This is a genomic window from Intrasporangium zincisolvens (assembly GCF_034724055.1).
In the GTDB taxonomy this organism is placed as follows: Bacteria; Actinomycetota; Actinomycetes; order Actinomycetales; family Dermatophilaceae; genus Monashia; species Monashia zincisolvens.
Genome location: NZ_JAWIIL010000002.1, coordinates 57,672 through 114,653, shown reverse-complemented (window position 1 = coordinate 114,653; position 56,982 = coordinate 57,672). Strand labels below are relative to the sequence as shown.

Annotated in this window: 52 protein-coding genes and 3 tRNA genes (2 of these 55 running past the window's edge); 15 read left to right on the top strand and 40 right to left on the bottom strand. The window is 71.4% G+C overall.

The features are described from left to right. Positions 1–7, top strand: the end of a protein-coding gene (locus RY076_RS04890) for a hypothetical protein (protein ID WP_323096482.1). Its footprint begins 377 nt before the window's first position; the window shows 7 of its 384 coding nt (coding positions 378–384); its start codon lies off the left edge, out of view; the stop codon is at positions 5–7. Between the two features lie 82 nt (positions 8–89). Continuing rightward, positions 90–1,004 (top strand): LLM class flavin-dependent oxidoreductase, encoded by a 915-nt coding sequence (locus RY076_RS04885; protein ID WP_323096481.1) that lies wholly within the window; start codon positions 90–92, stop codon positions 1,002–1,004. Between the two features lie 239 nt (positions 1,005–1,243). Here RY076_RS04885 and tuf read toward each other — a convergent pair whose 3' ends face one another. The 8 genes from tuf to rpoB form a co-directional block, all read right to left on the bottom strand. Continuing rightward, a complete protein-coding gene (gene tuf / locus RY076_RS04880; protein WP_323096480.1) occupies positions 1,244–2,440 on the bottom strand; it encodes an elongation factor Tu in 1,197 nt (398 codons plus the stop codon). A gap of 107 nt (positions 2,441–2,547) precedes the next feature. After that, positions 2,548–4,665, bottom strand: a complete 2,118-nt coding sequence (gene fusA / locus RY076_RS04875) for an elongation factor G (protein ID WP_323096479.1) — start codon at positions 4,663–4,665, stop codon at positions 2,548–2,550. 203 nt (positions 4,666–4,868) lie between these two features. Next, the gene (gene rpsG, locus RY076_RS04870; RefSeq protein ID WP_323096478.1) at positions 4,869–5,339 is read right to left on the bottom strand and encodes a 30S ribosomal protein S7; all 471 of its coding nucleotides are present in this window, start codon (positions 5,337–5,339) and stop codon (positions 4,869–4,871) included. Further along, positions 5,339–5,713 (bottom strand): 30S ribosomal protein S12, encoded by a 375-nt coding sequence (gene rpsL, locus RY076_RS04865; RefSeq protein ID WP_076264083.1) that lies wholly within the window; start codon positions 5,711–5,713, stop codon positions 5,339–5,341. Before rpsL ends, rpsG begins: the two co-directional genes overlap by 1 nt. A 367-nt stretch (positions 5,714–6,080) precedes the next feature. Next, the gene (locus RY076_RS04860) at positions 6,081–6,692 is read right to left on the bottom strand and encodes a hypothetical protein (RefSeq protein WP_323096477.1); all 612 of its coding nucleotides are present in this window, start codon (positions 6,690–6,692) and stop codon (positions 6,081–6,083) included. Between the two features lie 52 nt (positions 6,693–6,744). After that, positions 6,745–8,328, bottom strand: coding sequence for a D-alanyl-D-alanine carboxypeptidase/D-alanyl-D-alanine endopeptidase (gene dacB / locus RY076_RS04855; RefSeq protein WP_323096476.1), 1,584 nt, complete (start codon positions 8,326–8,328; stop codon positions 6,745–6,747). Positions 8,329–8,569: 241 nt separating this feature from the next. After that, the gene (locus tag RY076_RS04850; RefSeq protein ID WP_323096475.1) at positions 8,570–12,469 is read right to left on the bottom strand and encodes a DNA-directed RNA polymerase subunit beta'; all 3,900 of its coding nucleotides are present in this window, start codon (positions 12,467–12,469) and stop codon (positions 8,570–8,572) included. Between the two features lie 140 nt (positions 12,470–12,609). Then, positions 12,610–16,092 carry a DNA-directed RNA polymerase subunit beta gene (rpoB, locus tag RY076_RS04845; protein WP_413785737.1) on the bottom strand — a complete coding sequence of 1,161 codons (3,483 nt, stop codon included), beginning with the start codon at positions 16,090–16,092 and terminating at the stop codon, positions 12,610–12,612. A 567-nt stretch (positions 16,093–16,659) separates the two neighbouring features. Between rpoB and RY076_RS04840 the strand changes: the two genes are divergently transcribed. Then, a complete protein-coding gene (locus tag RY076_RS04840; RefSeq protein ID WP_323096473.1) occupies positions 16,660–17,286 on the top strand; it encodes a DUF4282 domain-containing protein in 627 nt (208 codons plus the stop codon). Positions 17,287–17,444: 158 nt separating this feature from the next. On the opposite strand, the gene RY076_RS04835 is transcribed toward RY076_RS04840, so the two are convergent. The 13 genes from RY076_RS04835 to RY076_RS04775 all read right to left on the bottom strand — a co-directional run bounded on the left by RY076_RS04835 (position 17,445) and on the right by RY076_RS04775 (position 31,035). Then, positions 17,445–18,455, bottom strand: a complete 1,011-nt coding sequence (locus tag RY076_RS04835; protein ID WP_323097179.1) for an agmatine deiminase family protein — start codon at positions 18,453–18,455, stop codon at positions 17,445–17,447. Positions 18,456–18,532: 77 nt separating this feature from the next. Then, positions 18,533–19,507 carry a nitrilase-related carbon-nitrogen hydrolase gene (locus RY076_RS04830; protein WP_323096472.1) on the bottom strand — a complete coding sequence of 325 codons (975 nt, stop codon included), beginning with the start codon at positions 19,505–19,507 and terminating at the stop codon, positions 18,533–18,535. Between the two features lie 79 nt (positions 19,508–19,586). Continuing rightward, on the bottom strand, positions 19,587–20,405 hold the full coding sequence (locus RY076_RS04825; RefSeq protein WP_323096471.1) for a hypothetical protein: 819 nt from the start codon (positions 20,403–20,405) through the stop codon (positions 19,587–19,589). Continuing rightward, complete coding sequence (locus RY076_RS04820) at positions 20,389–21,069, bottom strand: hypothetical protein (RefSeq protein ID WP_323096470.1); 681 nt, start codon at positions 21,067–21,069, stop codon at positions 20,389–20,391. The genes RY076_RS04825 and RY076_RS04820 overlap by 17 nt, the downstream gene beginning before the upstream one ends. 64 nt (positions 21,070–21,133) lie before the next feature. Next, a complete protein-coding gene (locus tag RY076_RS04815; protein WP_323096469.1) occupies positions 21,134–22,453 on the bottom strand; it encodes an MCE family protein in 1,320 nt (439 codons plus the stop codon). Then, positions 22,450–23,652, bottom strand: a complete 1,203-nt coding sequence (locus RY076_RS04810) for an MCE family protein (protein WP_323096468.1) — start codon at positions 23,650–23,652, stop codon at positions 22,450–22,452. Before RY076_RS04810 ends, RY076_RS04815 begins: the two co-directional genes overlap by 4 nt. 29 nt (positions 23,653–23,681) lie before the next feature. Beyond that, complete coding sequence (locus tag RY076_RS04805; RefSeq protein WP_323096467.1) at positions 23,682–24,875, bottom strand: MCE family protein; 1,194 nt, start codon at positions 24,873–24,875, stop codon at positions 23,682–23,684. Continuing rightward, a complete protein-coding gene (locus tag RY076_RS04800) occupies positions 24,875–25,906 on the bottom strand; it encodes an MCE family protein (protein ID WP_323096466.1) in 1,032 nt (343 codons plus the stop codon). Before RY076_RS04800 ends, RY076_RS04805 begins: the two co-directional genes overlap by 1 nt. Further along, complete coding sequence (locus tag RY076_RS04795; protein ID WP_323096465.1) at positions 25,903–26,934, bottom strand: MCE family protein; 1,032 nt, start codon at positions 26,932–26,934, stop codon at positions 25,903–25,905. The genes RY076_RS04800 and RY076_RS04795 overlap by 4 nt, the downstream gene beginning before the upstream one ends. Next, positions 26,931–28,298, bottom strand: coding sequence for an MCE family protein (locus RY076_RS04790; protein WP_323096464.1), 1,368 nt, complete (start codon positions 28,296–28,298; stop codon positions 26,931–26,933). The genes RY076_RS04795 and RY076_RS04790 overlap by 4 nt, the downstream gene beginning before the upstream one ends. Continuing rightward, entirely contained in the window at positions 28,295–29,209 is a 915-nt protein-coding gene (locus RY076_RS04785) for an MlaE family ABC transporter permease (protein ID WP_461782305.1), read from the bottom strand. The genes RY076_RS04790 and RY076_RS04785 overlap by 4 nt, the downstream gene beginning before the upstream one ends. A 7-nt stretch (positions 29,210–29,216) precedes the next feature. Further along, on the bottom strand, positions 29,217–29,987 hold the full coding sequence (locus tag RY076_RS04780; protein WP_323096463.1) for an MlaE family ABC transporter permease: 771 nt from the start codon (positions 29,985–29,987) through the stop codon (positions 29,217–29,219). Position 29,988: 1 nt separating this feature from the next. Next, positions 29,989–31,035, bottom strand: a complete 1,047-nt coding sequence (locus RY076_RS04775) for an ABC transporter ATP-binding protein (protein WP_323096462.1) — start codon at positions 31,033–31,035, stop codon at positions 29,989–29,991. A 170-nt stretch (positions 31,036–31,205) separates the two neighbouring features. Between RY076_RS04775 and RY076_RS04770 the strand changes: the two genes are divergently transcribed. Then, positions 31,206–31,679: a DUF4178 domain-containing protein gene (locus RY076_RS04770; RefSeq protein WP_323096461.1), complete on the top strand. Its 474-nt coding sequence runs from the start codon at positions 31,206–31,208 to the stop codon at positions 31,677–31,679. 20 nt (positions 31,680–31,699) lie between these two features. Here the strand turns inward: RY076_RS04770 and RY076_RS04765 are convergent, their stop codons facing one another. Continuing rightward, entirely contained in the window at positions 31,700–32,686 is a 987-nt protein-coding gene (locus RY076_RS04765; protein WP_323096460.1) for a hypothetical protein, read from the bottom strand. 121 nt (positions 32,687–32,807) lie between these two features. On the opposite strand from RY076_RS04765, the gene RY076_RS04760 reads away from it, so the two are divergent. Both RY076_RS04760 and RY076_RS04755 read left to right on the top strand, forming a co-directional pair. Then, a complete protein-coding gene (locus tag RY076_RS04760) occupies positions 32,808–34,190 on the top strand; it encodes an FAD-binding oxidoreductase (RefSeq protein ID WP_413785746.1) in 1,383 nt (460 codons plus the stop codon). A gap of 50 nt (positions 34,191–34,240) precedes the next feature. Further along, complete coding sequence (locus tag RY076_RS04755; RefSeq protein WP_323096458.1) at positions 34,241–35,359, top strand: pyridoxal-phosphate-dependent aminotransferase family protein; 1,119 nt, start codon at positions 34,241–34,243, stop codon at positions 35,357–35,359. An 86-nt stretch (positions 35,360–35,445) separates the two neighbouring features. Here RY076_RS04755 and rplL read toward each other — a convergent pair whose 3' ends face one another. Both rplL and rplJ read right to left on the bottom strand, forming a co-directional pair. Then, on the bottom strand, positions 35,446–35,835 hold the full coding sequence (gene rplL, locus RY076_RS04750) for a 50S ribosomal protein L7/L12 (protein WP_076262142.1): 390 nt from the start codon (positions 35,833–35,835) through the stop codon (positions 35,446–35,448). A 63-nt stretch (positions 35,836–35,898) separates the two neighbouring features. Continuing rightward, a complete protein-coding gene (rplJ, locus tag RY076_RS04745; RefSeq protein ID WP_323096457.1) occupies positions 35,899–36,483 on the bottom strand; it encodes a 50S ribosomal protein L10 in 585 nt (194 codons plus the stop codon). A gap of 310 nt (positions 36,484–36,793) precedes the next feature. Here rplJ and RY076_RS04740 point away from each other — a divergent pair, with 310 nt between their 5' ends. Next, a complete protein-coding gene (locus RY076_RS04740) occupies positions 36,794–37,693 on the top strand; it encodes a DUF3152 domain-containing protein (RefSeq protein WP_323096456.1) in 900 nt (299 codons plus the stop codon). A 64-nt stretch (positions 37,694–37,757) separates the two neighbouring features. Here RY076_RS04740 and RY076_RS04735 read toward each other — a convergent pair whose 3' ends face one another. From RY076_RS04735 to RY076_RS04705, 7 genes are all read right to left on the bottom strand, one after another. Then, positions 37,758–39,023 (bottom strand): choice-of-anchor P family protein, encoded by a 1,266-nt coding sequence (locus tag RY076_RS04735; protein ID WP_323096455.1) that lies wholly within the window; start codon positions 39,021–39,023, stop codon positions 37,758–37,760. A 246-nt stretch (positions 39,024–39,269) separates the two neighbouring features. Next, a complete protein-coding gene (ggt, locus tag RY076_RS04730; RefSeq protein WP_413785736.1) occupies positions 39,270–41,150 on the bottom strand; it encodes a gamma-glutamyltransferase in 1,881 nt (626 codons plus the stop codon). 108 nt (positions 41,151–41,258) lie between these two features. Next, on the bottom strand, positions 41,259–41,975 hold the full coding sequence (gene rplA, locus RY076_RS04725; protein ID WP_323096454.1) for a 50S ribosomal protein L1: 717 nt from the start codon (positions 41,973–41,975) through the stop codon (positions 41,259–41,261). A gap of 121 nt (positions 41,976–42,096) precedes the next feature. Further along, positions 42,097–42,528, bottom strand: a complete 432-nt coding sequence (gene rplK / locus RY076_RS04720; RefSeq protein WP_076262133.1) for a 50S ribosomal protein L11 — start codon at positions 42,526–42,528, stop codon at positions 42,097–42,099. A gap of 116 nt (positions 42,529–42,644) precedes the next feature. After that, positions 42,645–43,511 (bottom strand): transcription termination/antitermination protein NusG, encoded by an 867-nt coding sequence (nusG, locus tag RY076_RS04715; protein WP_323096453.1) that lies wholly within the window; start codon positions 43,509–43,511, stop codon positions 42,645–42,647. Between the two features lie 101 nt (positions 43,512–43,612). Next, positions 43,613–43,882, bottom strand: a complete 270-nt coding sequence (gene secE / locus RY076_RS04710) for a preprotein translocase subunit SecE (protein ID WP_076262130.1) — start codon at positions 43,880–43,882, stop codon at positions 43,613–43,615. A 102-nt stretch (positions 43,883–43,984) separates the two neighbouring features. After that, a tRNA-Trp gene (locus RY076_RS04705) sits at positions 43,985–44,057 on the bottom strand. Positions 44,058–44,291: 234 nt separating this feature from the next. Between RY076_RS04705 and RY076_RS04700 the strand changes: the two genes are divergently transcribed. Beyond that, positions 44,292–45,650, top strand: a complete 1,359-nt coding sequence (locus RY076_RS04700; protein ID WP_323096452.1) for a PLP-dependent aminotransferase family protein — start codon at positions 44,292–44,294, stop codon at positions 45,648–45,650. Further along, positions 45,647–46,168: a DUF5709 domain-containing protein gene (locus tag RY076_RS04695; protein WP_323096451.1), complete on the top strand. Its 522-nt coding sequence runs from the start codon at positions 45,647–45,649 to the stop codon at positions 46,166–46,168. Before RY076_RS04700 ends, RY076_RS04695 begins: the two co-directional genes overlap by 4 nt. A 143-nt stretch (positions 46,169–46,311) precedes the next feature. Here RY076_RS04695 and RY076_RS04690 read toward each other — a convergent pair whose 3' ends face one another. After that, the gene (locus RY076_RS04690; protein ID WP_323096450.1) at positions 46,312–46,767 is read right to left on the bottom strand and encodes a BP74-related protein; all 456 of its coding nucleotides are present in this window, start codon (positions 46,765–46,767) and stop codon (positions 46,312–46,314) included. Positions 46,768–46,895: 128 nt separating this feature from the next. Between RY076_RS04690 and RY076_RS04685 the strand changes: the two genes are divergently transcribed. Further along, entirely contained in the window at positions 46,896–47,924 is a 1,029-nt protein-coding gene (locus RY076_RS04685) for an adenosine deaminase (RefSeq protein ID WP_323096449.1), read from the top strand. A 181-nt stretch (positions 47,925–48,105) separates the two neighbouring features. Then, positions 48,106–48,795 carry a hypothetical protein gene (locus RY076_RS04680; protein WP_323096448.1) on the top strand — a complete coding sequence of 230 codons (690 nt, stop codon included), beginning with the start codon at positions 48,106–48,108 and terminating at the stop codon, positions 48,793–48,795. Positions 48,796–48,869: 74 nt separating this feature from the next. Here the strand turns inward: RY076_RS04680 and RY076_RS04675 are convergent, their stop codons facing one another. The 6 genes from RY076_RS04675 to RY076_RS04650 all read right to left on the bottom strand — a co-directional run bounded on the left by RY076_RS04675 (position 48,870) and on the right by RY076_RS04650 (position 51,474). Continuing rightward, entirely contained in the window at positions 48,870–49,943 is a 1,074-nt protein-coding gene (locus RY076_RS04675) for a UDP-N-acetylmuramate dehydrogenase (protein WP_323096447.1), read from the bottom strand. A gap of 10 nt (positions 49,944–49,953) precedes the next feature. After that, the gene (locus RY076_RS04670; protein ID WP_323096446.1) at positions 49,954–50,397 is read right to left on the bottom strand and encodes a MaoC family dehydratase; all 444 of its coding nucleotides are present in this window, start codon (positions 50,395–50,397) and stop codon (positions 49,954–49,956) included. Then, entirely contained in the window at positions 50,397–50,843 is a 447-nt protein-coding gene (locus RY076_RS04665; protein WP_076262123.1) for an FAS1-like dehydratase domain-containing protein, read from the bottom strand. The genes RY076_RS04670 and RY076_RS04665 overlap by 1 nt, the downstream gene beginning before the upstream one ends. Before the next feature lie 93 nt (positions 50,844–50,936). Then, positions 50,937–51,107: a 50S ribosomal protein L33 gene (gene rpmG, locus RY076_RS04660; RefSeq protein WP_076262121.1), complete on the bottom strand. Its 171-nt coding sequence runs from the start codon at positions 51,105–51,107 to the stop codon at positions 50,937–50,939. A 161-nt stretch (positions 51,108–51,268) separates the two neighbouring features. Next, positions 51,269–51,345, bottom strand: a tRNA-Met gene (locus tag RY076_RS04655). Between the two features lie 56 nt (positions 51,346–51,401). Beyond that, positions 51,402–51,474: transfer RNA gene (locus tag RY076_RS04650), tRNA-Thr, on the bottom strand. 149 nt (positions 51,475–51,623) lie between these two features. Between RY076_RS04650 and RY076_RS04645 the strand changes: the two genes are divergently transcribed. Then, positions 51,624–52,895, top strand: a complete 1,272-nt coding sequence (locus RY076_RS04645) for an AI-2E family transporter (RefSeq protein WP_323096445.1) — start codon at positions 51,624–51,626, stop codon at positions 52,893–52,895. A 17-nt stretch (positions 52,896–52,912) separates the two neighbouring features. On the opposite strand, the gene RY076_RS04640 is transcribed toward RY076_RS04645, so the two are convergent. Continuing rightward, positions 52,913–53,788: a coiled-coil domain-containing protein gene (locus RY076_RS04640; RefSeq protein ID WP_323096444.1), complete on the bottom strand. Its 876-nt coding sequence runs from the start codon at positions 53,786–53,788 to the stop codon at positions 52,913–52,915. Positions 53,789–53,847: 59 nt separating this feature from the next. On the opposite strand from RY076_RS04640, the gene RY076_RS04635 reads away from it, so the two are divergent. The 3 genes from RY076_RS04635 to RY076_RS04625 all read left to right on the top strand — a co-directional run bounded on the left by RY076_RS04635 (position 53,848) and on the right by RY076_RS04625 (position 56,259). Further along, positions 53,848–54,669, top strand: a complete 822-nt coding sequence (locus RY076_RS04635; RefSeq protein WP_323096443.1) for an MBL fold metallo-hydrolase — start codon at positions 53,848–53,850, stop codon at positions 54,667–54,669. Positions 54,670–54,752: 83 nt separating this feature from the next. Beyond that, the gene (locus RY076_RS04630) at positions 54,753–54,986 is read left to right on the top strand and encodes a BatC protein (RefSeq protein ID WP_323096442.1); all 234 of its coding nucleotides are present in this window, start codon (positions 54,753–54,755) and stop codon (positions 54,984–54,986) included. Between the two features lie 58 nt (positions 54,987–55,044). Next, positions 55,045–56,259: a cupin domain-containing protein gene (locus RY076_RS04625; RefSeq protein ID WP_323096441.1), complete on the top strand. Its 1,215-nt coding sequence runs from the start codon at positions 55,045–55,047 to the stop codon at positions 56,257–56,259. Positions 56,260–56,342: 83 nt separating this feature from the next. Here RY076_RS04625 and RY076_RS04620 read toward each other — a convergent pair whose 3' ends face one another. Continuing rightward, on the bottom strand, positions 56,343–56,982 hold the 3' portion of the coding sequence (locus tag RY076_RS04620) for a helical backbone metal receptor (RefSeq protein ID WP_323096440.1). Its footprint extends 128 nt past the window's final position; the window shows 640 of its 768 coding nt (coding positions 129–768); its start codon lies off the right edge, out of view; it ends in the stop codon at positions 56,343–56,345.

The window sequence follows — 56,982 nt, the reverse complement described above, 5'->3', positions numbered from 1 at the left end:
TCAGTGACCCTCGGGCCGGGAGCGCGTGACCGTCGCGGCGTCCTCGGGTTGGATCGGGGCATGAGCACCCACCGTCCGCACCTGTGCCGATGAGCCGCCCCCTGCAGGTCGGCGTTCAGCTGCCCGAGGTCGAGCGGCGGGTCGAGTGGCCCGAGCTGCTCACCATGGCCCGCACGGCCGAGGAGGTCGGGCTCGACTCGCTCTGGCTCGGTGACCACCTGCTCTACGACCTGCCGGGTGGGCTCACCCGCGGGCCGTGGGAGGTGTGGACCTCGCTCGCTGCTGTCGCCGCCGTCACGTCGCGAGTCGAGATCGGGCCGTTCGTGGCCTCGACCGCCTTCCACGCGCCGGCGATGCTCGCCAAGATGGCCGCGACCGTCGACGGCATCTCGGGCGGCCGTCTGGTGCTCGGACTCGGGGCTGGCTGGAACGAGCGGGAGTACACCGCGTACGGCTTCCCGTTCGACGAGCGGGTCACGCGCTTCGAGGAGGCCTTCACCGTCATCCGCACCCTCCTGCGCGAGGGGCGCATCGACCACCACGGCCGCTTCCACGAGCTCACGGACTGCGTCCTCGACCCCGGTCCGACGCGTCCGGGCGGGCCGCCGCTCATGCTCGGCTCGACCGGGCCGCGCATGCTGCGCATCGGGCTGCCCCACGTCGACCTCTGGAACACCTGGTGGAGCGACTACGCCAACTCCCCGGCCGAGTTCGCACGGCTCAAGGCGCGGGTCGACGCGGCGGTGTCGGCGGCGGGTCGGACCGATCCCGTCGGCGCGACGGCGGCTGTCCTCGTCCAGCTCGCCGGCGGGGCGGGCCGCGTCATGGGCGACTCCGGGTACGCCGCGTCGGTGACGCCCGTCAGCGGCGGTCCCGGAGCACTGGCCGAGCACCTCCACGCGATGGCCGAGGCCGGCGCTGAGCACGTCCAGCTCGTCCTCGACCCCATCACGACCGAGAGCATCAGCGCCATCGGCCGCGCCCTCGCCGTCCTCGACGGCTGAGCCCCGCCACGCCCGCAGACCGGGACGAGCAGGTCGAGGTGGTGCGCCGCGCCGGGACGCGTCCGAACACCTCGACCCGACGGAGGCATCGGCGGTTCGAGGTGAGATGTCGCGCCCGGCCGCGCCAGATAACCTCGACCACGACCACGCGCAACCGGACTGGGCATGCGGAAGGGCCCGCCCCGCCGAAGCGGAACGGGCCCTACCGATGAAGCTGGTGCTGCAGGTGCAGCGTCAGATCACTTGATGATCTTCGTGACGCGACCGGCGCCGACCGTGCGGCCACCCTCACGGATGGCGAACTTGAGGCCGTCCTCCATGGCGATCGGCTGGATGAGCTCGACCGTCATCTCGGTGTTGTCGCCGGGCATGACCATCTCGGTGCCCTCGGGCAGGTGCACGACACCCGTCACGTCCGTGGTACGGAAGTAGAACTGCGGACGGTAGTTGTCGTAGAACGGCGTGTGACGGCCGCCCTCGTCCTTGGACAGGATGTAGACCTGAGCCTCGAAGTCGGTGTGCGGGGTGATCGAACCCGGCTTCACGACGACCTGGCCACGCTCGACGTCCTCGCGCTTCGTGCCACGAAGGAGCAGGCCGACGTTCTCGCCCGCGCGACCCTCGTCGAGGAGCTTGCGGAACATCTCGACACCGGTGACGGTCGTCTTGGCCGGCGGGCCGGTGTGGATGCCGACGATCTCGACCTCCTCGTTGACCTTGAGGATGCCGCGCTCGATACGACCGGTGACGACGGTGCCACGACCGGTGATCGTGAAGACGTCCTCGACGGGCATGAGGAACGGCTTGTCGATGTCGCGCTCGGGCTCCGGGATGTAGTTGTCCACGGAGTCCATGAGGTCGAGGACCGACTGGCCCCACTTCTCGTCGCCCTCGAGCGCCTTGAGCGCCGAGACCTGGACGACCGGCAGGTCGTCACCCGGGAACTCGTACTGCGAGAGGAGCTCACGCACCTCCATCTCGACGAGCTCCATGATCTCCTCGTCGTCGACCATGTCGGCCTTGTTGAGGGCCACGACGATGTAGGGGACGCCGACCTGGCGGGCCAGGAGGACGTGCTCCTTCGTCTGCGGCATCGGGCCGTCGGTCGCCGCGACCACGAGGATCGCGCCGTCCATCTGAGCCGCACCCGTGATCATGTTCTTCACGTAGTCGGCGTGGCCCGGGCAGTCGACGTGGGCGTAGTGACGACCCTCGGTCTGGTACTCGATGTGCGCGATCGAGATGGTGATACCGCGCTGGCGCTCCTCGGGAGCCTTGTCGATGTCCTCGAACGCGAACTGCGGGTTGAGGTCGGGGTACTTGTCGTGCAGGACCTTGGAGATCGCAGCCGTCAGCGTCGTCTTGCCGTGGTCGATGTGACCAATGGTGCCGATGTTGACGTGCGGCTTGGTCCGCTCGAACTTTGCCTTCGCCACTGTGTGTCCTCCTCAGGACTTTCTAGTGTTACGCCGTACGACCAGGGCAGGACGTGGCGCGATGGGTTGGGATTTCCGAAGAAAGAGACTACCGGGATGACCCGTCGTCACTCGCCGCGGGTCTTCTTGATGATCTCCTCGGCAACGGCCTTGGGGACCTCTGCGTAGGAGTCGAACTCCATGGAGAAGCTCGCGCGACCCTGCGTCTTGGACCGCAGGTCACCGACGTAGCCGAACATCTCGGACAGCGGGACGAGGCCCTTGACGACCTTGGCTCCGCTGATGTCCTCCATGCCCTGGATCTGGCCACGACGGGAGTTGATGTCACCGATGACGTCGCCCATGTAGTCCTCGGGCGTACGGACCTCGACGGCCATCATCGGCTCGAGCAGGACCGGGTCGGCCTTGCGGATGGCCTCCTTGAGGACCATCGAGCCGGCGATCTTGAACGCCATCTCCGAGGAGTCGACGTCGTGGTACGCACCGTCGTTCAGGGTCGCCTTGATGCCCACGAGGGGGTACCCGGCGAGCACGCCGTACTGCATGGCGTCCTGGATTCCGGCGTCGACCGACGGGATGTACTCACGCGGCACGCGACCACCGCTGACGGCGTTGACGAACTCGTACATCGAGCCGTCCTCGGTCTCGCCCAGCGGCTCGAAGGACACCTGGACCTTCGCGAACTGGCCCGAGCCACCGGTCTGCTTCTTGTGCGTGTAGTCGTACTTGAGCACGGCGCGACGGATCGTCTCGCGGTAGGCCACCTGCGGCTTGCCGACGTTGGCCTCGACCTTGAACTCGCGCTTCATGCGGTCGACGAGGATGTCGAGGTGCAGCTCACCCATGCCGGCGATGATCGTCTGGCCGGTGTCCTCGTCGTGGTGGACCTGGAAGGTCGGGTCCTCGGCGGAGAGCTTCTGGATGGCCGTGCCGAGCTTCTCCTGGTCGCCCTTCGTCTTGGGCTCGATGGCGACCTGGATGACGGGGTCGGGGAAGGTCATCGACTCGAGCACGATCTGCTCGTTGACGTCCGACAACGTGTCGCCGGTCGTCGTGTCCTTGAGGCCGATGGCCGCGTAGATGTGGCCGGCGAGGGCCTCCTCGACGGGGTTCTCCTTGTTGGCGTGCATCTGGAAGAGCTTCCCGATGCGCTCCTTGCGGCCCTTGGTCGAGTTGATGACACTCGTGCCCGAGCTGATGTGGCCCGAGTAGACGCGGATGAAGGTGAGCGTGCCGAAGAACGGGTGCGTGGCGACCTTGAAGGCGAGGGCCGAGAACGGCTCGTCCTTGCTCGGCGCACGCGTCAGCTCGACACTCTCGTCGCCCGGCTTGTGACCGATCATGGGCGGGACGTCGAGCGGCGACGGGAGGTAGTCGACGACGGCGTCGAGCATCGGCTGCACGCCGCGGTTCTTGAAGGCGGAGCCACAGAACACCGGGTAGAGCTCGGAGTTGACCGTCAGCTTGCGGATGCCGGCCTTGATCTCCTCCGGGGTCAGCTCCTCGCCGCTGAGGTACTTCTCCATGAGGTCGTCGTCGGACTCGGCGACGCGCTCGACGAGGACCTGGCGGTACTCCTCGACCTTGTCGAGCATGTCCGCCGGGATCTCCTGGATCTCGTACTTCGCGCCCATCGTGACGTCACCCTTGGCGTCGCCCGGCCAGACCAGGGCGCGCTTGTAGATGAGGTCGACGACGCCGAGGAAGTCGTTCTCCGCACCGATCGGCAGCTGCATGACGAGCGGCTCCGCGCCGAGGCGGTCCTTGATCGTCTGCACCGTGAAGTAGAAGTCGGCGCCGAGCTTGTCCATCTTGTTGACGAAGCAGATGCGCGGCACGTCGTACTTGTCGGCCTGGCGCCACACCGTCTCGGACTGGGGCTCGACGCCCTCCTTGCCGTCGAACACCGCGACCGCGCCGTCGAGGACGCGCAGGGAGCGCTCGACCTCGACCGTGAAGTCGACGTGTCCGGGGGTGTCGATGATGTTGACCTGGGTGCCTTCCCAGAAGGAGGTCACGGCGGCAGACGTGATCGTGATGCCGCGCTCCTTCTCCTGCTCCATCCAGTCGGTCGTCGACGCACCGTCGTGCGTCTCACCGATCTTGTGGTTGACACCGGTGTAGAAGAGGATGCGCTCCGTCACCGTGGTCTTGCCAGCGTCGATGTGCGCCATGATGCCGATGTTGCGGACCTTGTTCAGGTCCGTCAGGACGTCAAGTGCCACGTCAGTTGTCTCGTCTCATTCGTGTAGTGAAGTCTGCGGTTTTCCCGCATCCGTCTCGTGCCCACGGGCCTCGGTCTCGAGGCGCCGCGGGCGTTGCCCGGTGGGGGCACCCGTTCAACGCGGGTGGCAGGAGCCGGTGTTCCCGGCCGGGTGGCGCGTCGACCCGCCATGAGCGGGGCCGCGCCACCCGGCGCGGGCTGGGGTCACCAGCGGTAGTGCGCGAAGGCCTTGTTCGACTCGGCCATCTTGTGCGTGTCCTCGCGACGCTTCACCGCGGCACCGAGGCCGTTGGAGGCGTCGAGGATCTCGTTCATGAGGCGCTCGGTCATCGTCTTCTCACGACGCTGACGCGAGTAGCCCACGAGCCAGCGCAGGGCCAGCGTCGTGCTGCGGCCCGGCTTGACCTCGATCGGCACCTGGTAGGTCGCACCGCCGACGCGGCGGGACTTGACCTCCATGGCCGGCTTGACGTTGTCGAGCGCGCGCTTGAGCGTCGCGACCGGGTCGGTGCCCGTCTTGCTGCGGACACCCTCGAGGGCGCCGTAGACGATGGTCTCCGCGATGGACTTCTTGCCGTCGAGGAGGATCTTGTTGACGAGCTGGGTGACCAGCGGGCTGCCGTAGACGGGGTCGACGACGAGCGGGCGCTTCGGAGCGGGTCCCTTGCGAGGCATCAGCTCTTCTCCTTCTTCGCGCCGTAGCGGCTACGAGCCTGCTTGCGGTTCTTGACACCCTGGGTGTCAAGGGTGCCGCGGATGATCTTGTAGCGGACGCCGGGGAGGTCCTTCACGCGACCGCCGCGCACGAGCACGATCGAGTGCTCCTGCAGGTTGTGGCCGACGCCGGGGATGTAGGCCGTGACCTCGATGCCGCTCGACAGGCGCACGCGGGCGACCTTGCGGAGGGCGGAGTTCGGCTTCTTGGGGGTGGTCGTGTACACACGCGTGCACACACCACGACGCTGGGGCGAGCCCTTGAGCGCCGGGGTCTTGGCCTTGGAGGCCTTGTCCTGGCGGCCCTTGCGGACCAGCTGGTTGATGGTAGGCAACCTGTGACTCCGTAACGTTGCTTTGTTGTCAGTCGCCCTGGTGGGCGGCTCCTTGGCTGTTCGGCCCTTCGACCCCCGAGGTCGGGTGTGTCCCGGGGCTGTCCGTGCCGGTTCTCCCCCCTGCACTCCCCACGGGACCGACCGGGTCGGCCCGCGCGGGTTGCCCGGCGGGAGGTGTGCTCTGGACCCCGGTGATGTCGCGCCGCCGGAGGCGGTGGACAGGGCACGAGGGCCGTCATCGCGCATGCCTGAGGGCATGCCTCAGACACAGTGTTCAAGCGTACCGGCGGGCGGCACGGCGACCAAATCGGTCTGGGCACCCCCGCGACGCCCGGGGCCGCAGGGCCCGGAGCGATGGGTGGCCGGCTCAGCCGAGACGCCAGTCCCCCGCGTACATGTGCAGGACCGGGACGCCGAGCACCTCGCGGGCGCGGGAGGCCCAGTCGGTGTGGAAGGTGTCCTCGACGGCGTGCGGCTCGGTGACGATGACGACCTCGGCGGCGCCGAGGCGCGCGACCTCCTCGACAAGCGTCGGCACCGGGTCGTCGGCGGTGATCTCGCCGGTCGCAGTGGCCTCGTGGCGGGCGAGCTCGGACAGCGTCGTCGACAGCGCGGTGTCGGCGTCGACACGCGCCTCCTGGCGGTCGACCGGGCGGAGCGTGTCGATCGCCTCGCGCATCTCGAAGAGGCTGAGGTGGTTGAGGAACGTCGAGAGCAGGTTGCGCTCGGTGTCGGCCGGGACGAGCACGCGATAGGTCGGCGCCTCGTCCTCGTGCAGGGCCACGATCTTGTCGACGTCTCCCGGCTTGAGCGCCTCCTCGGTGAGGATGATGATCGTCGGGGCCGGGGCGCCGGCGTCGGCGCCGCCGGTCGCACCGGCCGGCGCGGTCTCGGCGGGGGCAGCGGGGGCAGCGAGGGAGTTGTCGCTGCCGGCGTCGCTGCCGGTGTCGGTCGGGGCGTCGGCCGTGGGCTCGGTCATGCGGGTCAGCCTATAGAGCCGGACGGCGCCGCGGCAGCGCGCCCCGCAGGCCTCAGCCGTTCGTCATGCGCCACCGCGCGAGCAGGACGCCGAGACGGTCCTCGACCGGCCGCGTCGACGAGCCGCCGTAGTTGCCCATCATGACGAAGACGTAGCGTCGCCCGTCGGCACCGGTGACGTAGCCGGCGAGCGTGGACACGCCGGTCAGCGACCCGTTCTTGGCCCGGAGGTTGCCGGCCGCCTCCGTCCCCTCCATCCGGCTCGCGAGGGTGCCGCCGCTCCAGCGGACCGGGTCGCTGCCGGCCATCGGCAGGGCCGCCCGGAAGGTGCCGGCCCAGCTCGTGCGCTGGACCTTGTCGAGGAGGGCGGCCAGCTGGTTCGGGGTGAGCCGGTTGGCCCGGGCCAGGCCCGAGCCGTCGACGAACCGCAGCCCCCGAACGTCGATGCCGACCCGCGCGACGAAGGCGCGCACGGACGCCGTGCCGTCGGCCCAGCTGCCCGGCCGCCCGGTCCGTGCACCGAGCGTCTTGACGATCGCCTCGCCGTGCGAGTTGTTGCTCAGCTTGAGGAACGGCACGAGCAGCTGGGCCAGGGTCATCGACGCATGCCGGGCCAGCAGCGTCTGGCCGGTGGGCGTGCGGCCCTTGACGGCGGCCCCGTCGACGCGGACTCCCGCGGCGACGAGACGGTCGCGGAACGCCCGGGCGGCCAGGATCGCGGGCTCGTTGACGGTGACCCACTTCTTGACGGTCGACCGACCGACCGCGAGGCGTCCGCTGACCGTCACGAAGTTCGTGCCGGAGCGGCGCGTCAGCGACAGCGTCGTCGCCGAGCCCTTCGCCCCGGTCGAGGCCTGGTTGACGAGGGTGACGGTGCGCGCGGCCGACGGCGGCGTCAGGGTGAGGCGTGGCCGGGCCCCGGCCGCGCTCGCAGGGGTGACGTTGACGATCACGGTGCCGGCGTCGTAGTCGGTGTCGGGCGCGAGCGTCAGGCCCGACACCTGCGCGGCGTAGTAGTCCGACGCGTACGCCGTCGACCAGTACGGGCTGTAGCGCTGCTCGTCGAAGTAGGTGGGGTCGCCCACGATGTCACCCGTGACGCGCGTGACGCCCTTGGAGCGCAGCGCCGACGCGAGTGCGGTGAGGTCCTTCTCCATGAGCGTCGGGTCGCCGCGGCCCTTGAGGTAGAGGCGGCTCACCACTCCCCCCGACGGCGCCCTGGGCGCGAGGACGTCGGTGGTCCACCGATACCCGCTGCCGAGCACGTTCATGGCGGCCGCAGCCGTGAAGACCTTCTGCGTCGAGGCGGGCATGAGCGGGGTGTTCGCGTAGCGCACGTACACCGGCACCCGTGTCGACGCGTCCTGCACCGTGACGCCGACCCGCGCCGAGGACGTGGTGACCCGCGGATCGGCCATGACCCGGCCGACCTCGCGTCGGAGCGCGGCGTCCCGTGACTGGTAGCCGGCGGCCCGGGAGTCCTGGGCCGTCGCGGTGACGACCGCGACGACGGTGACGACCGCAGCGACGACGATCCCCGCCGTCCGCCGTCGCTGCTCGGGCCCCCCGCTGCTGCGTGGACGCGCCCCGGGCCGGGTGCGCAGGGGGCTGGACAGGACACGCGGCGGACGGATCACGGCGGCCTCCAGGGGCATCGCGTCGACGGGCGCGCGTCCGGCAGTCCGGCGCTGCCGGTCCGATCACCCTGCCGGGCAGGCTAGTCCGTTTTGTCCGCTTTCGCCGGTCGGGGCTCCACCGGCCCCCGGGCGCCCGATCGCGGGCGACCTCGACCCGGAACGGCCGCAGGGCCGGCTCCCCGGGTGGGGAACCGGCCCTGCGGACGGTGTTCGTGCGATGCGACCGTGCGGTCGCGACCGGTCAGAACTTGTCGAGACCGAGCGCCTCGTCGTCGAGGCGGATCGCCTCGCCGGACCCGCCACCGAAGCCCGCGTAGTCGTACGCGTCGTAGTTCGGCAGCGAGTACATGGCGGCCTTGGCCTCCTCGGTGGGCTCGACCTTGATGTTGCGGTAGCGGGGCAGCCCCGTACCGGCAGGGATGAGCTTTCCGAGGATGACGTTCTCCTTGAGGCCGAGCAGCGGGTCGGACTTGCCCTCCATGGCGGCCTGCGTGAGCACGCGGGTCGTCTCCTGGAAGGACGCGGCCGACAGCCACGACTCGGTCGCGAGCGAGGCCTTCGTGATGCCCATGAGCTCGGGACGACCGGCGGACGGGCGACCGCCCTCGGCCATCGCCTTGCGGTTGGCCTCCTCGAAGCGACCACGCTCGGCCAGCTCGCCCGGCAGCAGCTCGGTGTCGCCCGACTCGATGATCGTCACGCGGCGCAGCATCTGGCGCACGATGACCTCGATGTGCTTGTCGTGGATCGACACACCCTGCTGGCGGTACACGGCCTGCACCTCGTCGACGAGGTGCTTCTGCGCGGCACGCGGGCCGAGGATGCGCAGCACCTGCTTCGGGTCGATGGCACCCTGCACGAGCTTGGTGCCGACCCCGACGTGGTCGCCGTCCTGGACAAGCAGGCGCGAACGCTTGCTGACCGGGTAGGCGTGCTGCTCGGAGCCGTCGTCCGGCGTGAGCAGGATGCGACGAGCCTTGTCGGTGTCCTCGATCTCGATGCGGCCGGTGGCCTCGGCGATCGGGGCGACACCCTTGGGCGTGCGGGCCTCGAAGAGCTCGACGACACGCGGCAGACCCTGGGTGATGTCGTCGGCCGCGGCCGCACCACCGGTGTGGAAGGTACGCATCGTCAGCTGCGTGCCCGGCTCACCGATCGACTGGGCCGCGATGATGCCGACGGCCTCGCCGATGTCGACGAGCTTGCCGGTCGCGAGCGAACGGCCGTAGCACTTCGCGCAGGTGCCGACCTTGCTGTCGCAGGTGAGGACCGACCGGACCTTGATCTCGTCGATCCCGGCCTGGTACAGCGCCTCGATGGCGACGTCACCGACGTCGGAGCCGGCCTCGGCGAGGACCGTGCCGTCGCTGCCGACGACGTCCTCGGCGAACGTGCGGGCGTAGACCGAGGCCTCGACGACCTCGCTCTTGGTCCGCGTGCCCGTGACCTCGTTGGTCGCGGCGATGGGCAGCTTGAGCCCGCGCTCGGTGCCACAGTCGTCCTCACGGATGATGACGTCCTGCGACACGTCGACGAGACGACGCGTGAGGTAACCCGAGTCGGCCGTACGCAGAGCGGTGTCGGCCAGACCCTTTCGGGCACCGTGGGTCGAGATGAAGAACTCGACCACGGTCAGGCCCTCGCGGAAGTTCGCCTTGATCGGGCGCGGGATGATCTCGCCCTTCGGGTTGGCCATGAGGCCACGCATGCCGGCGATCTGACGGATCTGGAACCAGTTACCACCAGCACCCGAGGACACCATCCGGTAGATGGGGTTCGTGCGCGGGAAGTTGGTCTCCATCTCCTTCGCGACCTGGTTGGACGCCTGGGTCCAGATCTCGACGAGCTCCTGACGACGCTCGTCGTCGGTGATCAGACCGCGCTCGTACTGGGTCTGGACCTTGGCGGCCTTGGTCTCGTAGCCCTCGAGGATGTCCGTCTTGTTGGCCGGCGTCGTGACGTCGGCGATCGAGACGGTGCAGCCCGAGCGGGTCGACCAGTGGAAACCGGCCTCCTTGAGGGCGTCGAGGGACGCGGCGACCTGCACCTTGGAGAAGCGTTCCGCGAGGTCGTTGACGATCGCCGAGAGGCGCTTGCGGTCGACCGGGCGGTTCTCGAACGGGTAGTTCACCGGCAGCGTGTCGTTGAAGATCGCGCGGCCCAGGGTCGTCTCGAGCGTCAGGGCGGGAAGCATCCCGTCCTCGCCGACCTCGACACCCTCGGGGAGGGCGTAGCCGAGCGGCGGCACGACGTCGGTCAGGCGCAGCTTGATCGCCGAGCCGAGCAGGATCTCGCCACGGTCGAAGGCCATGCGGGCCTCGGACGGGGACGAGAACGCGCGACCTGCACCCGGACCGCCACCGTCGACGGCGTCGGTCAGGTGGTAGATGCCGGTGATCATGTCCTGCGTCGGCATGGTCACGGGGCGACCGTCAGCCGGCTTGAGGATGTTGTTGCTCGACAGCATGAGGATGCGGGCCTCGGCCTGCGCCTCCGCCGACAGCGGCACGTGGACGGCCATCTGGTCACCGTCGAAGTCGGCGTTGAAGGCCGAGCAGACGAGCGGGTGGATCTGGATGGCCTTGCCCTCGACGAGCTGCGGCTCGAAGGCCTGGATGCCGAGACGGTGCAGCGTGGGTGCACGGTTGAGCAGCACCGGGTGCTCGGTGATGACCTCCTCGAGCACGTCCCACACGACGGCGCGGGCACGCTCGACCATGCGCTTGGCCGACTTGATGTTCTGCGCGTGGTCGAGGTCGACCAGACGCTTCATCACGAACGGCTTGAACAGCTCGAGCGCCATCTGCTTGGGCAGACCGCACTGGTGCAGCTTGAGCTGCGGGCCGACGACGATGACCGAACGGCCGGAGTAGTCGACGCGCTTGCCGAGCAGGTTCTGGCGGAAGCGACCCTGCTTGCCCTTGAGCATGTCGGACAGCGACTTGAGCGGACGGTTGCCGGGGCCCGTGACCGGGCGACCACGACGGCCGTTGTCGAAGAGGCTGTCGACGGCCTCCTGCAGCATCCGCTTCTCGTTGTTGACGATGATCTCGGGCGCGCCGAGGTCGAGCAGTCGCTTGAGGCGGTTGTTGCGGTTGATGACGCGACGGTAGAGGTCGTTGAGGTCGGACGTCGCGAAGCGGCCACCGTCGAGCTGCACCATCGGACGCAGGTCCGGCGGGATGACCGGGATCGCGTCGAGGACCATGCCGGTCGGGTGGTTCGTCGTCGTCTGGAACGCCGACACGACCTTGAGACGCTTGATGGCGCGGGTCTTCTTCTGCCCCTTGCCCGTGGCGATGATCTCGGTCAGCGACTCGGCCTCGGCCTCGAGATCGAAGGACTGCAGACGCTTCTGGATCGCCGCCGCGCCCATGCCGCCCTCGAAGTAGAGGCCGAAACGGTCACGCATCTCGCGGTAGAGGATCTCGTCGCCCTCGAGGTCCTGGACCTTGAGGTTCTTGAAGCGGTCCCAGACCTGCTCGAGGCGCTCGACCTGCTGGTCGGCGCGCTTGCGGATGTTGTTCATCTCGCGCTCGGCGGAGTCGCGGACCTTGCGCTTGGCGTCGGCCTTGGCGCCCTCGGCCTCGAGCGTGGCGATGTCCTTCTCGAGAAGCTGCGCGCGGGCCTCGACGTCGGCGTCGCGGCGGTTCTCGATCTCCTTCTTCTCGACCTGGATCTGCGCCTCGAGCGAGGGCAGGTCGGCGTGACGCTGCTCGTCGTCGACGGACGTGATCATGTACGCCGCGAAGTAGATGACCTTCTCGAGGTCCTTCGGGGCGAGGTCGAGCAGGTACCCGAGGCGCGACGGGACGCCCTTGAAGTACCAGATGTGGGTGACGGGCGCGGCGAGCTCGATGTGGCCCATCCGCTCACGACGCACCTTGGCGCGCGTGACCTCGACGCCACAGCGCTCACAGATGATGCCCTTGAAGCGGACGCGCTTGTACTTGCCGCAGTTGCACTCCCAGTCGCGGGTCGGGCCGAAGATGCGCTCGCAGAACAGGCCCTCCTTCTCCGGCTTGAGGGTGCGGTAGTTGATGGTCTCGGGCTTCTTGACCTCGCCGTGGCTCCACTGGCGGATGGACTCCGCGGTGGCAAGGCCGATGCGCAGCTCGTCGAAGAAGTTGACGTCGAGCACGTGGTTCCTTCTCTCGTAACTCTCGTTAAGTCTCTGTGGTCTGACTGGTGTCTCGTCGACCGGTGGCCCGGGTGCCGCTCACCACGCTCGTGGTGGGTGAGCCGGCGGGCGGCACCCGTGCCGGGGTCGGATGGGTCTGGTCAGACCTCTTCGACGCTGGACGGCTCGCGCCGGCTCAGGTCGATGCCGAGCTCCTCCGCCGCGCGGAAGACCTCCTCGTCGGACTCCTTCATCTCGATCGTCGTGCCGTCGGAGCTCAGGACCTCGACGTTGAGACACAGCGACTGCATCTCCTTGAGGAGCACCTTGAAGGACTCCGGGATGCCCGAGTCGGGGATGTTCTCGCCCTTGACGATCGCCTCGTAGACCTTGACGCGTCCGGGGACGTCGTCGGACTTGATCGTCAGCAGCTCCTGGAGCGTGTAGGCCGCGCCGTACGCCTCGAGCGCCCAGACCTCCATCTCACCGAAGCGCTGGCCACCGAACTGGGCCTTACCGCCGAGCGGCTGCTGGGTGATCATCGAGTACGGGCCCGTCGAGCGAGCGTGGATCTTGTCGTCGACGAGGTGGTGCAGCTTGAGGATGTACATGTAGCCGACCGCGACGGGCTCCGGGAACGGCTCGCCGGAGCGGCCGTCGAAGAGGCGCGTCTTGCCCGAGGCGTCGATGAGGCGCACGTCGTCGCGCGTCTTCAGCGTCGAGTCGAGCAGACCGGTGACGACGTCCTCGGACGCACCGTCGAAGACGGGCGTCGCCACGCGCGAGCCGGGCGGGGCCTCGTGCGCGTCGGGGGCGATCTCCTTGGCCCACTCCGGGTTGCCCTCGATCTTCCAGCCGCGCGAGGCGGCCCAGCCGAGGTGCAGCTCGAGGATCTGGCCGAGGTTCATACGACGCGGCACACCGTGCGGGTTGAGCACGACGTCGACCGGCGTGCCGTCCTCGAGGAACGGCATGTCCTCGACCGGGAGGATCTTGGAGATGACGCCCTTGTTGCCGTGGCGGCCGGCGAGCTTGTCACCGTCGGTGATCTTGCGCTTGTTGGCCACGTAGACGCGGACGAGCTGGTTGACGCCGGGCGGCAGGTCGTCGCCCTGGTCGGCGCGGAACTCCTTGACGCCGATGACCGTGCCGGTCTCGCCGTGCGGCACCTTGAGGGAGGTGTCGCGGACCTCGCGGGCCTTCTCACCGAAGATCGCGCGGAGCAGGCGCTCCTCCGGCGTCAGCTCGGTCTCGCCCTTGGGCGTGACCTTGCCGACGAGGAGGTCGCCGTCGCGCACCTCGGCGCCGACGCGGATGATGCCGCGCTCGTCGAGGTCGGCGAGGACGTCCTCGGAGACGTTCGGGATGTCCCGGGTGATCTCCTCGGGGCCGAGCTTGGTGTCGCGGGCGTCGACCTCGTGCTCCTCGATGTGGATCGAGGAGAGGACGTCGTCCTGGACGAGGCGCTGCGACAGGATGATCGCGTCCTCGTAGTTGTGGCCCTCCCACGACATGAACGCGACCAGCAGGTTGCGACCCAGCGCCATCTCGCCCTTGTCCGTGGCGGGACCGTCGGCGATGACCGAGCCGGCCTCGAGGCGGTCGCCCTCGTTGACGACGACGACCTGGTTGTAGCTCGTGCCCTGGTTGGAGCGGGCGAACTTGGCGATGCGGTACGTCTGGTACGTGCCGTCGTCGTTGGCCACCGTGACGAGGTCGGCGGAGACCTCCTGCACGACGCCCGGCTTGTCGGCGCGGACGACGTCGCCCGAGTCGAGCGCGGCGCGGTACTCCATGCCGGTGCCGACGAGCGGCGCCTCGCTCTTGACGAGCGGGACGGCCTGACGCTGCATGTTGGCGCCCATGAGCGCGCGGTTGGCGTCGTCGTGCTCGAGGAACGGGATCATCGCGGTCGCGGCCGAGACCATCTGGCGCGGCGAGACGTCCATGTAGTCGACGTCGTTGCCGGGCACGAGCTCGACCTCGCCGCCCTTGGTGCGCACGAGGACGCGCTCGTCGACGAAGTTGTTCTCGAGGTCGAGCTGGGCGTTGGCCTGCGCGACGACGTAGCGGTCCTCCTCGTCGGCGGACAGGTAGTGGATCTCGTCGGTGACGTGGCCACCCTCGACCTTGCGGTACGGCGTCTCGATGAAGCCGAACGCGTTGATGCGGCCGTACGAGGCGAGCGAGCCGATGAGGCCGATGTTCGGGCCTTCCGGCGTCTCGATCGGGCACATGCGGCCGTAGTGCGACGGGTGGACGTCACGGACCTCCATCTGCGCGCGGTCACGGGAGATACCACCCGGGCCGAGGGCCGACAGACGCCGCTTGTGCGTCAGGCCCGCGAGCGGGTTGTTCTGGTCCATGAACTGCGACAGCTGCGAGGTGCCGAAGAACTCCTTGATCGAGGCCACCACGGGGCGGATGTTGATCAGGGTCTGCGGCGTGATCGCCTCGACGTCCTGCGTGGTCATGCGCTCGCGGACGACGCGCTCCATGCGGGACAGGCCGGTGCGGACCTGGTTCTGGATGAGCTCGCCGACGGAGCGGAGACGACGGTTGCCGAAGTGGTCGATGTCGTCGACCTCGACGCGGACGTCGATCTCCTCGCCCTTCTTGATGCCCTTCATCGAGTCGCCGCCGTCGTGCAGCGTGACGATGAACTTGATCGTCTTGACGATGTCGTCGATCGACAGCGTCGAGTCGTTGATCGACGCGTCGAGGCCGAGCTTCTTGTTGATCTTGTACCGGCCGACCTTGGCGAGGTCGTAGCGCTTGCCGTTGAAGTAGAGGTTGTCGAGCAGGGTCTGCGCGGCCTCCTTCGTCGGCGGCTCGCCCGGGCGCAGCTTGCGGTAGATGTCGAGCAGCGCGTCGTCCTGGCCCTGGGTGTGGTCCTTCTCGAGGGTCAGGCGCATCGACTCGAACTCGCCGAACTCCTCGAGGATCTGGGCCTCGGTCCAGCCGAGGGCCTTGAGGAGCACCGTGACCGACTGCTTGCGCTTGCGGTCGACGCGGACGCCGACCATGTCGCGCTTGTCGATCTCGAACTCGAGCCAGGCGCCGCGGCTCGGGATGATCTTGGCCGTGTAGATGTCCTTGTCGGACGTCTTGTCGGGCGTGCGCTCGAAGTAGACGCCCGGGCTGCGGACGAGCTGCGAGACGACGACACGCTCGGTGCCGTTGATGATGAAGGTGCCGCGCTCGGTCATGAGCGGGAAGTCGCCCATGAAGACCGTCTGGCTCTTGATCTCGCCCGTCTGGGCGTTCATGAACTCGGCGGTGACGAAGAGCGGGGCGTCGTACGTCTGGTCGCGCTCCTTGCACGACTCGATCGTCTTGCGCGTCTCCTCGAAGCGGTGGTCGCGGAACGACAGCGACATCGAGCCGCTGAAGTCCTCGATCGGCGAGATCTCCTCGAAGATCTCCTCGAGCCCGGACCGGTCCGGGACGTCGGTGCGTCCCTCGGCCTTGGCCGCGGCGACGCGGGCCTGCCAGCGCTCGTTGCCGAGCAGCCAGTCGAAGCTCTCCGTCTGAAGGGCCAGGAGGTCAGGGACCTCGAGCGGTTCGCGAATCTTCGCGAAGGACAGACGCCCCGAAGGGGTCTGTGCAGTGGACATGTTCGTCGCAGTACGCGAGGCAGCCAAGGAGGGTCCTTCCACGGGCCTTTTCGAATCTTCAGATCCGCGTTGCCGCATGGCTCCGCTCGCGGGACCCGGGGTCAGAACTCGTACCGGATGGCACGGTGGTCAGCCTGACTGGACACGCGGAGAGAGGGCAAGGGCAGCGCAAAGGCCCAGCCTAGCCCCAAAGGGCAGGAGTGTCCAGCCGGGTCAAGAGCGGAGACGCCTGCCGGGGACCTGCCCACGGATTTCCATCCGTGTCGGCCGCGGCGGCTGCCTGCCACGCTCCCGGACCGGGAGCTCGCGAAGCGAACGCGTCGAATATGACGGTCAACGGGCGGCGCGTCAAGAGCCACTCGCCTCGTGGGCGCGTCGCGAGCACGCCGCAGCCCCCTCGCGGACCCGGGCGCGGGCCCGTCGCAGGCCCGTCGAGCCCTGCGTCGTGGCCTCGTCGCGCGACACGCCACGGGCGCGAGTCGGGGCACGTCGGACCTGTCGGGCACGCCGCGTCGTCCCTAGGCTGAGCGGTGGAGCGCGGCTCCGGGTACGACCCCGGCTCCGCCCCTCCCCTCTCGAGAAGGAGATCGCACGATGTCCGACCAGAACCCACCGGAGCAGGGTGCCTTCGGCTCCCCCGCGCCCGGATCCTCCGGCCCCGGCGCCCCGACGCCCGGTGGTCCCGGCCCGCAGGGCGGCGCCCCCGGGACCGAGCCGATCCCGACCGGCGCCCCCGCTCCGGGAACGACGCCGTCGGCTCCGCCTCCGCCGCCGGCGTCGGGTGCCGGTGGTCCGGGCATGCCGCCCCCGCCCCCCGTCGGCCCTGGCTCGCCCGGTCAGCCCGGTCAGCCCGGTCAGCCGCACCACGAGCCGCACCAGCCCGGCGGTGGCGCCGGCGCCTTCGTCACCGCCGGCGGCGAGGCCCTTGCCGACTCCTCGACCGGCTTCTTCCCGGCGCTGTTCGACTTCACCTTCAACACGTTCGTGACGCCGAAGATCGTCCGCATCGTCTACGTGCTCGCCGTGGTGTGGGCGGGCCTCGGTTACCTCTTCGCCGTCATCGGGGGCTTCGCCTCGAGCCTCACCACGGGCCTCGTCGCGCTCATCTTCGGGCCGATCGTCGCGATCATCTGGCTCGCCGTCGTGCGCATCGGTCTCGAGTTCGGCATCTCGGTCGTGCGGATGAGCGAGGACGTCCACCGCCGCCTTCCGCAGGCCTGACGCGTCGCCCGCATGTCGGACGGGCGTCGCTCGACGCCCCACCCACCCCGTCGAGTGGGCACCCTCTCCAGCGAGAAGGTGCCCACTCGACGTGTCGGGGGTCGGCCCGTTCGTGGGCCCGTTCGTGGGCCCGTTCGTGCGCCCGTTCGAGGGCGGGGTCAGAGGGTGGGCTGCTGCTGGGTGATGCAGTGGATGCCGCCGCCGCGGTCGAAGAGCGGCCGCGCGTCCACGCCCACGACGCGACGCCCCGGGTAGGCCTCGCGCAGGACGCCGAGCGACGCGTCGTCCTGGGGGTCGCCGAACGTGCAGGCGATGACGCCGCCGTTGACGACGAGGTGGTTGATGTAGGACCAGTCGACGGGGCCCTCGGCGTCGGACAGGGTGCGCGGCGCCGGCACCCCGACGACCTCGAACCGTTGCCCGCGGGCGTCGCGGGCGTCCTCGAGCAGCTCGCGCAGCTGCCGCGACACCGCGTGGTCCGGGTGGCTCAGGTCCTGCTGGTCGTGCAGCAGCACGACGCCCGGGCTCGGGATCGTGGCGACGATGTCGACGTGCCCGCGGGTGCCGAACTCGTCGTAGTCGCGGGTCAGGCCGCGGGGCAGCCAGACGAACGCCGTGGCGCCGAGGGTGCGGGCCAGCTCGGCCTCGACGTCGGCCCGGGCCAGGCCCGGGTTGCGGCCCGGGTCGAGCTGCACGGTCTCGGTGAGCAGCACCGTGCCGAGCCCGTCGACGTGGATGCCGCCGCCCTCGTTGACGAGGTCGGAGCCGATCCGCCGCGCCCCGGCCATCTCGCCGACGAACGTGCCGATCCGCGCGTCGTGCTCCCAGCTGGCCCACGCCTGGGCGCCCCAGCCGTTGAAGACCCAGTCGACGGCGCCGAGGCGGGTGCCGTCGGCCGAGCGGACGAAGGTCGGGCCGATGTCGCGCATCCACGCGTCATCGAGGGCGGCCGGCACCAGCTCGACGTCCGGGTGCAGGAGCGACTCGGCGACCGGCAGGTCGGCCGGCGTCACGACCATCCGCACCGGCTCGAACTCGGCGACGGCCGCGGCGACGGCCGCCCACGTGGCCCGGGCCGTCGCGACCTCCTCCGGGGTGTCGCCGAGCGTGTAGCCCTGACTCGGCCACGCCATCCACGTGCAGTCGTGCGGGTCGGTCTCGGCCGGCATCCGCCAGGCGGGAGCATCGGACGCGTCGGGCGCGCTGGGTGCGTCGGACCCGCTCGACGCGTCGGGGACCGGCGTGGTCACCCGGCCACCTCGCGTCGGTGCTCGGGACGCACCGGCTCGGCGAGCGCGGCGTAGGAGTCGGGGCGCCGGGTGGCCAGGAACGGGAAGAGGTCGAGCCAGTCCTGGCGCTGGGCGAGGTCGAGGTCGGCGACGAGCACGGCCGCCTCGTCGCGCGGCGCCTGCACGAGGATCCGCCCGTACGGGTCGGAGATGAACGAGCTGCCGTAGAAGGTGATGAGGCCCTCGGTGCCGTAGCGGTTCGGCACGACCATGAACAGGCCGTTGGCGATGCCGTTGCCGACGATGACCTGCTGCCACAGCGGCTGGGTGTCGAAGTCGGGGTGGTCGGGCTCGGAGCCGATCGCCGTCGGGTAGCAGAGCACCTGAGCGCCGCCGAGGGAGTAGAGGCGCGCGACCTCGGGGAACCACTCGTCCCAGCACGTCGGCAGGCCCAGGCGCAGCGCCGGGTCGGCGAGCTCGACGACCGGGTACGCGGCGTCGGGCGGACCCGGCCGGAAGTACTTGTCCTCGTAGTAGCCGGCCGTCACGGGGATGTGGGTCTTGCGGGTGCGCGCGACGACCTCGCCGCTCGGTGCCACGACGACGGCGGTGTTGAAGCCGAGCCCGTCGGCCGAGCCGTCGGGGGCGTCCGCCTTCTCGTAGAGCGAGGCGTGCACGTGCACGGCGAAGTCGCGGGCGGCCTCGCGCGCGAAGGTGGCGGTCGGGCCGGTCTCGAGGTCCTCGGCGATGGCGTTCGGGGTGCCCTCGGGCAGGCTGTCGGCCGGGTAGCGCGACAGCGTCAGCTCGGGGAGGAAGACGACCGAGGCGCCGGCCTCGGCGGCGGTGCGGACGCCGTCGCGCAGCGTCTCGACGAGGGCGGCGGGGTCGTCGACCCACGCGTGTTGGACGAGTCCGACCCGGACCGGCGGGGCCTGCGGCGCGTCGACGCGGGCGAGGGACTCGGGGACACCATTGGCCTGGATGAGCTTCACAGGGGGCAGTATGCCAACCCGCGGGCCACCCCGGCCCCGGTCCCGGACGACCCCTGGGGGCGCCCGGGACCAGCCCCCGTCAGAATGCGGCCAGGTCGCTGACGAGCCAGCGTTCCCCCACCTTCCGCATCGTCGCGATGACCCGGTTCTGGTCGATCGCGGGGGTCGTGCTCGCCTTCGTCGTCGTCGCCTGGTTGACGAAGGCCATGACGCGCACCGTGGTGCCCTCGCCGCCGTCGCCGGTGGTGTCCATGACGCCGACGTCGTAGACCTTGGCCTGGACGGTCGCGCCGTTCTTGACCGCCATGGGCTTGATGTCGGCCGTGGCGACCTTCGCGAACTGCTCGCGGAAGGGCGAGGCGAGCTGCGGCGTCACCTGCGCGACGTGCTGGTCGAAGGTGGTGCCGGTGTAGCTGAGGAGGCTCTCGAGCGTCGTGCGGGCCGACCCGACGGCCGCGCCGCGGTCGGCGTCGGAGACGCTCGGGCGCAGCGACAGGACGAGGGTCGTCGCGAGCAGCGCGAGTGCGAGGACGGCCGCCGTGGCGGCGGGCCACAGCCGGCGGCGCGGGGTCGACGCGTCGGACGCGTCGGATGCGTCGGCCTCGCTGGTCCCGGCGGGTGTGTCGGCCTCGGATGCCTCCGGCGTACGGGTCGCGTACTTCGTGGTCACCTCGGTGGTGCGGCCGGTGGCCGCGTCGGTCACGTCGGTGGGCGTGTGGCCGACCCGGTCGGTGCTCGGGTCCTCGACCGGGACCGGTGCGGTGACCGTGCGTAGCGCCTCCGGGCGGCCCGCGCCGGCGGGCTCGCGGCGTCGCGAGCCGGCGACGCGGCGACGGGCGGGGGTCTTGGCCGACGCGGCGGGCTGCGGCGTCCGGCGGGTGTCAGCTGACGAAGTCAAGGGCGTTCACCTTCCAGGCGTCGCCGACGCGCACGAGGTCGAGGCGCAGGCGGTAGGTCTTCTTCTCCGGGGTGCTCGTCGACGCGTTGGTCGTGGGAGCCACGACCCCGACGATGACGCGGGCCGAGTCGTCGTCGGAGGACACGAGCGAGGCCTCCGCACGCTCGACGGTCGAGACCGTCTTGTTCGCCGTGACGACGGGCTTGAGCTGGGCCAGCGTCGAGGCGTACTCGGTGCGGAACTGGCCGGTGGCCTCGTCGAGGACGCGCTTGGTGTCGGCGTCGAAGCTCGAGGCCCGCATCGTCACGAAGTTGACGGCGATCTGCTTGCCGGCGGCGAGCGCGGCCGACCGGGACTCGTCGGCCTGACGGGCCTGCCACGCGGCGCGCCCGAGCGTCGCCGCGACCGCGATCGCCGCGAGGGCGAGCACCGCCGCGAGCGCCCAGAGGACGCGCGGGGTGGGCCGCCACGTCCGGGGGCGCCGGACGTCCTGCGGCTCGGGCTGCTCGGGCTGCTCGGGCTGCTCCGGGTGCTCGGCGTCCAGGGACGCGTCGCGTGCGCCGGGAGCGTGCGGCGTGTGGGGGGCGTCCGTCGCGTCGGCCGCGTGGGGGTCGTCGGAGGCGGGGTCGCGCCTGCCGGAGGGGTGGTGGGTGACCGTGGTCATTCGAGGGGTGTCCTTCCGTCACCGGCCGCGAGGCCTGGGTGCCCGGGATGGTGCCGTGCGGCGCCTACCGGAGCGCCTCCTGCATCATCCAGAGCCAGCTCGGACCGTTGTCGGTGGTGCTGGTCGGGTTCGCTGCCGAACCGGGTCCACCGGTCGGGGCGACCGGTGCCTGCACGGACAACGAGGCTGGGCTGTCGGAGGTCACGGCCGGGTTGCCGAGCGCGACCGGCGTCGACCCGAAGGCCATCGGGTAGCTCGCACCGCCCTGGCCACCGGGGCGCGGCTTCGGCTCGTTCTGGGCACCGCGGACGTTGACGCCCGAGCCGCGGGCCGCCGCACAGTGCGCGTCGAAGTTCGTCGGCGGCAGGTTCTGGGTCTGGTGCGGCTCGACCTTCTTCGTGCCGCCGTACCCCGCCTCGCAGGCCTTGGGGTTGTCGGCGTTGAGCACGAGCCCGAAGTGGGCCGTGCCGTCGCCGGGGATGACGGTGAACCCGCCGGTGACGACGTCGGGGTAGGTGACGAGCATCTGCTCGATGCCGTCGAGCCGGGCGGTCGTGACGTTGCCGATGGTGATGAAGTTCGCGAGCAGCGCCGCGAGGCTCTGCTTGTTCTCGGCGATGAGCCCGTCGAGCTGGTTGACGGCCACGGCACCGCGGTCGAGGACGAGGCGCAGGTCGGGGTCCGCCTGCCTGAGCGCGTCCGCCACGTCGGCGAAGCCGGAGACGCTGGTGCGGATGTCGTCGTCACTCTTCTTCTGCGTCGTCATGACGATGCGGCCGTCGTCGATGAGCCGCGTCGTCTCGGGGAGGGCCTGCGTGGCCGCGGTGGTCAGCGCGTCACCGGAGTCGACGAGGCGCTGCAGGTCGGAGCCGCCGTTCGCGAAGGCCTTGCCCAGCTCGTCGACCGTCGTGACGAGGGCGTCGCGCGGCACCGAGGCGACCGTGCGGTCGACGTGGCGCAGCAGCTGGTCGATGCGGATCGGGAAGGCGGTGTCGTCGCGGGGCACGACGTCGCCCTCGGCGAGGTAGGGGGCGCGGTCGGTGCGCGGCTGCAGGTCGAGGTACTGCTCGCCGACGGCCGAACGGTTCTCGACGACGGCCGAGGTGTCCTTGGGCACCTCGGTGCCACGGTCGAGGCGCGCGTCGACGCGGACTCCGTTGCCGGACAAGTGCATTGCCTCGACACGTCCGACGGTGACACCGCGGTAGGTGACCTCGGCGCCGACGAAGATGCCGCCGGACTCGGCGAGGTCGGCCGACACGACGTAGCTGCCGCCGATGATCTTGTCGGTGAGCCCGACGTAGTTCGCCGACAGCACGGCGACGAGCACGACGGTCAGCAGGGCGAAGGCGGCCAGCTGGATGCGGACGGTACGGGTGATCACCGGGAGCCTCCCGTCGGGAAGAGCGAGGACCAGGCCGAGCTGTCGGAGCCGGAGCCCGACGCCGACTGGCCGAGGGGCAGCCCGGGCAGCGTCGTCGGCACGGGCACCCCCGGGACCGAGGGCACCGGGATCTTCGGCACCGAGGGCACCGACGGCAGTGGCACACCCGGCAGCGAGGGCAGGCCGCCCGAGGGCAGCTTGCCGATGCCGAGGTTGTCGGCGATGGTCCCCACGTTGGCGTCGAGGGTGATCCAGAGGTTGGTGAAGTCGCCCCGGATCGTGGACTGGGCGTTGTTCGGGAACGGGTAGGTCAGCAGCAGCTGGAAGCTCTTGGGCAGGTCGTCGCCGGCCTTGTTCAGCTGGCGCAGGATCGGGCTGATCGCACGCAGGTTGGCCTCGAGGTCGGCCTTGGAGCCCTTGATGACGCGCGTGCCGACGGCTCCGAGGCGGTCGAGCGCCGTGAGCATCGCGGTCAGCTGGCGACGCTGGTCGGCGAGGATCTTCAGGCCCTTAGGCAGCTCCTCGAGGGCCTTGCCGATCTCGTCGCGGTGGTCGGCGAGGGTCTGGCTCAGCCGGTCGATCCCGTCGAGCGCCCGCACGATCTCCGACTTTTGCGCGTCGAGGCCGCCGACGAAGGTGTCGAGCTGGCCGATGACGTCGCGGACGTCGGTGGTGCGACCGCGCAGGGCGTTGTTCAGCTCGGCCTCGATCGTCTTGAGCTGTGCCACGCCGCCGCCGTTGAGCAGCAGGGACAGGGCGCCGAGCACCTCCTCGACCTCGGGGTTGCGGGTCGTGCGCGCCAGGGGGATGCGGTCGCCGTCGGAGAGGCGGCCCTCGGGGGCGACGCCGGTGGGGGGCGCGAGCGCGACGTACTTCTCGCCGAGCAGCGAGGTCTGCTTGAGCTCGGCGGTCGCGTTGTCCGGCAGCACGACCGAACGCGGCAGGCGCATCCGCACCGTCGCGGTCCAGCCGTTGACGGAGATGTCCTCGACGGTGCCGACGGTGACCTGGTTGACCTTGACCGACGACTGCGGCACGAGGTCGAGCACGTCGGAGAACTCGGCGGTGACGGTGTAGGCGTCGTCGCCGGCGCCGGCCCCACCGGGCAGCGGCAGGTCGTAGGCGTTGCAGCCGCCCACGGCGAGGCACGCGACGACGGCGGTCGCGGTGGCCTTGAGAACGGTCCGGACCGGACGCATCGGGGTCTCCTGGCGGGTCTCGGGCGACATCACCGGCCACCCCCGAGGAGGCCACCGAGCGACGGGTCGGCGCCACGGAGGTCGACGAGGCCGTCGGGCTGCGGCGTGCCGCGCAGCAGGGTGCCCCCCGGCAGGGTCGGCAGCTGCGGGAGCTTGAGCATGAGCGCCGAGCGCAGCGTGTCGCAGAGCTTGGTGTTGCCGGTCTTCGTCGGCCCGGTGAGGATCGAGCAGACGAGCAGCAGCGGGTCGTCGAGGCCCTTGGCGTTGTTGCGCGTGTCGAGCGTGCCCGTCTGCGGGTGGTAGGCGTTCTGCAGGTTCGACAGGGCCGTCGGCGCGTTCTCGAGCACCTGCGCGAGGGCGTCGCGCTGCTTGACGAGCGAGCCGGTGACGGTGACGGCACGGTCGAGGTCGGTCTTGATGACCGCACGGTTGTCGCGGACGAAGGACTGCACCTCGTCGACGGCGACGCCGAGGTTCTTCAGCGCGGACTTCAGGTCGTCGCGCTCGGCCGACAGCTGCACGGCCACGGTGGCGAGGTCGCTGTTGAGGCGGCGCACCTGGTCGTTGTTCGTCGCGAGCATCGAGGTGAAGGACTGGAGGTTCTTCACCGTGCCGAAGAGGTCCTCGCGGCTGCCGGACAGCGTCGACAGGGCCGCGGAGAGGTCGTGGACCGTGCCGTTGATCTTCGTGCCGTTGCCGTCGAGGTTGGCGGCCGACGTCTCGAGCAGCTGCGAGAGCGCGCCCTGCTTGTTCGCTCCGTCGGGGCCCAGGGCGACCATGAGGTCGTCGAGACTCTGCGACACCCGGTCGAGCTCGACGGGAACCGCCGTGCGCTCCAAGGGAATCCGGGTGCCGGCCGTCAGCGCCGGCCCGGAGGTGAACACCGGCAGCAGCTGCACGTACCGGTCCGACACGAGCGACGGCGCGACGATCGCGGCCTTGGCGTCGGCGGGCACGCGGTACTTCGAGTCGTAGCTGAAGGTGACGTGCACGTGGTCGCCCTGGGGCACCACGGTGTCGACCTGCCCGACGCGGACGCCGAGGATGCGCACGTCCGAACCAGGGTAGAGCCCGACGGCCCGGGTGAAGTCGGCGCTGACGCTCGTCTGCTCGGCCCGCGGCCAGAAGGTGTACGCCCCGGCGGCGAGCGCCACGACGGCCACCGCGGCGACGAGTGTCGTGAGCAGCGAGCGCGAGCGGGCAGCGGCTCCGGTGCCGGCCATCAGCGACCACCTCCGAGCAGCTGCGGCAGCGACGTGCCGGGCAGGGACAGGCCCGGCGTGCCGACCGGCACGACGAGGTTGCTGACCCACGTGTCGAACCAGCGGCCGGTGCCGAGGGTGTTCGCGTAGACACGGGTGAAGGGGGCCATGAGCTTGATCGTCTTCTGGAGGTCGGCGTCGTGCTTCTGGAGCAGGGCGAGGGTCTGGTCGAGCTCGTCGAGGGCCGGCTTGAGCTGGGCCCGGTTGTCGCGCGACAGGCCGGTCAGCTGCTGGGCGAGCGCCGAGGTGTTGCGGAAGAGGGTCCGGATCTCCTCACGCCTCTTGGCCAGCTCGACCATGAGCGCGTCGGCGTCGCGGATCAGCGTGCCGACCTGCTCGTTGCGGCTCTTGAGCAGCCCGGTGACGCGGTTGGCGCGCTGGAGCAGCGCGGAGAGCTGCTCGTCGCGGCTCGCGACGGTGCGCGAGAGGCGCGACAGGCCGTCGAGCGTCGACCGGACGTACTTCGGGCTGTCGCGGAACTCGGTCGCCATGACCGTCAGCGACTTCGCGAGCTGGTCGGTGTCGATGCGCTCGGTCGTGGTCGTGAGGTCCTGGAAGGCGTTGATGACGTCGTAGGAGCTGACAGTGCGCGAGGTCGGGATCTGGGCCCCGGCGTCGAGCTGCCCGCTGCCCTTGGGGTCGAGCGCCACGTACTTCGCCCCGAGGAGCGTCTTCATCCGGATCGAGGCGCCGGTGAGCGAGCCGAGGCGGGCCGCGTCGTCGGTGACGACGAAGTCGACCCGCACGTGCGAGCCTTCGAGGTCGACGGCGGTGACCTTGCCGACCTTGACGCCGGCGAGGCGGACGTCGTCGTCGGGGCGGATGCCGCCGGCCTCGGTGAAGGCCGCGCTGTAGCCGGTGCCGCCACCGATGATCGGCAGGCTCGAGGCGTTGAACGCCAGGTAGAGCATCAGGGCGATGACGACGAGCCCGGCGATGCCGATCGGCACCGGGTTGCGCTCGCGGAAGGGGACACTGCTGCGCGTTCTCATGGCTGGCACCTCGCGGCCGCGACGTCGTACGAGGGGGTGACGCCCGGCAGGATCGGGGTCTTCGTGTCGAAGCGGCACAGGTAGAAGTTGAACCACGAGCCGTACGTCGCGGTGCGGGTCAGCGTCTCGATGCGCTTCGGGGCCGAGGAGATGAAGTCCTCGAACTGCTTGACGTTGGCGGGCTTGTTGAGCGTCGTCGACAGGGTCCGCAGCTGGGCGACGTCGTCCTTGATGAGCGGACGTGTCGTGACGAGCAGGTCGGCGGTCTCGGCGGACAGGTCGTTGATGCCGGTCAGGGTGCGCCCGATGGTCTCGCGGTCGGCGGCGAGGCCGCTGGTGAACCGCTGGAGCTGGTCGATGAGGTCGAGCAGCTGCTGGTCGTGGGCGTCGACGGTGCCGAGGACGGCGTTGAGGTTGTCGATGGTGCGCCCGATGACCGCGTCGCGGTCGGCGAGCGTCGAGGTGAGGCTCGCGGTCTTGGCCAGCAGCGCGTTGACGTTGCCGCCCTCCCCCTGGAGGGTGTCGACGAGGAGCCCGGACAGCTCGTTGACGTCCTTGGGCGACAGCGCCGCGAACAGCGGCTTGAAGCCGTTGAAGAGCACCGTGAGGTCGAGCGCCGGGTGGGTGCGGGCGAGCGGGATCGTCGCGCCGTCGGCGAGCGCGGCCGGCGAGCCGGTGCCCTGGGTCAGCGCGAGGTAGCGCTGGCCGACGAGGTTGCGGTACTTGACGGTGACCTCGGTGCCCTGGGTCAGCACCGAGCTCTTGAGCACCGTGAAGTCGATCTGGGCGACCGACTGGCCCGTTCCGGGCGCCTTCGCCACGTGGACGCCGGAGACCTCCCCGACGCGTACGCCGGCGATGCGCACGTCCTGCCCCTCGACGACCCCCGTCGCGTCGGTGACCATGGCGGTGTAGGAGGCCTTGGTGCCGAACTGGATGTTGGCGATCGTCATGGCGAGGACGCCGGTGGCGGCGAGCGTCACGAGAGCGAAGACGACGAGCTTGACGAGCGATCCCTTCCACTTCATCGGGTGCTCACCACCGTTCCGCGCATGAGAGGGCCGGCGAGCAGCGTCTGGATGCCGCTGGGGCTCGCGTCGCCGGAGTCGTCACGGGCGAGCAGCGCCGCGACGAGCCGCTGCTCGTCAGCGGTGCCGGCCGACCCCGAGTCGGACGCGCCCGCCCCGCCGAGCAGCGCCTGCGGGATCGCGCTGAACGGCGTGCCGCTGCCCGCGGGCTGCGTGCCGTCGTCGAAGTGGTGGCCCTTGAACGGGTTCGACTGGGAGCCGGTCGGACTCGGCAGGCCGAAGCAGTTCGGGCCGCGCCTCTCCTGCCAGCTCGGCTCCTCGCCGGGCTTGTAGGCATCGCGCGGCGGCACGACCTCGAGGGTGATGTGGAAGACGCCGCCGGAGAACGCCTGGTTGACGCGCGGCAGCCAGTTGACCAGCCCCGAGGCCATGCACGGGTAGATCGGCGAGTACTCGGACAGCAGCTGCAGCGTCGGCCGGGACACGCGTCCGACCTGGATGATGCGGTCGCCGTTGTCGCGCAGGAAGCCCGCCGTCGTGTTGGCGAACCCGGCCGTGCCCACGAGGAAGGCGGCCAGCTGCTGGTCCTTCTCGACGATGGTGCGGTTGGTGACGCGCAGCGACTCGGTGAGCCGGAAGAGGTCGGGGCTGACGTCGGCGTAGAGGTTGCTGACGTCGGCGAGCAGGCTGATGTCGTCCTGGATGACGGGCATCTGCGGGTTGATCGCCTTGAGGTAGCGGTCGAGCATCTGGAGGTTGTTGCCGATGCGCTCGCCGCGCCCGTCGAGCGTCGTCGACAGCGCGTTGAGGGTGGTGGCGAGCTTGGCCGGCTGGACGGTGCGCAGCAGCGGGTAGAGGTCGTCGAGGACGCTCTCGAGCTCGATGCCGACGGTGCTGCGGTCCTGGGTGATGACGTCGCCGGCCTGCAGGGGCTTCGCGCTCGGCGCCGCGACGGTGACGAGGTCGACGTAGCGTTCGCCGAAGAGGGTCTTCTGCAGGAGGCGCGCGTTGACGTTCTCGGGGATCTTGTCGACCTGGTCGGGCTGCAGGGCCAGCTCGAGCCGGGCGCCGTCGGGCGTGGCCGACACGCTACGGACCTCGCCGACGAGCAGGCCGCGCAGCTTGACGTCGCTGCTCTCCTGCAGCTGGCTGCCGAGCCGGTTGGTCTCGAGGGTGACCATGACGACCGGGGTGAAGCGCTTCTGGAAGGTGGCCACCGACAGCGCCACGAGCAGCGCCACGACGAGGAGGAAGACGAGCCCGTAGGCCTTCTGCCCCAGCCGCTTTCGCGTGTGCTGGGTGAGCGGGCCGGGTGTCGAGTCGGTGCTGACGTCGGTGACGCGCTCGGGCGCGGTGGCGGTCATCCGGCGATCCTCACGCTCGTCGTCGCGCCCCAGATCGCGAGGGACAGGAAGAAGTCGACGATGTTGATGGCGACGATCGAGGTGCGCACCGCCTTGCCGACGGCGACGCCGACGCCGGCCGGGCCGCCCGAGGCGGTGTAGCCGTAGTAGCAGTGGATGAGGATGATGACGACCGCGAACACCATGACCTTGCCGAAGGACCAGAAGACGTCGCCCGGTGGCAGGAACAGGTGGAAGTAGTGGTCGTAGGTGCCCTCGCTCTGGCCGAAGTACGAGGTGGAGATGAACCGCGTCGCGGCGTAGGAGCTGAGCAGCCCGAGGACGTAGAGCGGCACGACGGCCACGAACCCGGCGATCATGCGCGTCGTCACGAGGAAGGGCAGCGACGGGATGCCCATGACCTCGAGTGCGTCGACCTCCTCGGAGATGCGCATCGCGCCGAGCTGGGCGGTGAAGCCGCACCCGACCGTGGCCGCGAGCGCCAGGCCGGCCACGAGCGGGGCGATCTCGCGGGTGTTGAGGTAGGCGGAGAAGAAACCGGTGAAGGCGCCGGTCCCGAGCTGGTCGAGCGAGGAGTAGCCCTGCAGGCCGACCTCGGTGCCGGTGAAGAAGGCGAGGAAGGCGATGACGCCGACCGTGCCGCCGATGACCGACAGCGCGCCGGTGCCGAGCGAGACCTCGGCGAGGAGGCGCACGACCTCCTTCTTGTAGCGGCGCAGCGTGCGGCCGCTCCACGCGAGCGAGCGGACGTAGAAGCGCATCTGCTCGCCGAGCGAGTCGCGCGCGCGCGCCGGCGCGCTCGCGAGGCGCAGGGCCTTGGCGGCAGCGGGGCCGACGGGCCTGCGGCGCTCGGTCCGGGACCGCGGGGGGCGGCCGGACGGCGTCGGGGCGGGGTTCGTCGTCGTGGTCATCGTGGCCTCAGATCTTCTGCGGGACGACCTGGAAGTACACGGCCGTGATGACGAAGTTGACGACGAACAGGAGCATGAACGTGATGACGACGCTCTGGTTGACGGCATCGCCTACGCCCTTGGGACCACCGCCGGCGTTGAGGCCCTTGAAGGCGGCCACGATCGCGGAGATGGCGCCGAAGATCAGAGCCTTGATCTCGGCGGTCCAGAGGTCGGGCAGCTGCGCGAGCGCGGTGAAGCTCGCGATGTAGGCGCCCGGCGTGCCGCCCTGGACGATGACGTTGAAGACGTAGCCGCCGACGACGCCGACGACGGACACGAGCCCGTTGAGCAGCAGCGCGACGAGCATCGAGGCGAGCACGCGCGGCACGACGAGGCGCTGGATCGGGCTGATGCCGAGCACCTCCATCGCGTCGATCTCCTCGCGGATCTTGCGCGAGCCGAGGTCGGCGCAGATGGCCGAGCCGCCGGCGCCGGCGATGAGCAGCGCGGTGACGATCGGGCTCGCCTCGCGCAGGACGGCGAGGACGCTCGCGGCACCGGTGTAGGACTGCGCTCCGAGCTGGCGGGTCAGGGTGCCGAGCTGGAGGGCGATGACGGCACCGAACGGGATCGACACGAGGGCCGTCGGAAGGATCGTCACGCTGGCGATGAACCACGCCTGCTGGATGAACTCCTTGACCTGGAACGGGCGACGAGGCAGGGCGCGGATGACGTCGAGGGCGAGCGCGAAGAGCGAGCCCGACTGCCGGAGGGCGCCGGTGAGGGGTGCAGCCATCTCAGCCCACCCCGTCCAGGGCGGCGGCCGGCACCGGCTGCGCGGGGCCGGTCGGGGAGCTGCTCGACGCCGACGGGGCGGACGGCGTCCCGGCGCGGACTCCGGGCACGCCGGCCCGGTGGGACTCGAACGACCCGGGCGGAGGGGTGATCCCGTTGGCCTGGCACCACTCGCCCGCCGGGCGCTCGGCACGCCGGGGCGAGCCGTCGCTCGTGCCCAGCTGGAGCGCGATGGGTGGCAGCGGGGGCAGCTCCTGACCGGACTCCGCGGCCAGCTCGTCGGCGTCCTTCTCCTCCGACATGCCGATCGGGCCGACGGTCTGGGCGTTGAGGAACTGGCGCACGACCGGCTCCTCCGAGGACAGCAGCATCTCGCGGGGCCCGAACATCGCCAGGTGCCGGTGGTAGAGCAGGCCGATGTTGTCGGGCACGGTGCGCGCGGTGTTGATGTCGTGCGTGACGATGAGGAACGTCGCGTCGATCTGCGCGTTGAGGTCGATGAAGAGCTGGTTGATGTACGACGTGCGCACCGGGTCCAGGCCCGAGTCGGGCTCGTCGATGAGGAGGATCTCGGGGTCGAGCACAAGCGCGCGGGCCAGCCCCGCGCGCTTGCGCATGCCACCGGAGATCTCACCCGGGAGCTTGCCCTCGGCGCCGGAGAGGCCGACGAGGTCCATCTTCTCGGTGACGATCCGGCGGATGTCCGACTCGCTCTTCTTCGTGTGCTCGCGCAGCGGGAAGGCGACGTTGTCGTAGAGGTTCATCGACCCGAACAACGCACCGTCCTGGAAGAGGACGCCGAAGAGCTTGCGGACCTCGTAGAGGTCGTGCTCGCGCAGCCGTGTGAGGTCCTGGCCGTTGATGACGATCGACCCGGCGTCGGGCTTGAGCAGCCCGACGAGCGTCTTGAGGAACACCGACTTCCCGGTGCCGGAGGGGCCCAGCATCACCGAGATCTCCCCCGCGGGGAGCGTCAGCGTCACGTCCTTCCAGATCGTCTGGGACCCGAAGGTCTTCGTCAGACCGCTGACCGCGATCTCCACACCCATGTGGCACCTACTCGTTCTCGACCGTCTCGACTCGGTTGACTGGGAAACGAGTGGTTCCGGGCGAAGTTACGCGCGAGTCGGCGTCGGTCCGCCATTCCGCCGCGTGGAGCCCTAACCTTGGAGAACGCTGTGTGGCGCTCGTCGCACTCGGGGCGCGACGAGGAGGCCGGATGCGGGCACGACTGCGGCCATCCCAGGTCACACCCGGCGCGTTCGTGGAGGTCCAGGGCCGGCCACGCCTCGTGCTCGGCACCCTGCGCTTCACCAGTGAGGAGCGCCGCTGGGAGGAGCACTGCGTCGAGGGCGACCGCGTCGGCACCCGCGAGTGGGTCGCGATCCGGCCGCGCCTGCGCGAGACCGTCGTGGAGTGGACGACGCGCGCCGACCTCGTCGCCGAGCCCGACCTCGACGGCGTCACCCTCGACGGGCGTGACTGGATCCTCGACGAGGCGGGAACGGCGACCTTCACGGCCACCGGCGACACGGGCACCGGCCCCGAGGGCACGTGCGACTTCGTCGAGTACACGAGCGGCTCGGACGCGGTGCTCGTGTTCGAGAGCTTCGACGGCGGGGTGTGGGAGCTGAGCACCGGCCGACGCGTCGACCCCGACGCCGTCATCGCCTACCACGACGTGCCGGGCTGACCCACCGGGGCGCAGCGACCTCAGTCGTGCGTCGCGGTGACCTCGTGGCTCGCGGTGTCGCCCTCGACCCGCAGTGACACCGACGCGACGCGTCCGGCCGGACCGAGGCCGGCCAGGCTCGCGAGGGCCGCGTTGACCTGCGCGAACGTCTCGGGCGTCGGCACCGGCGCCTGGCCGTCGGCGTTGCCCGACAGGCCCGTCAACCGGTGGTCGGGCCCGACGGTGATCGTCGCGGCGAGGTGTTCGACGTGCGTGCCGCGGGCCGCCGCGACACCCGCGTGCAGCGTGCGGGCCACGCCGTCGAGCACCGCTCCGACGCGCTCGGCGGCGGCGTCCGCCCCGGGTGCTGCCGGGACGTCGGAGGTCGCGGAGGTGGGGGTCGGCGTGCTCGCTGCGGGCGCGTCGGTCGAAGCCGTGTCGGCGTCGGGAGCGTCGGCCGGGCGCGGCAGGTGGCCCTCGCTGAGGAACCCGACGGCGGCGAACTCGATCTTGCCGAAGTCGACGACGGCGTCGCGTGCCAGCGAGTTGTCGATGACGTAGGCGAGGTTGACCGCGAGGTCCTTCATCCCCGGGTGCAGCTGCTGGCCGACGAACCGGGCGCAGAGCAGGAGCGCGTGGACCCGCACCATCTGCCGGCCGCGGCGGTCCTGCACCCGCTGCTCGGGCTCGACCCGGCCGAGGTCGAAGCCGTCCCCGGGGTAGAAGTGGACCGGCCGCTCGAGGACGAGCAGCGAGTAGTCCGGACGGTCCGAACCGGGCATCAGACGGTAGAGCTCGCCGTTGAGCGGCAGCTGCCACTCGAGCTCGGGCGGGGCGACGTCGAAGCTGGTGACGCTGACGAGCGGCCCGTAGCGACCGGTCGGCGCGGAGGCGGCCGGTCCCGCAGAGGCCGCAGAGGCCGCAGCATCAGCAGGGGCCGCAGGAGTGGGCGGGGCGGATACCGGGGACGAGGCGCCGGGCGCGCCCGCGTCGTCGGTGGACCCCTTGGCGCGCGACAGCCATCCCATGCGGGTCAACCTACCCGCAGCAACACGGCCGCCAGAGCCCTGGTTCGAGGTATCTGCGCGGCACCGGCCACGCGCCCGTACCTCGAACCGGGTTCGTCGTTACGGTGGGTCCGTGACGACAGTGAGCAAGGACGCTCCCGACCTGCACGACCTCGCGGGGCTCACCGACGCGCTCCCGCCGGGCGCCGTGCTCACCGGGCCCGACAGCGTCGCGGCCTACCGCTTCGACTACACCGCCGACCCCGACGCCGGCACGCCCCTCGCGGTGGTGCGGGCCACGAGCGCCGCCGACGTGCGGGCCACGGTGCGGTGGGCGTCCGAGCACGGCGTCCCGCTCGTGCCGCGCGGAGCGGGCAGCGGGCTGTCCGGCGGCTCGAACGCCGTCGACGGGTGCGTGGTGCTCAGCCTCGAGCGGATGCGGGCCATCGACGTCGACCCGGCCACGCGCACCGCCGTCGTCGAACCCGGCGCCCTCAACGTCGAGGTCAAGCGCGCCGCCGCCGAGCACGGCCTCTGGTACCCGCCCGACCCGTCCTCGTTCGAGATCTGCTCGATCGGCGGCAACGTCGCCACGAACGCCGGCGGCCTGTGCTGCGTCAAGTACGGCGTCACGACCGACTACGTGCTCGGCCTCGACGTCGTCCTCGCCGACGGCACGCTCGTGCGCCTCGGCGGCGAGCGCATCAAGGACACTGCGGGCCTCTCGCTCGTCAAGCTCTTCGTCGGCAGCGAGGGCACGCTCGGCGTCGTCACCCGGGCCACGCTGCGGCTCGTGCCGGCCCAGGCCCCGCCGGCGACGCTCGTGGCCACCTTCGACGACGTCGCCGACGCCGCCCGGGCCGTCGTGGCCATCGGCGGCCGGCTGCGCGCCTCGATGATGGAGCTGATGGACCACGCGTCGATCAACGCCGTCGAGGACTACCGCGCCATGGGCCTTGACCGCGACGCCGGCGCCCTGCTCGTGGCGCAGTCCGACGCCCCCGGCGAGGCTCGCGGCGCGGAGATCGCGCTCATGGAGCAGCTGTGCACGGCCAACGGCTCGCGCGAGTGCTTCACGACGACCGACCCCGACGAGGGCGAGCTGTTCGTCGCCGCCCGCCGGGCCGCGATCGTCGCCATCGAGCGCCGGGGCACCCTGATGCTCGAGGACGTCGGCGTGCCGGTGCCGCGCCTGCCCGAGCTGCTCACCGGCATCGCCGAGATCGCCCGGCAGCGCGACGTCGAGATCCCCGTCGTCGCGCACGCCGGCGACGGCAACACCCACCCGGTCATCGTCCACCCGCCGGGCGACGAGGCTGCCCGCGAGCGCGCGGCCATCGCGTTCCGAGAGGTCATGACCCTCGCCATCGGGCTCGGCGGCACCATCACGGGCGAGCACGGCGTCGGGCGGCTCAAGCGCGCGGCCCTGCCCGAGCAGCTCGGCCCCGACGTCATGGCCCTGACCCACCGCATCAAGACCGCCCTCGACCCGCAGGGCATCCTCAACCCGGGAGCCGGATTCTGATGACGACCGACGAGACCACCGCCACCACCGCTTCGACCGGGAGCGCGCCCATGACGGCGCCGACCACGACGAGCCGGCCCATCGCCGAGCGCCACCTCTTCGGCCCGGGGCCCTGCAACCCCTACCCGGAGGCGACGCTCGCCCTGGCCGCTCCCCTGCTGGGGCACCTCGACCCCGACTTCCTCGCCGTCATGGACGAGACGTGCGACCTGCTCCGGTACGTCTGGGGCACCGAGAACCGGCGCACCCTGCCGCTGTCGGCCACCGGCTCGGCCGGCATGGAGGCCGCGTTCGTCAACACCGTGCACCCGGGCGACGTCGTCGTCGTGGCCGTCAACGGGCTCTTCGGCGAGCGCATGGTCGACGTCGCCGGACGCCATGGCGCCGAGGTCGTGCGCGTCGACCACGAGTGGGGCACCCCGGTCGACGTGGAGCGCGTCCTCTCCGCACACCCCTCCCCCGCGATCATCGCCGCCGTCCACGCCGAGACCTCCACCGGCGTCCGCTCGGACATCGCGGCCCTCGGCGCCGGCAAGGGCGACGCGCTGCTGCTCGTCGACGCCGTCACCAGCATCGGCGGCATCGAGCTGCGCGCCGACGACTGGGGCATCGACATCGGCTACGCCGGCACCCAGAAGTGCCTCGGCGTCGCTCCCGGCCTCGCGCCCTTCACGATCAGCGAGCGGGCCTTCGCCCGACGCGTCGAGAAGCCGTCGTCGTGGTACCTCGACCTCGGCCTGCTCGGCGGCTACGTCGGCGAGGCCGAGGGCAAGGGCCAGCGCACCTACCACCACACGGCGCCCACGGCGATGGTTGCCAGCCTGCACGCCGGGCTGCGCCGCATCGCCGACGAGGGCCTCGAGAAGGTCTGGGACCGGCACGCGGAGGCCGGGCGCCTCCTGCAGGGCGGGCTCGAGTCCATGGGCCTGACGCTGTTCGCCCAGGAGGGCTCGCGCCTGCCCGAGCTGACGACGGTCCGGGTACCGGACGGCGTCGACTCGGCCGCCGTGCGCCGCTACCTGCTCGAGCGGCACGACGTCGAGATCGGCGCCGGCGCAGGGCAGTTCGCCGCGACGGTGTGGCGCATCGGCCTCATGGGCCACAACGCCCGCCCCGACCGCGTCGCCCTCGTCCTGGCCGCGCTCGAGGACGCCCTCGCCAACGCCTGACCGGGCCGGGCATGCGGAAGGCGGGCCCGACCGATGGTCGGACCCGCCTTCGCGGTGATGCTGGAGCCCCGGCTAGCCGGGACGGCTCACTTGAGCTCGACGGTGGCGCCGGCGCCCTCGAGCTGCTCCTTGGCCTTCTCGGCCGCAGCCTTGTCGACGTTCTCGAGGACGGGCTTCGGGGCGCCGTCGACGAGGTCCTTGGCCTCCTTGAGGCCGAGGCTCGTGAGCGCGCGGACCTCCTTGATGACCTGGATCTTCTTGTCGCCGGCGGCGGTCAGGACGACGTCGAACGAGTCCTTCTCCTCCTCCTCGGCGGCGGCGGCGCCGCCACCGGCAGCGCCCGCGGCCGCAACGGCGACGGGGGCGGCAGCGGTGACCTCGAAGGTCTCCTCGAACTGCTTCACGAACTCGGAGAGCTCGATGAGGGTCATCTCCTTGAAGGCGTCAAGGAGCTCGTCGGTGCTGAGCTTAGCCATGATGGCTTCCTTCCTGTTTCTTGCCGTGAGTGGCGATTTGGTGGATGAGCGACGCGTGGCGCGTCAGCTCTCGTCGCCACCCTCGGCGACGTCGGTCGTGGCCTCGTCGGCGGCAGCCGGCGCGGCGGGGCCCTGAGCCTCGACCTTCTGGCGCAGAGCGTCGACCACGCGGGCCGTCTGCGACAGAGGAGCGACGAACAGGTAGGCGGCCTTGTTGAGCGAGCCCTTCATGGCGCCCGCAAGCTTGGCCAGGAGAACCTCGCGGGACTCGAGGTCCGCGAGCTTCGTGATGTCCTCGGCGCTCAGCGGCTTGCCGTCGAGGACGCCAGCCTTGATCACGAGGAGCGGGTTTGCCTTGGCGAAGTCACGCAGGCCCTTGGCGGCCTCGACCGGGTCACCGGTGACGAAGGCGATCGCGGTCGGACCCTGGAGGTGGCCGTCGAAGGCCGTGATCCCGGCCTCCTTGGCGGCGATCTCCGTCAGCGTGTTCTTGACCACGGCGTAGGTGGCGTGCTCTCGGATCGAGTTGCGCAGCTGCGAGAGCTGCTTCACGGTCAGACCGCGGTACTCGGTGAGAACGGCCGCGCCGGACTCACGGAACCGGTCCGTGATCTCGGCGATGGCTGCCGTCTTCTCGGCGTTTGCCATCTGGGCCTCCTTCCCTTGCGTGGTGACGCCGGTCGGAGTCCGTAGGGCCTGCACGAAAAGAGCCCCGGCGCAGGGCGCTCGGGGCTCGTACGGCACGCGATGGCGCCGTTCTCGCTCGATCAGCCTGCGCTGGTTGCCCGCATCGTGCGGAACCTTCGGGAGTCGTGGTGGCCACGTCTCCAACCGGCGGTCATTGGTCGCGGACAAGACTACGGTCTCGGGCTCGCACGACCAAATCGAGGAAGGGCGACGCGGCGGGTCCGCCCCGGCATCCTCGCATTCGTGCGCGCCAGGACCTAGCGTGACCCCCATGGTGACTGGCGGGCGAGGACGCCGGGCCGAGCACCCCGGGGCACGGGCGATCCGCCGCCGCCGGCTCTGGGCCGGCGCGGCGGTGGTGGCGTGCGTCGCCGCTGACGTCTGGTCGGTGACGTGGGCGGGCGCCCGCGAGCCGCAGACGCCCAGCGCCCTGTCGGTCGTGTCCGGCGTCGCGCTCGCCGCCGGCACCGGCCCCCTCGTGCACCTCGACGCCGTCGAGACGGTGCCCTCCTCGCCACTGCTGCCCGGGTCCGACGCTGCGGCCGACGGCCGGCGCACGTCGTCCACCACACCGTCGTCCACCACGCCCGCACCGACCCCGGCGACGGTCGTCGAGAAGGGCGACGGACGCTTCACGCTCCTGCCGGTCCCGACCGACGCCATCCGCGAGCGCGCCACGAGCGGGCGCGTCGTGCACTTCACCCTCGAGGTCGAGGGCGGGCTCGGCGTCGACCGCGACGAGTACGCCCGGACCGTCGTGTCGACGCTGACCGACGCGCGCGGCTGGCAGGACGTCGACCACGTGCGCTTCGTCGGGTTGTCGCCGGCGCAGGTCGACAACGGCGCCCGCCCCGACCTGCGCATCACCCTGGCCAGCCCCGACACGATCGACCGCCTCTGCGCCCCGCTCGAGACGCGCGGACAGGTCAGCTGCCACAACGCCGGCCGGGTCGCCCTCAACCTGCGACGCTGGGTGCTCGGCGCCGAGGCCTACGGCAAGGACGTCGCCGGCTACCGCACCTATCTGGTCAACCACGAGGTCGGGCACGGCATCGGGCACGCGCACGCGTACTGCGGCGGAGCGGGCAAGGTCGCGCCGGTCATGATGCAGCAGACGTACGGCCTCAAGGGCTGCACCGCCTGGAACTGGCCGAGCCCCAAGCGCGCCTGAGGCGCCGGGCGGACAGCTCGACCCGGCGCCTCGTTGCGCCTCGTTGCGCCTCGTTGCGTGCGTGTCAGACGACGGCGCTGTAGCTGTAGCCGATGCGGACGACCGAGCCGGTCGGCAGCGACCCCAGGACGCGGTCGGTGACGACCTCGACCATGACGACCTCGATGGACTTCGCGGTGCGGGTGACCTTGTGGAGCGTCACCTTGCCGAGGCCGGGCACGGTGACGACGGTGTTGGGCGGCACCGCGGCGCTGATCCCCGGCAGGCCCTTGATGCCCAGCCCGACGAAGGAGCTGCGATCGGCCAGGGCCACCGCCCCTCCGGGGCTCGACTGCGTGGCCGACGTGTCGGCGACGATCGTGGTCGCGCCGAGGAGCCCGGCGAGGACGCTGGGCCCGGAGACCCGGTCGATGACACGCACGGTGCGACTGATCGTCGTCGCCGTGGCGTCGGCGGTGGTCGTCGTCGTACCGGTCGTGACGACGCCGGGCACGGTGGCCGACGCGACGGTCGCCGTCGAGCTGCTGCCGGCACAGAACGGCTGGGCGAGCGCCGTCGGGCTCGAGAGGACGCGACCGTCGGCCGCTGTCGCGCTCGTGGCATAGCCCCTGCCGCCCACGAGGCCGACCACGGGCCTGGTCAGCGACGAGCTCGAGACGCCGACGAGGACGTTCGAGCCGATCGGAAGACCGAGCGGGTTCTTGCCGCTGACGACGACCTGGAGCGCGATCGTCTGGACCCGCCACTCCGTGCCGACCCACGTCTTGGTCTGGCGGTTGAGGTAGACGGTGGCATACGCCGCGCCGTCGGAGCCGCGCAGGGACAGCGCGGTGTTGGGCGCCGGCGTCGCGCTCTGGGCGCGGCCGGCCACGACGAGACCGGCCAGCTCGGAGCGGTTGCCGCCGGTGAACGTGCCGGCGCCGCTGACGACGGCCGTGCTCGCCGAGGTCACGGCGCTGGAGCGCACGAGCCCGCCGAGCAGGTTGACAGCCCCGGTGGCCGCCGACGTGCGACTGACCTTGAGTCCGTTCTCGATCGACGAGGTGGCGGAGGTGGACGTCGCGCCGACGGTGCCGAGCGGCGCGGCGTTGACGGCCGCCGCGCTGCCCTTGACCGAGCGACCGAAGGACGTGGTGCAGCCGATGCCCGCGTAGGCCACGGGACCGGACTTCACGATGCTCCCGACGACGGCGTACGTGCCGTAGGCGTACGACTGGACGCCGACGTTCGGGAGGGTCGCGGCCCCGGCCGGGGCCGCGAGCTGGACGGACGACACGGCCAAGGCCGCCCCTACGAGGGCGGCCTTGACCGCCCGGTGCATGGTGCTCATGGATGTCTCCTGACTCAGTGCCATGCCACCGATCCCCTGTGACCGATGCATCTGGTTAACGAGCCAGTAACGAGTGCCGTTATGCCCCTTTCGTCAGAGATGTCAAGCATCTCATCGGCGTGTCGCCCACCTGACTGGTGGGCCCACGTGCGGCGGTCGTCGACGGCTGCGCCGGCCAGGCCGCAGACGGCGCTCGCCACCTGCTCCCGTGACGGGAGCAGGTGGCGAGCGCGGGAGCAGGACGTGTCAGGGGGCCGGGTGGACCACCATGGCCGAGCCGCCGCCACGACGTGTCGGCTCGGCGGCCGCCTCGAACAGCCCGTGGCCGAGGCTGCGGATCGCCGTCACGGCACCGATCTCTCCGGCGTCGGTCAGCGTGTGGCCGAGCGCGCGCAGCCCGGCCGCGGCCGGACCGGCGAGGAACGCCGGCTCGGCGCCCTCCCCCGAGGCGCTGTTGCGCGAGGAGAGGCGCGGTGCCGCGATCGCGTCGACGAGCGAGAGGTCGCGGTCGAGGTAGCCGAGGATGGTCTGCGCCACCGAGGTGATGATCGTGGCGCCACCGGGCGAGCCGACCGCGAGGAACGGCGCGCCGTCCTTCATGACGATGGTCGGGCTCATCGACGAGCGCGGCCGCTTGCCGGGGCCGGGCAGGTTCGGGTCCGGGACACCCTGGGTCAGCGGCGTGAAGTTGAAGTCGGTCAGCTCGTTGTTGAGCAGGAAGCCCCAGCCGGGGACCGTGATGCCGGAGCCACCGGTCTGCTCGATCGTCAGCGTGTACGAGGCGACGTTGCCCCACCGGTCGGTGGCCGTCAGGTGGGTCGTGCTCTGGCCCTCGTAGGGCTCCTTCTGGGCCGTCGAACCCGGCGTGCACGAGGTGTAGGAGCCGTCGGGCGAGCCGAACGGGATCGGGCGCGGCTGGGCCCTGGTCGGGTCGAAGAGGCAGGCGCGCTCGGCGGCGAACGCCGGGCTGACGAGCTCGGACACCGGCACGTCCGGCACGTCGCCGACGTACCGGTTGCGGTCGGCGAACGCCGTGGCCGACGCCTCGGAGAACCGGTGCAGGTAGTCGACGTCGGACAGGTCGGACGTCCTCGTGCCGGTGCGGTCCTCGTAGGCCTTCATGAGGTTCAGGATCTCGGCGACGGCGATGCCGCCCGAGCTCGGCACCGGCATGCCGTAGACGTCGAGCCCCTCGTAGCGCGAGTGGATCGGCGCCTTCGTCAGCGCCCGGTAGGCAGCGAGGTCGCGCAGGGTCATCTGCCCGCCCATGACGCCCTGGCCCGGCGTGGTGTGCGGGGCGTTCGACTCGCGCACGATCGCCTCGCCGAGGCGGCCGCGGTAGAGGACGTCCACACCCTGGGTGCGCAGCGTCCGGTAGGCCTTGGCCATGTCGGGGTTGGTGAACCTCGACCCCACGGCGGGCGGCTGGCCGCCGGGGAGGAAGACCTGCGCCGTGGCCGGGAACCGCGAGAACCGGGCCGCGTTCTGGGCCGTCTGGTCGTGGAAGGTCTGGTCGACGACGAAGCCCGTGGCGGCGAGTCGCTCCGCCGGCTTGAGCGCGTCGTTGAAGCTCAGGGTGCCGTGGTCGCGCAGGGCCTTCGCCCACAGGGCCGGGGTGCCCGGGATCCCGACGGACAGTCCGGAGTTGACGACGGTGTTGAAGTCCATCGCCGAGCCGTCGGGCTTGCGGAAGGTGTTCTCGGTGAAGGTCGCCGGAGCCGTCTCGCGGCCGTCGATCGTGCTGACCTTCTTCTCGTGCGCGTCGTAGTAGACGAGGAAGCCGCCACCGCCGATGCCGGCGCTGTAGGGCTCGGTGACGCCGAGCGCCGCCGCGGTGGCGACGGCCGCGTCGGCCGCGTTGCCGCCCCGGGCGAGCACGTCGATGCCGACCTGCGAGGCGTCGCGGTCGACCGAGCTGACCGCGCCGCCCGAGCCTGTCATGACGGCGGCCTTGGGCAACGGGGTCGGGCGGCCGTGCCAGCCGCGGTCGGTGGACGTGGACTGCCCGGGCGCGGCGGTCGGCGCCGAGGGCTGCGCCCCGGCCTGGGGTGCCAGCAGTGCGAGCGGGAGGCCCGCGCTGACACCCGCGACGACCCAACGTCTGGTGCTGCGTGTCTGTCGGCTCATCTGCCGACCGTACCCAGCATCGGCTCAGGCCTCTCGTCGAGAACGCGAGAGCCCGTCACCCCAGCCGGGGTGACGGGCTCTCGCACTCTCTACGGGCAGGTCAGGCGCTCAGGCCTGGTCCTCCTCGGCGAGGAGGTTGCGCGTCTTGCTGAAGTCGAGCGGGATGCCCGGGCCCATCGTCGTGGAGATGGTGGCCTTCTCGATGTAGCGGCCCTTGGAGCTGGCCGGCTTGAGACGCAGGATCTCCTCGAGGGCGGCGGCGTAGTTCTCGACGAGCTTGGACTCGTCGAAGGACGCCTTGCCGATGATGAAGTGGAGGTTCGCGTGCTTGTCGACGCGGAACTCGATCTTGCCGCCCTTGATGTCGGTGACGGCCTTGGCGACGTCCATCGTCACGGTGCCGGTCTTCGGGTTCGGCATGAGGCCACGCGGACCGAGGACCTTGCCGAGTCGACCGACCTTGCCCATCATGTCGGGCGTCGCGACGACGGCGTCGAAGTCGAGCCAGCCGCCCTGGACCTTCTCGAGCATGTCGTCGGAACCGACGTAGTCGGCGCCGGCCTCACGCGCGGCCTCGGCCTTGTCGGCGTTGGCGAACACGAGGACGCGGGCCGTCTTGCCCGTGCCGTGCGGCAGGTTGACGGTGCCGCGGACGGCCTGGTCGGCCTTGCGCGGGTCGACACCGAGGCGGAAGGCCACCTCGACGGTCTCGTCGTACTTGGCCTTGGCGGTCTGCTTGGCGACGCGGACGGCCTCGAGCGGGGCGTAGACCTTGCCGGGCGTGACGAGCTCGGCGGCTGCGCGGTAGTTCTTGCTGCGCTTCATGGAACTGCTCCTTGCATGGTGGTGGAGTCGTGGTGCGGACCAGCGCTGGTCCTCCCACGTGGCCGACGGCACCCGGTCCGGGTGCCGTTCGGCCGGTGGTGACGCCTGCTCCGAGCGGGGCTCAGAGCTCGGTGTCGATGCCCATCGAACGAGCGGTGCCGGCGATGATGCGCGCCGCCATCTCCTCGTCGTTGGCGTTGAGGTCCTCCATCTTCTGGCGGGCGATCTCGAGGACCTGCTCGCGCGAGAGCTTGGCGACCTTCGTCTTGTGGGGCTCGCCCGAACCCTTGGCCACACCGGCGGCCTTCTTGATGAGCTCGGCGGCCGGCGGCGTCTTGGTGACGAACGTGAACGAGCGGTCCTCGTAGACCGTGATCTCGACCGGGATGACGTTGCCGCGCTGGGCCTCCGTCGCGGCGTTGTACGCCTTGACGAACTCCATGATGTTGACGCCGTGCTGACCGAGCGCCGGGCCGACGGGCGGGGCCGGGGTGGCCTGGCCGGCCTGGATCTGCAGCTTGATGAAGCCGGAGACCTTCTTCTTGGGGGGCATGGGTGCCTACCTTCTGCGTTGTGGGCCGACGCCGTGGGCGATGACCCGGTTGCATGCCTCCGCGGGGTGCCGCGGGGACGGACGGTGCGGACCGCGACGAGCGCGGACCGGTTCGCTCAGATCTTGGCGACCTGACCGAAGGACAGCTCGACCGGGGTCTCCCGGCCGAAGATCGAGACCAGCACCTTGAGCTTCTGGGTGTCGGCGTTGATCTCGGAGATCGTGGCGGGGAGGGTCTCGAACGGGCCCTCCATGACGGTGACCGACTCGCCGACCTCGAAGTCGACGACGCGGACGTCCTTCGGGGCGCTCGCGGCGCCCGAGGCGGCGCCGCGAGCGGGGGCGGCGCTCTCGAAGGTCGGGGCGAGCATCGTGAAGACCTCGTCGAGCGAGAGCGGCACGGGCTGGTGGGCGTTGCCGACGAAGCCGGTCACACCGGGCGTGTGGCGCACGGCGCCCCAGCTCTCGTCGGTGAGGTCCATGCGGACGAGGACGTACCCGGGCATCCGGACGCGACGGACCTGCTTCTTCTGCCCGTTCTTGATCTCGGTGACCTCCTCCATGGGGACCTCGATCTCGAAGATGAAGTCCTCCATGTTGAGGGTCTGGATGCGCGTCTCGAGGTTGGCCTTGACGCGGTTCTCGTAGCCGGCGTACGAGTGCACGACGTACCAGTCGCCGTCCTTCATGCGCAGCTCGCGCTTGAAGTCGGCGACGGGGTCGGCGCTCTCGACGGGCTCGGAGGCCTCGATGGAGGCGTCGTCGCCGGCCTCGTCGTCACCGTCGGTGGCGTCGTCACTCTCGGTGGCGTCGTCGGCCTCGGCGTCGACGACCTCGCCGGTCGTCTCGTCGACGGTCACGTCGGTGGTGTCCTCACCCGCGGCGTCGACCGAGGCGTCGGACGCGTCGACCACCGGGTCGACGACGTCGTTCTCGGTGGTCTCGCCGTTCGGGGCGCCCTGCGGGGCGAACTGCTCGGACACGCTCTGACCTGCTTCCTTGCTCGTGGACCAGCCGGAGCGGCTGGCGGTGACTCCCGGTGGCGAGGCCGGACGCGACTCGCGCTCCAGCCCCGGTGGCCGACCTAGGTCGTCGAACCGGTGAGGACCCACGAGATCAGCTTGCTCAGACCGAAGTCGAGCGCCGACACCAGGGCCATCATGACCACGACGAAGACCACGACGACGGTCGTGTAGCGCACGAGCTCGGGGCCCGTGGGCCGCACGACCTTGCGCAGCTCGTCGAGGATCTGCCGGACGAAGAGGCTCAGCGCGGAGAAGAACCGCGACACCGGGTTGCCGCCACGGGCCTTGTCGGCCCGGCCGGACCCGCGCTTGGCGCTCGTCTCCGTCACGATTCCTACTTTCTGCCTGGGAAACCGGCCCGCGACAGGCCCGGGGTGTCCGGGACAGGAGCCGCGTGCCGCCTTGCACGACGACCACATCACTGGGATGCGCAGGGCAAGAGGGACTCGAACCCACAACCGCTGGTTTTGGAGACCAGTGCTCTACCAATTGAGCTATTGCCCTTCGCCACGGTCATTTGGGTGACCGGGGCGGGACGGCATGCGTCAGCATGGCCAGCGTCAGCCGTCCGAGCGACGATCATACGGGACGGATCGGCCCGACGCGAACCGGCCGTCACGAGCGCCGTCCGCCATCCTCGCAGGTCGCCGGTCGCGACACCAGCGAGCGCCTTCCGAGGGCCCACCGGTATGCGGACCGCCCTGCCCGACGCGGCGGCGCGGTGGCAGGATCGAGGACGTGACGAACCCGCGCAGCCCTCTCGCGTCCCTGTCCGACGACGACCTCGCCGCCTTCCTCACGGAGCAGCAGTCGGCGTACACGGCCCTCAAGGGCCGCTCCCTCACGCTCGACCTGACGCGCGGCAAGCCTTCGAGCGCGCAGCTCGACCTGTCGGACGACCTCCTGCACCTGCCGACGACCACCAAGGACCGCGGCGGTGTGGACGTGCGCAACTACGGCGGGCTCGAGGGCCTGGCCGAGCTGCGCGAGATCTTCGCCGAGCTGCTCTGGGTCGAGTCGTCCCAGGTCGTCGCCGGCGGCAACTCGAGCCTGACGATGATGTACACGACCGTCGTCGACTTCCTCCTCTTCGGCGGCGTCGACTCCCCGCGGCCGTGGTCGCAGGAGCCGACCGTCAAGTTCGTCTGCCCCGTGCCGGGCTACGACCGCCACTTCTCGATGCTCGCCGAGCTCGGCATCGAGATGGTCACCGTCGACATGCACGACGACGGCCCCGACATGGCCGCCGTCGAGGCGCTCGTCAAGGACGACCCCAGCGTCAAGGGCATCTGGATCGTGCCGACGTACGCCAACCCCACCGGCGCCGTCGTGTCGCAGGAGGTCGCCGCCCGCCTCGCGGCCATGCCGACCGCGGCCCCCGACTTCACGATCTTCTGGGACAACGCCTACGCGTTCCACCACCTGACCGAGCACGAGGCCAAGAGCGCCGACATCCTGACGCTCGCGGCCGCGTCGGGGAACCCGAACCGTCCGATCATGTTCGCCTCGACCTCGAAGATCACCTTCGCGGGCGCCGGCGTGGCCGTCCTCGCCGCGAGCCAGGCCAACGTCGCGTGGTACCTCAAGCACCTGTCCATGGCCTCGATCGGCCCGGACAAGGTCAACCACCTGCGCCACGTCGAGTTCTTCCACGACGCCGAGGGCGTCCGGGCGCACATGCGCCGGCACCGCGAGATCATCGCCCCGAAGTTCGCCGCCGTCGACGAGGCCCTGACGGCCGGGCTCGACGGCCTCGAGGTGGCCACGTGGAGCCACCCGACCGGCGGCTACTTCGTCAACCTCGACGTGCTCGACGGCACCGCCTCGCGCGTCGTCGGGCTGGCCAAGGCCGCCGGCATCGCCCTGACGCCGGCCGGCGCCTCCTTCCCGCACGGTCGCGACCCGCGCGACCGCAACATCCGCCTCGCGCCGACCTTCCCGACCCTCGAGGACGTCCGCACCGCGATGGCCGGCGTCGCGACCTGCGTCGCACTCGCCGCCGCCGAGTCGCTGACGGCCGACCGCGCCGCCGGGGTAGGGGCAGGGAGCGAGGGCGCCTCCGGTGGCGCCGCGGACCCCGAAGGAGCTGCACGATGAGCGGCATCGAGCCGAGCGAGAACATCGAGGACGACCTGACGAGCTACAGCGTCGACGACGAGGACCAGCTACAGCCCGAGGACACCCTCGAGGACGGCGACCTCGAGGACGTCCTCGACCGCGGATACTCCCCCAACGACCGTCCGCAGGGCGTCACCGCCCACGGCACGACGGCGCGCGAGGAGGGCGAGGACGAGACGATCGAGGAGCGGATCCGCCAGGAGGTGCCCGACCCCAACTCGGCGTACGGCCGGCCCGACAACGAGAGCGGACTCGACGAGGACCGCATCGGTGGCGACGACCCCGACTCGATCGCGGCCGAGGACGACTGGCTCGGCGACAACGAGGTCGGCGACGAGCGCGCCGGACGGCTCGTGGCCGACGACGAGGGCGCCCACGAGGACGACGAGAAGCAGGCCTGGGGCCGCGACGTCGGGGTCGACGGCGCCGGGGCGTCGGCCGAGGAGGCCGCCATGCACGTCGTGGACGAGATCGCCGACGAGCCCGAGGACCGCTGAGCGCACGCGTCCCGCGCCGCAGGACAGGCGTGCCGCACGCAGGACACGTGTCGCCCGCACGACGAGGGCCCGCAGCACCGCACGGTGCCGCGGGCCCTCGCGCGTCAGCGCACGACGTCAGCGCACGTCGTCAGCGCACGCCGTCAGCGCACGTCCTCGACGGCGACGACCTCGGCCGCCCGCGGGCAGTAGTCGGGAGAGACGACGAACCCGTTCTCGATGTCGGACGGCGACCCGTCGCACGCGTCGACGGCGCTGAAGGCGAACTCGACGGAGTCCGGGTCGAGGTGCCAGGACCACGGCCCGTTGGGACCCGGGTCGTCGCGGACCACGGCGCCGATCGGGACGCTGGGCCCGTCGCCGCCGGCGAGCAGGCGGCGGGCGTGCTCGACGAGGTCGGGCCGGTGCAGCTCGACGCGGAAGGTCTCCCCACCCACGACGCGGAACGTCGCCAGGACCGACCCCGCGGGGGCAGCCGCGTCGACGCCCCCGCGACCGCGGGCCGCCGTCGGGGGCGCGTCGGCCGTGGGCGTGCCGCCGCAGCCGGCGAGGAGCAGGGCCGCGACGGCTGCGAGGGTCGCCGACGCCGTCCTGCCCACCCGCACGACCCCTCCCGGTGCTCCTCCGGCGCCACGGCGCGCCGGTCCGGCGAGCCTAGGCGCCCGGCGGGTGCTCACGCGCGGTGGGATGAGGGGGATGACGGGTGAGCGGTGGGATGCTGTCGGCCATGACGCGCGACGTGCTGGCCCTGCCCAAGGCACACCTGCACCTGCACTTCACCGGGTCGATGCGCGTCGACACGGTTCGTGACCTCGCCGACCGGCACGGGATGCGCCTGCCCGACGCCCTCGTCGGCCACTGGCCACCGCGCCTGGCCCGGGCCACCGACGAGCGCGGGTGGTTCCGCTTCCAGCGCCTCTACGACGCCGCCCGCAGCTGCGTGCGCGGCGAGGAGGACATGCGCCGCATCGTGCGCGAGGCCGCCGAGGACGACGCGGACGAGGGCTCGCGCTGGCTCGAGATCCAGGTCGACCCCACGTCGTACGCACCGTTCGTCGGCGGCATCACCCCGGCCCTGGAGATCGTGCTCGACGAGGCGCGGGCGGTGTCGGCGCAGGGCCGTATCGGGGTCGGGGTCGTCGTCGCGGCGAGCCGGATGCGCCATCCGCTGGAGGCGCGCACGCTGGCGCGCCTCGCGGCGCGCCATGCGGGCGAGGAGGCCGGCGACGTCGTTGGGTTCGGCCTGAGCAACGACGAGCGGCGCGGGAGCACCCCGGAGTTCGCGCACGCCTTCGAGATCGCCCGCCGGGCGGGTCTGGCCCTCGTGCCGCACGGCGGGGAGCTGCTCGGCGCGCAGGCCGTCATGGAGACCCTCGAGTCGCTGTCCCCCGACCGCATCGGCCACGGCGTGCGCTGCGTCGAGGACCCGCAGGTGCTCGACGCCGTCGCCGAGGCCGGAGTGACGCTCGAGGTGTGCCCGGGCAGCAACGTGGCCCTCGGCGTCTACGCGGACCCGGGCGACGTGCCGCTGCGGCAGATCGTCGACGCCGGGGTGCGGGTGGCGCTCGGCGCCGACGACCCTCTCCTGTTCGGCACCCGGCTCGCCGCCCAGTACGCTGCCGCCCGCGAGCTCGGCTTCGACGACGCCGGCCTCGCCGACCTCGCCCGGGGCTCGATCGAGGGCAGCCTCGCGCCCGAGCGGGTGCGCAAGCAGGCGCTCGAGGACGTCACCGCCTGGCTCGACGCGCCGGAGTGAGGCTCGGTCTCACGCGCGACGACCGTCCGAGCGGTGTCGACGTGAGGACCGCCACACCCCAGACCCGCACAGACCCGGACGCACCGGGCCGGCAGACACGCGTCCGGGCGCCGGTCGCGGGGGGCCACGGGGCGTCGTGAGTTTGCTCGGGGCTGGCCTGCGCAGTCATGCTGTCGGGGAGATGAAGACGCAGACCCCCGCCCCCGCACGCCCCCAGCCCACCTCGGGCGCCCGGCTGCGACGCCTCGCCGTCGTGGGTCTGGCCGCCCCCGTCCTGGCCCTCACCGCCCTCAGTGCCTGCAGCAGCGAGGCCCCGGTGACGGCCGACCCGACCGCGAGCGCTGCCGCCGGCACGACGCCTCCGGCCACGTCGTCGACGTCGAGCGACACGACGTCCTCGGCGACGACCACGACGCCGGCCGCTCCGGCGACGTTCTCGACGAAGGACATCAAGGCCGTCATCAAGGACCCCGACCTCGGGCACTCCATCACGGCCCTGAGGATCTCGCGCAACCTGCCGTTCCCGTCGAACCAGCCGGTGGGCGCCGAGGCCTTCGAGATCGTCGGCGTCAAGGTCGACCTCACGGCCGGCTCCCGCTACTCGGCCACCCTCGACCCGGCGATGATCTCCCTCGTCGCGGCGAGCCCGAAGCAGACGATCGCGCCCACGAACGAGTTCGGCAAGGCCTACAAGGCGACCCCGCTGACCCCGGCCAAGCGTGGCCAGTCCGAGCGCGGCTGGCTCTTCTTCAAGGTCGACCGCGGCACGTCGACGTACCTGCGCCTGCAGTACGCGCGCCCGGCCTACGAGGTCAGCACGACGGACAAGAAGATCCAGCCGCACACCTTCTGGGTGCAGCTGACCCGCTGACGACGGCACCACGGCTAGCGGCCCCGGATTCCCTTGGGAACCGGGGCCGTTCGGCTACCGCCTCCCGCGGCTCGCTAGAGCCGCTCGCCGACGAGGACCGGCTCGTTGACGAGCGTGACGCCGAACGCGTCGCGCACGCCGTCGCGGACGCGTCGGGCGACGTCGAGCACCTCGGTGGTCGTGGCGCTGCCCCGGTTGGTCACGGCCAGCGTGTGCTTGGTCGACAGAGATGCCGGGCCGGGCAGCCCGAAACCCTTGGCGAAGCCGGCATGGTCGATGAGCCAGGCGGCGCTGGTCTTGACCCGTCCGTCGGGCTCGCCGAACCGCGGTGGCGTCGGGCCCTCGTAGCCGAGCCGCTCAACCACGCGCTCGACGAGGTCGTCGAACTCGTGGCGGCTCAGGACCGGGTTGGTGAAGAACGACCCGCACGAGTACGTGTCGGGGTCGTCGGCGTCGAGGACCATGCCACGGCGCCGGCGCTGCTCGAGGACCGCGGCCCGCGCGTCGGCGAGCGGCACACGCGTGCCGAGCTCGACGCCGAGGCCCTCGGCGAGCGCGGCGTACGCGATCGGCCGGCAGAGGTCGGCCACCTCGAGCTGGAAGACGACGTCGAGCACGACGTAGCGGTCGGTGCCCTTGAAGAGGGAGTGCCGGTAGGTGAAGGCGCAGTCGTCGTTGGCGAACGTGCGCACGACCTGCTCGCGACGGTCCCACGTGCGCACCTGGTAGATCGTCTGGGAGACGTCCTGGCCGTACGCGCCGACGTTCTGCACGGGTGTGGCGCCGGTGAGGCCGGGGATGCCGCTCAGGGCCTCCACGCCGGCCCAGCCCTCGCCGACGAAACGGTCGACGACGCCGTCCCAGCCTTCGCCCGCGGCGACGCGCACGACGGCCCCGCCGCACCAGTCGGCCGACTCCGGCGTGATGCCGGACGTCGCGACCCGCACGACGGTGCCGGCGAAGCCCTCGTCGGCCACGACGAGGTTGGAGCCGCCCGACAGCAGCAGGAGCGGCTCGTCGGCGTCGTCGACCTCGCGGACGGCGTCGACGAGCTCGTCGGTGGTCGAGACGGTGACCAGACGCGCCGCGGGGCCGCCCACCCGCATCGTCGTCAGCCCGGACAGCGGGACGTCGTGCTCTTCGCGCACCGTGGCCCGCTCAGTCGAGACGGGCGACGGCGAGGGCCCGGCCGAGGACCTTGTCGCCGGCGCACGTGGCCGTCAGCTCGACCGTGACACGGCCGGTCTCGGTGTCGACGGCCTTGACGACACCGGACACCTCGACATCGGCGCCGGTCTCGTAGGGCACGACGACGGGCTTGGTGAAGCGGACGCCGTACTCCACGACGCGGCCGGCGTCGCCCACCCAGTCGGTGACGACCGTGACGGCCGAGCCCATGGTGAACATGCCGTGGGCGATGACGTCGGGCAGACCGACCTCCTTGGCGAACCGCTCGTCCCAGTGGATCCGGTTGCGGTCGAGGGAGGCGCCGGCGTACTGGACGAGGCGCGCCCGATCGATGTGCACCGTGTGCGGCGGCAGGGCGTCGCCGACCGACACGGACGACAGGGCGCGGACGCCGGCAGTGGTGTCGTTGCTCATCACTCGGCTCCTCGGATGACGATGGTGGACGTGGCCGTGCAGACGGCCTCGCCGCCCTCGGTGGCCAGCTCGGTGCGGGTGGTCACCATGGCGTGACCGCCGGCCTCGCGGACGGTGTCGACGTGCAGCGTGCCGACGACGGCGTCGCCGGCCGTGAGCGGCCGGTGGTGGGTGAAGCGCTGCTCACCGTGCACGACGCGCGAGAAGTCGATGCCGGCCTCCGGGTCGCGGATCAGCTGGGCGTCGCACTGCTGGGCGATGAGGACCGCGAACGTCGGCGGCGCGATGACGTCGGCGTAGCCGCGGGAGCGGGCGACGTCGGCGTCGACGTGGACGGGGTCGGCCGAGCCGACCGCCTCGGCGAACTCGCGGATCTTGGCCGCGCTGACGCGGTAGGTCTCGGTGGGCGGGTACACCCGGCCCTGGAAGTCTGCGTTCACCGGCATGCGGGCAGCCTATCGACCGGTACACGACGACCGCTCCCCCGGCCGGTGGCCGAGGGAGCGGTCGTGAGGTGACGCGGGTAGAGCGGGTCCGCGTCAGCGGGTCTCGCGGTGCTCCGTGTGCTTGCCGCACTTCGGGCAGAACTTGTTGAAGGAGAGACGGTCGGGGTTGTTCCGACGGTTCTTCTTCGTGATGTAGTTGCGGTCCTTGCAGTCCACACACGCCATCGTGATCTTCGGACGGACGTCGCTGCTCTTGCTGGCCACGGCAACCTGCTCTTTCGGGAACGTGCTGGGATGTATCGGGTCGTCTTGCGACGCGTGTCGCTGTGCGTGCCCGGCGGTGACCCGCGCGTCGGCACCGGACGACGCTAAAGGTTACGCGACGGGCCACCGAATCGAGAAATCCGTGGACCGCCGCGCTCCTGTGGTAGCGGGAGCGGGGCTCGATCCCGCGACCTCACGATTATGAGTCGTGCGCTCTAACCAGCTGAGCTACCCCGCCATGGGCTGCCGGCACCGGAAGCCGCTCGCGCGGGCTGCCGGGAACCGACCGACCAGAGCCCCAATAGGGAATCGAACCCTAGACCTTTTCCTTACCATGGAAACGCTCTGCCGACTGAGCTATTGGGGCACGGCCGAACCGTCGGGACCCGCGTCGCGGGGCCGTGTTCGACCTGCTGTGCGTCGGTGAGACTACACGGTCCCGGGCACGGATACGAAATCGGCACGACCCACCACGGACAGGCAGTACAGAGCGCCCGTTCCTGAGACGATCTAGGCATGCCGGGCCATGTGGACCCACCGCCGGAGACGCCGTCGCCACCCGCTCGCGACGCGCAGCACGTCGTCGTGCACCTCGACCGGCGCAACGTCTGGCGGGCCGGCTGGGTGCTCGTCGCCATCGTCGCCTTCGCGGCGTTCGGGCGGTGGGTCCTCGAGGACGGCGGCAGCGTCATCTTCACGCTCGTCATGTCGATGCTCGCCGCCATCGCCATGGAGCCCGCGGTGGCACGCCTGTCGCGCCGGATGCGCCGGGGCGCCGCCACGGCGGTGGTCATGGGCGCGACGCTGCTGGCCATCGTCGTCTTCCTCCTCGCCTTCGGGCAGCTGCTCGCCGACCAGCTCGCGACGCTCGTGCGCTCGATCCCCTCGATCGTCGAGCGGGCCACGACCTGGGCGAACGAGCACCTCGACACGCACCTCGACGCGCAGACCGTCCTCGCCGAGCTCAGCAGCGGCACGTCGGCACTCGCGACGGTGGCCACCGGCCTCGCGGGAGGCATCGTCGGCGCGGTCGCAGCGGTCGTCGGGGCGGCGTTCAGCAGCATGACCTTCGCCTTCTTCACCTTCTACTTCTCGGCCGACCAGCCGCGGATGCGCCGCTGGGTGGCCCGGCTCGTGCCACCACGGCAGCAGGAGGTCATGAGCACGGCCTGGCAGCTGGCCGTCATCAAGGCCGGCGGCTACGTGTCGGCGCGGCTCGTGCTCGCCGCGATCTGCGGCGGCCTGTCGGCGCTGTTCATGTTCATCATCGGGATGCCCTACTGGCTGGCGCTCGGCATCTGGACCGGGCTGGTGGCCCAGTTCGTGCCGACCATCGGCACGTACATCGCCATAGCCCTGCCGGTCTTCGTCGGCCTCGTGGGCGAGCAGCCGTGGCAGGGCGTGGCGATGCTCGCCTTCGCGCTCGTCTACCAGCAGATCGAGAACCTCACCCTCGAGCCGCACATCTCGGCCGGCGCGGTCGACGTGCACCCCGCGGTGTCGTTCGCGTCGGTGATGTTCGGGGCGGCGCTCTTCGGCGTCAGCGGCGCGTTCGTCGCCGTGCCCGTGGCGGCGCTCCTGCTCGCGCTCGTCGAGATCTACACGCACACCTACGAGCTGCTGCCCGAGCTCGCCCAGCAGCAGCCGGGCGAGCGGCCACCCGAGCCCGCGGACTCGCCCGATGCCGAGGAGGTCGGAGCCCCCGAGGTGACCGCGGAGGTCGAGCTCGACCACAGCCGGGTGGCCGCCTGGCTGGGCCGGCTGCGCCACCGCGAGCCGCGCGTCTGAGACCTCACTCTGCGACGTCACTCGGCGGCGTCGTGGTCCTCGAGGGCACGGCGGGCCTTCGCCTCGTGCGCCTCGTGGGCATCCCGCTCGCTCGTCGCCCCGGCCAGCTCGACCCCGACCTTGACCAGCCGCTCCCGGGCGGCGGCGAGGCGGCGCTCGAGGTCGGCGATGCCCTCGGTGACCTCCTCCTCGCGGGCCGTCAGCACGGCGACGTGCCGGTCGGCCGAGCGCAGCGACTCGCGGGCGCCCTCGAGCGCCGAGACGAGACGGGTGCGCTCGGCGGTGCGCCGGGCGCGACGCCGTTCCTCGAGGTCGATGGCGTCGCCACCGCCCCCGTCGAGCACCGAGAGCGAGGGTCGCCCGGCGCCGTGGCCGCGCGGGAGGTCCTCCAGCGCGAGGGCGTCCTCGAGGTCGACGGAGCCGAAGCCGGAGTAGCTGAGCGCCTTGACGAGCGCACCGGTGAGGACCGACGCCTCGGCGTCCTCGTCGGCGATGAGCGCCGTCAGGGTGTCGCGCACCTCGAGCGCCACCCCCGCCCCGACGCGCTGGCCGGCCGAAGCGGCCTCCTCCGCGACGCGGTCGGCGACGGCGTCGACGCGTCGGGACCGTTCGCGCCCGAGCAGGCGCAGCTGGTCGGCGTCGAGGGTGCGCTGGGCCTCGCGCAGCAGCTCGGCGAAGGAGCGCAGCTCGTCGACCTCGTCGCGGCACGTGCGGACGAAGTGGTTGACGGCCCAGGCGGCCACGGTCGGCTTGCGCAGAGCCGTGACGGCGGCGGCGAGCTGCTTGTCGCCGGCGGCCTTGGCCTGGGCAGCGAGCTCGGAGCGGCGCGCCGTGAACCGCGACGGGCTCTCGGCGTATAGCTCCTCGACGGCGGCGCGCAGGTGCAGGATCACCCGTGCATCCTCCCGCAAACAGGGTGGCCACGCCGGGCACGAGGCGGCAGGGTGGTGGCGTGACGTGGATCTGCGCGACGTGCGCCGTCGAGACCGACGACCTTCCGGAGCCGCCCGAGGCGTGCGCCATCTGCGAGGACGAGCGCCAGTGGGTACCGGCCGACGGCCAGCGCTGGACGACGCTCGAGCAGCTGCGCGAGGCGGGCACGCGGATCACCGCCAAGGAGGTCGAGCCCGGCCTGTGGGGCCTGCGCGCGAAGCCCGAGGTCGGCATCGGCCAGCAGACGATGGTCGTGCAGGTGCCCGAGGGCGTGCTGCTGTTCGACTGCGTCGGCTACGTAGACGACGCGGCACTCGACCGGGTCCGCTCGCTCGGCCCGGTCCTCGCCGTCGCCGCGAGCCACCCCCACATGTACGGCGTCCAGACCGAGTGGGCCCGGGCCCTCGGTGACGTGCCGGTGCTCGTCAACGAGCGCGACGGCGAGTGGGTCCGGCGTCGCGACCCGCTCCTCGAGCTGTGGGGGCAGACGCGTGCGGTGGCACCCGGGCTGACGCTGCACCGAGTCGGCGGGCACTTTCGCGGGCAGGCCGTGGTCGAGTGGTCCACCGGCAACGACGGGAGGGGTGTCCTGCTCGCCGGGGACGCCGTGTTCCCCAACCCCGACGGACGCTCGGTCAGCTTCATGCGCAGCTACCCGAACCGGATCCCGTTGTCGGGCAACGTGGTCCAGCGAATCGCCACCCAGCTCGAGGGACTGCACTTCGACCGGCTGTACAACAACTTCGGCGCCGTCGTCGGCGCACGGGCCAAGGAGGTCCTGCGGGCCTCGGCCGACCGGCACGCCGCCTGGACCCGCGGTGACTTCGACCACCTGACGTGACCCGTGTGACCCGGCGTCCGAACGGGTAGGTGGCCGGGCGACGGTGTCGATCGACGCCGCCCACCCCAGTGGAGGAGGACGCCATGACCGACACGCCACTCTCGTCCGAGGATCCGACCACCGAGGGCCCTGCCGACGGCGGGGCCGACACGAGCACGCACGACGGCGGTGCCGACGGCGGCGCGGAGGGACCGGCTGACGGCGGCGCGGACACCGGCTCCCACGACGGTGGAGCCGACGGCGGCGCCGAGGGGCCCGCCGACGGCGGGGCCGACACCGGCTCCCAGGACGGCGGTGCCGACGGCACCGCCGGCTGAGCCGGCGAGCACGAGCGACCGCGCCACGATGACTGCCGACACGACGAGCCGGGTGCCCATGCGTTCGCACGGGCACTCGGCTCTCGCCCGCCTCGTCCCCCTGTCCCAGTCCGGCTTCGCGAGCGAGCACTGGGGCCGACAGCCCCTCGTCTCACGGTCGGACGAGCTGCTCGCGGGCGCGGCCGACCTGCTCGGCCGGGACGACGTGGACGAGCTCGTGTCGCGCCGGGGGCTGCGCACCCCGTTCCTGCGGGTGGCCCGTGACGGCCGCACGCTCGGCGACCGCGAGTTCACGGCCGCCGGCGGCGTCGGGGCCGGGATCGCCGACCAGGTCAGCGACGACAAGCTGCTCGGCCACTTCGCTGCCGGCGCGACGATCGTCCTGCAGGGTCTGCACCGCACGTGGGGCCCCATCATCGACTTCGCCCAGCAGCTGGCCGACGAGCTGGGCCACCCGGTCCAGGCCAACGCCTATGTGACGCCGCGGCAGAGCCGCGGCTTCGACGACCACTACGACGTGCACGACGTCTTCGTCGTGCAGACCTCCGGCGAGAAGCAGTGGCGCCTGCGTCCGCCGGTGCGGCCCGCTCCCCTGCGCGACGACCCGTGGACCGACCACCGTTCCGACGTCGAGGAGGCGGCCCGGCACGACCCGGTGCACGAGTTCACCCTCCGCCCCGGCGACGTGCTCTACCTGCCGCGCGGCTGGATCCACTCGGCGACCGCCCTCGGCGGCGTCAGCACGCACGTCACCATCGGCGTCCACGTGTGGACGCGGCGTCACCTGGCCGACGAGCTCGCGACGCTCGCGGTCGGGGCCGCGAGCCGTGCCGAGCGGGTGCGAAGCACGCTGCCGCTCTCACCCGGCGGACCGCGCGCGGCCTCGGTCGTCGACGACGTCGAGGTGGCCCGCGAGGCCCTGGTCGAGGCCCTGCAGGCCGTGCCGGCGCGCGAGGTCGTCGCAGCCCTGCAGCGCCGGTGGCGCGACACGCAGCGGGCGGCGCCGGTCGGCCCGCTCGCCCAGGTGACGGCCGCCGAGGACGTCGGCGGCGACTCGTGCGTGCGACTGCGGCCGCACCTCGACGCCCGCCTCGGCGGCGAGCCCGACGGCGGTGCCCGCCTGACCAGCCGGCTGCCCGACCTCACGGTCGAGGAGCACGACGTCGGCGCCCTCATCGCTCTCGTCGACGACGGCGTGCTGCGCGCCGACATGGTCGGCCTCGACCTGACCCGCCGTCTGCTGCTCGCCGGCCTCGTCGTCCTCGACGACTGACCTTCCGGCGTCCCGGGTGACGGGCCCCGGCGCCGGCCGGCCCGGGCACGACCGGCCCCGCGTCACCCCGCCCCGCGGCTCCCTCAGCCGGCGTCGAAGGGGTCCACGGCGTCGAGGAGCGTCCTCCGGGCGCCGACGAGGGACGGGCCGTACCACGTGAGCAGTCGGCCGCTGACGAGCGCGGTGCTCGCGCGGGCGAAGGCCTCCGGGCCGTCGTCCGGGGTGAAGACGTAGGGCTCGTCGGGCAGCAGGACGGTGACGCCGTCGCGGTCGAGGTCGGCGAGGTCGACGTGCGGGTAGCGCTCGGGGTCGCCCGCCAGGACGTTGCGCCAACCGAGCCGGGCCACGACGTCGCCGGTGAACGTGTCGCGCCCGACGGCCATCCACGGGTCGCGCCAGATCGCGACGGCGACCTCGCGCGTCGGCTCGGGTACGGGACCGTCCCACTCCTCGCGCGCCGCGCCCAGCCAGTCGGGCACGCCCGACCCGAGACCCTCGAGGAAGAGGCGCTGCAGGGAGTCGAGGGCACCCGGGACCGTCTCGATGTCGGTGACCCACACCGCGAGGCCGGCCTCACGCAACCGGCGGACGTCGAGCTCGCGGTTCTCCTCCTTATTGGCGACGACGAGGTCGGGCGCCAAGGACGCGACGGCGCGCAGGTCGGGGTTCTTGGTGCCCCGGACCCGTTGCACCGCGAGGCCTTCCGGATGCGTGCACCAGTCG

Bases quoted from the DNA above. Each gene is read 5' to 3' on its own strand.
- RY076_RS04885 (WP_323096481.1), top strand. From the start codon at position 90: ATGAGCCGCCCCCTGCAGGTCGGCGTTCAGCTGCCCGAGGTCGAGCGG.
- rpsG (WP_323096478.1), bottom strand. From the start codon at position 5,339: ATGCCTCGCAAGGGACCCGCTCCGAAGCGCCCGCTCGTCGTCGACCCC.
- RY076_RS04860 (WP_323096477.1), bottom strand. From the start codon at position 6,692: ATGACCGAGCCCACGGCCGACGCCCCGACCGACACCGGCAGCGACGCC.
- RY076_RS04840 (WP_323096473.1), top strand. From the start codon at position 16,660: ATGTCCGACCAGAACCCACCGGAGCAGGGTGCCTTCGGCTCCCCCGCG.
- RY076_RS04835 (WP_323097179.1), bottom strand. From the start codon at position 18,455: ATGCCGGCCGAGACCGACCCGCACGACTGCACGTGGATGGCGTGGCCG.
- RY076_RS04820 (WP_323096470.1), bottom strand. From the start codon at position 21,069: ATGACCACGGTCACCCACCACCCCTCCGGCAGGCGCGACCCCGCCTCC.
- RY076_RS04810 (WP_323096468.1), bottom strand. From the start codon at position 23,652: ATGCGTCCGGTCCGGACCGTTCTCAAGGCCACCGCGACCGCCGTCGTC.
- RY076_RS04805 (WP_323096467.1), bottom strand. From the start codon at position 24,875: ATGGCCGGCACCGGAGCCGCTGCCCGCTCGCGCTCGCTGCTCACGACA.
- RY076_RS04800 (WP_323096466.1), bottom strand. From the start codon at position 25,906: ATGAGAACGCGCAGCAGTGTCCCCTTCCGCGAGCGCAACCCGGTGCCG.
- RY076_RS04795 (WP_323096465.1), bottom strand. From the start codon at position 26,934: ATGAAGTGGAAGGGATCGCTCGTCAAGCTCGTCGTCTTCGCTCTCGTG.
- RY076_RS04790 (WP_323096464.1), bottom strand. From the start codon at position 28,298: ATGACCGCCACCGCGCCCGAGCGCGTCACCGACGTCAGCACCGACTCG.
- RY076_RS04785 (WP_461782305.1), bottom strand. From the start codon at position 29,209: ATGACCACGACGACGAACCCCGCCCCGACGCCGTCCGGCCGCCCCCCG.
- RY076_RS04780 (WP_323096463.1), bottom strand. From the start codon at position 29,987: ATGGCTGCACCCCTCACCGGCGCCCTCCGGCAGTCGGGCTCGCTCTTC.
- RY076_RS04775 (WP_323096462.1), bottom strand. From the start codon at position 31,035: ATGGGTGTGGAGATCGCGGTCAGCGGTCTGACGAAGACCTTCGGGTCC.
- RY076_RS04770 (WP_323096461.1), top strand. From the start codon at position 31,206: ATGCGGGCACGACTGCGGCCATCCCAGGTCACACCCGGCGCGTTCGTG.
- RY076_RS04765 (WP_323096460.1), bottom strand. From the start codon at position 32,686: ATGGGATGGCTGTCGCGCGCCAAGGGGTCCACCGACGACGCGGGCGCG.
- RY076_RS04755 (WP_323096458.1), top strand. From the start codon at position 34,241: ATGACGGCGCCGACCACGACGAGCCGGCCCATCGCCGAGCGCCACCTC.
- rplL (WP_076262142.1), bottom strand. From the start codon at position 35,835: ATGGCTAAGCTCAGCACCGACGAGCTCCTTGACGCCTTCAAGGAGATG.
- rplJ (WP_323096457.1), bottom strand. From the start codon at position 36,483: ATGGCAAACGCCGAGAAGACGGCAGCCATCGCCGAGATCACGGACCGG.
- RY076_RS04740 (WP_323096456.1), top strand. From the start codon at position 36,794: ATGGTGACTGGCGGGCGAGGACGCCGGGCCGAGCACCCCGGGGCACGG.
- RY076_RS04735 (WP_323096455.1), bottom strand. From the start codon at position 39,023: ATGAGCACCATGCACCGGGCGGTCAAGGCCGCCCTCGTAGGGGCGGCC.
- ggt (WP_413785736.1), bottom strand. From the start codon at position 41,150: ATGAGCCGACAGACACGCAGCACCAGACGTTGGGTCGTCGCGGGTGTC.
- rplA (WP_323096454.1), bottom strand. From the start codon at position 41,975: ATGAAGCGCAGCAAGAACTACCGCGCAGCCGCCGAGCTCGTCACGCCC.
- rplK (WP_076262133.1), bottom strand. From the start codon at position 42,528: ATGCCCCCCAAGAAGAAGGTCTCCGGCTTCATCAAGCTGCAGATCCAG.
- RY076_RS04695 (WP_323096451.1), top strand. From the start codon at position 45,647: ATGAGCGGCATCGAGCCGAGCGAGAACATCGAGGACGACCTGACGAGC.
- RY076_RS04685 (WP_323096449.1), top strand. From the start codon at position 46,896: ATGACGCGCGACGTGCTGGCCCTGCCCAAGGCACACCTGCACCTGCAC.
- RY076_RS04680 (WP_323096448.1), top strand. From the start codon at position 48,106: ATGAAGACGCAGACCCCCGCCCCCGCACGCCCCCAGCCCACCTCGGGC.
- RY076_RS04670 (WP_323096446.1), bottom strand. From the start codon at position 50,397: ATGAGCAACGACACCACTGCCGGCGTCCGCGCCCTGTCGTCCGTGTCG.
- RY076_RS04665 (WP_076262123.1), bottom strand. From the start codon at position 50,843: ATGCCGGTGAACGCAGACTTCCAGGGCCGGGTGTACCCGCCCACCGAG.
- RY076_RS04645 (WP_323096445.1), top strand. From the start codon at position 51,624: ATGCCGGGCCATGTGGACCCACCGCCGGAGACGCCGTCGCCACCCGCT.
- RY076_RS04630 (WP_323096442.1), top strand. From the start codon at position 54,753: ATGACCGACACGCCACTCTCGTCCGAGGATCCGACCACCGAGGGCCCT.
- RY076_RS04625 (WP_323096441.1), top strand. From the start codon at position 55,045: ATGCGTTCGCACGGGCACTCGGCTCTCGCCCGCCTCGTCCCCCTGTCC.